Raw genomic sequence first — 56752 nt, 5'->3', positions numbered from 1 at the left:
TGCGTTAACTTCAACGTTATTTGAAAGTCTCACACGGGCATATTTACGAAGCGCAGAGTTTGGTTTCTTAGGAGTCATTGTACCTACACGAGTACATACACCACGTTTCTGCGGCGCAGCTTCAGCAGTTACACGTTTCTTAAGACTGTTAAAACCTCTGTTCAATGCCGGTGAATCTGATTTTTTGCTTTTAGTTTTACGCGGGTTTCTAATCAACTGATTAATAGTTGGCATTTTTTTATTTCCTCCTCTCTCATCTTAATCCACACATCCAGGTGGTTCATAATTAAGGTATAAAAAATCTGCAAGAATGAATTCTTACATTTTTACACATTTTAGTCTGTTAAGACACCATAAATATTACCCCAATAGAGTAACCTTAGTAATAATACCATCTCTAAATGACAGTGTCAATAATATATCATAATTTGTTGGAGCATACGGCTGTATCACAGGGATTCAGCCGCAGATCCAACTATTTATATTTTATTCTTCCACAAGTACTTCCTGGGCTTCAGGAACTTCCGGACGGTCAACATCCACTTCAACATCTCTGTATCTCGCCATACCTGTTCCTGCCGGAATCAGTTTACCGATAATAACATTCTCTTTAAGACCGAGAAGATCATCGCGTTTACCTTTAATGGCAGCATCAGTTAAGACTCTCGTAGTTTCCTGGAAGCTTGCTGCAGACAGGAAGCTTTCAGTTTCGAGTGATGCTTTTGTAATACCGAGAAGAACCGGTTTCGCCGTTGCCGGACGTTTTCTCTGTTTGAAGATTTCTTTGTTGGCATCCGTAAATGCATGAATATCAACTAATGCACCAGGGAGTAATGATGTTTCACCTGCATCGATGATTCTCACTTTTCTAAGCATCTGGCGGACCATTACTTCAACGTGTTTATCATCAATTTCAACACCCTGCATACGGTAAACTTTCTGTACTTCTTTAAGGAGATATTCCTGTGTACGGTTAAGTCCTGCAACATTCAGAAGTTCTTTCGGTTCAATGGAACCTTCCGTAAGTGTTTCACCAGGAATCACTCTGTCTCCGATTTCAACTTTCAAACGGGCAGTTGCCGGTGCAGTATATGTTCTTGTTTCCTGTTCACCTTTAATTTTGACCTCCTGCTGGCGGTCTTTAACAATCTCAATATCAGAGATTTCACCGGTGATTTCAGATACAAGTGCCTGACCTTTCGGGTTACGTGCTTCAAACAATTCCTGAATACGCGGTAAACCTTGCGTGATGTCACTTCCGGCTACCCCGCCTGTATGGAATGTACGCATTGTAAGCTGTGTACCCGGTTCACCGATAGACTGTGCGGCAATCGTTCCGACTGCTTCACCGACTTCCACTTTTTCACCTGTTGCAAGGTTTTTACCGTAGCAGCGTTCACATACACCGTGACGCGTGTTACAAGTAAATGCCGAACGGATATATACTTCTTCAATTCCGCTGTTTACAATTTCTTTCGCAATATCCATTGTAATCAGTTCATTGGAGCGTACAAGAATTTCTTTGGTTTCAGGATGTCTGACTGTTTCTTTTGCATAGCGTCCTTCAAGGCGGTCAAGAAGTGGTTCAATCATTTCCGAACCTTCTGTCAATGCTGATACAAGAAGACCTCTGTCTGTTCCACAGTCTTTTTCGCGGACGATAACATCCTGGGCAACGTCTACAAGACGGCGTGTCAGGTAACCTGAATCGGCTGTCTTAAGTGCTGTATCGGCAAGACCTTTACGGGCACCATGTGTAGAAATAAAGTACTCAAGTACTGTCAGTCCTTCACGGAAACTTGATTTAATCGGTAATTCGATAATTTGTCCTGACGGGTTCGCCATCAGTCCGCGCATACCTGCAAGCTGCGTGAAGTTTGATGCGTTACCACGGGCACCTGAATCACTCATCATAAAGATTGGATTCAGACGGTGAAGTGATTTCATCAGACGTTCCTGAATGACATCTTTTGATTTTGTCCACAGCTCAATGACTGCAGCATAACGTTCTTCTTCAGTGATTAGACCACGGGAGAACTGCTTTTGGACTTTCTCAACTTTTTCTTCAGTTTCATCAATAATCTGCTGTTTATCCGGAAGTACTACAATATCAGATACACCTACAGTAATACCTGCTTTTGAAGAGTACTTAAATCCTAAATCCTTCATCAAGTCGAGCATTACTGATGTTTCAGTAATATGGAACTTGTTAAAGATTTCAGCAATGATTTGTCCGAGGAACTTTTTATTGAATGGATCAACAAGCGGTACATCTTTAAAGTACTCATTTAAACCTGCTTCACCGATTTTATCTGCTTTAATAAAGTATTTATCCGGCGTGTCATTTTCAAGGTTCTGTCTTGTCGGTTCATTTATATAGGAGAATGATTCCGGCATAATCTCATTGAAAATAACTTTACCTACTGTTGTAAGAAGGATTTCGCCTCTGTGTTTCTCTCCTACTTTCTCAAGTCCGAGAGAAGATGTGTGAAGACCGATACGTGTATGAAGACCGACATACCCGTTTTGATACGCCATAACGACTTCATTCATATCCTTAAAGATATGTCCTTCACGTTTTTCGTTGTCTCTTTCGAGAGTCAGGTAATAGTTACCCAGTACCATATCCTGTGACGGTGTAACTACAGGTTTACCGTCTTTCGGATTCAAAATGTTCTGTGCAGCAAGCATCAGCATACGCGCTTCAGCCTGCGCTTCTTTTGATAACGGTACGTGAACAGCCATCTGGTCACCGTCAAAGTCAGCGTTATATGCTGTTGTAACGAGCGGATGCAGACGGATTGCACGACCTTCAACAAGTGTTGCTTCGAACGCCTGAATACCAAGACGGTGAAGAGTCGGCGCACGGTTTAACAGTACAGGGTGTTCTTTAATAACATCTTCAAGAACATCCCACACTTCATTTTCCATGCGTTCAATTTTACCTTTGGCATTCTTGATGTTTGTTGCCATCTCACGCGCAACAAGTTCCTTCATAACAAAAGGTTTAAACAATTCAAGCGCCATTTCTCTCGGCAGACCGCACTGATACATTTTCAAGTTTGGTCCGACAACGATTACAGAACGTCCGGAATAGTCAACACGTTTACCAAGAAGGTTTTGACGGAAACGACCCTGCTTCCCTTTAAGCATATGTGACAATGATTTTAACGGTCTGTTACCCGGCCCTGTTACAGGGCGTCCGCGGCGTCCGTTATCGATTAATGCATCTACAGCTTCCTGCAGCATACGCTTCTCATTCTGTACAATGATGCCCGGCGCACCAAGATCAAGAAGACGTTTCAAACGATTATTACGGTTGATGACACGTCTGTACAAGTCATTTAAGTCACTTGTCGCAAAGCGTCCGCCGTCAAGCTGAACCATCGGACGGATTTCCGGTGGAATAATCGGCAGTACATCAAGAATCATCCATGAAGGATCATTGCCTGAATTACGGAATGACTCAACAACTTCAAGACGTTTAATTGCGCGGGTTAATCTTTGTCCCGTTGCAGTTTCCAGTTCTTTTCTTAAAAGATTAAGTTCCTCATCAAGATTCACATCCTGAAGAAGTTCTTTAATTGCTTCGGCACCCATTTTAGCTGTGAATGTATTTCCGTGCTTATCATAGTACTCACGGTATTCACGCTCAGTTAATAACTGTTTTGATTCAAGTCCGGTTGACCCGGGTTTAATTACTGCGTAGGAAGCAAAATAAATAACCTCTTCCAGTGAACGCGGTGACATATCCAAAAGTAATCCCATTCTTGAAGGAATACCTTTGAAATACCAGATGTGTGAAACCGGGGCAGCAAGTTCAATGTGCCCCATTCTTTCACGGCGGACTTTGGACCGTGTTACTTCAACACCACAACGGTCACATACCATACCTTTATATCTTACACGCTTATATTTACCACAGCTGCATTCCCAGTCTTTTGTCGGACCGAAAATTTTCTCACAGAATAAACCGTCTCGTTCCGGTTTTAATGTTCTATAGTTAATTGTCTCAGGTTTTTTCACTTCACCGAATGACCATGAACGAATCTTTTCAGGTGACGCTAAACCGATTTTCATATATTGGAATCTATTAACATCTATCAATGAGCTTTCCTCCCTAAAGTTTTATCAAGCTCAGACTATTACTCAGTAACATTCTCAGTTTCAGTACTTTGATTTTCGTTTACACTCAGTTGATTGTTTGTGTCGTCTTCTTCAGTATCATGCATATCCACTTCTTCATCATTTTCGTCCATGATGTTCACATTCAGACCAAGTGACTGAAGCTCTTTCATTAATACTCTGAATGACTCAGGGACACCCGGCTTAGGTACATTTTCACCTTTAACGATTGCTTCATACGTTTTCACACGTCCGACTGTATCATCGGATTTTACCGTAAGGATTTCCTGAAGTGTGTATGCAGCACCATATGCTTCAAGTGCCCACACTTCCATTTCACCGAAACGCTGTCCGCCGAACTGGGCTTTACCGCCGAGCGGCTGCTGTGTAACAAGTGAATAAGGTCCTGTACTTCTTGCGTGAAGTTTATCATCAACCATGTGAGCGAGTTTCAGCATGTACATTACGCCGACAGAGATACGGTTTTCAAACGGTTCACCTGTACGTCCGTCATAAAGTACTGTCTTACCATCACGGGCAAGTCCAGCCTCTTCCATAGTGTTCCATACATCGTCCTCATCAGCACCGTCAAATACCGGAGAAGCCATTTTCATGCCCATTGCGCGTGCTGCCATACCAAGGTGAAGTTCAAGCACCTGTCCGATATTCATACGGGATGGAACGCCAAGCGGGTTAAGCATGATGTCAATCGGTGTACCGTCAGGCAGGTAAGGCATATCTTCCTCAGGCAGAATACGTGAGATTACACCTTTGTTACCATGTCGACCGCACATCTTGTCTCCGACACTTATTTTTCTCTTCTGAACGATATAAACACGTACCAGCTGGTTTACACCCGGTGACAATTCATCGTCATCTTCACGGTTAAAGACTTTAACATCGAGTACAATCCCGCCTGCACCATGAGGCACACGAAGTGAAGTATCACGTACTTCACGCGCTTTCTCACCGAAAATAGCATGCAGAAGACGCTCTTCAGCTGTCAGTTCAGTGACACCCTTAGGTGTTACTTTACCAACTAAAATATCGCCGTCTTTAACTTCGGCACCGACATGAATAATGCCGCGCTCGTCTAATTTTTTCAATGCATTGTCTGAAACATTTGGAATATCACGAGTAATTTCTTCCGGCCCAAGCTTTGTATCCCGGGATTCTGATTCGTACTCTTCAATATGAATAGAAGTATAAACATCATCCTTAACAAGGCGTTCACTCATAATTACAGCATCTTCATAGTTATAACCGTCCCATGTCATAAAGCCGACAACAACGTTTTGTCCAAGTGCCATTTCACCGTTGTCCATAGAAGGGCCATCCGCTAAAATTTCACCTTTTGAAACAATGTCGCCTGTTTTGATGATTGGTCTTTGGTTATAGCATGTACCGGAGTTTGAACGGACAAACTTCGATAATTTATATACATCTCTTTCTGTCTCTACATCTTTACCGTTTTCCTGAACAATACGGCGGACATGAATTGCTTTTGCCTCAACATGTTCTACACGGCCTTTATAGCGGGATACAACAGCAGCACCTGAATCACGTGCAGCAACATGCTCCATTCCTGTACCAATATGAGGTGACTGTGGAATTAAGAGAGGTACTGCCTGACGCTGCATGTTCGCACCCATCAATGCTCTGTTTGAGTCATCGTTTTCAAGGAACGGAATACATGCTGTTGCAGCAGAAACAACCTGTTTCGGCGACACGTCCATATAATCCATGCGTTCTTTGTCCATCTGCGTGTTGTTACCGCGGAAACGACAGATAATTTCATCATCAATAAAAGTTCCGTCATCATCAAGTTTTGCATTCGCCTGTGCAACAACATACTGATCTTCTTCATCAGCAGTCAGATAATCAATGTGTGCAGTCACACGGTTTGTTTCATGATCCACACGTCTGTACGGTGTTTCAATAAAACCAAACTCATTGACACGTGCGAAACTTGATAACGAGTTGATCAAACCGATATTCGGTCCCTCAGGCGTTTCAATCGGACACATACGGCCGTAGTGTGAGTAGTGTACGTCACGTACTTCCATTCCGGCACGTTCACGTGTCAGACCACCGGGTCCAAGCGCTGACAGACGACGCTTATGCGTTAATTCAGCAAGCGGGTTTGTCTGGTCCATGAACTGTGACAACTGTGAACTTCCGAAGAACTCCTTAATAGAAGCAATGACCGGACGAATATTAATCAGCTGCTGCGGTGTAATAGACTCAGTGTCCTGAATAGACATACGTTCACGTACAACACGTTCCATACGTGAAAGTCCGATACGGAACTGGTTCTGCAGCAATTCACCTACTGAACGCAGACGACGGTTACCAAGATGATCGATGTCATCCGTCTGACCTACACCGTGAAGCAGGTTAAAGAAGTAACTCATTGATGCAATAATATCGGACGGTGTAATAGATTTCACTTCCACATCCGGGAATGCATTACCGATAACAATCGTTGTGCCTTCTTCCTGGTTAGGTACTTTCACTTTAATAGACTGTACTTCTACAGGCTCATCAAGAATACCCTGTTCCAAATGGAAAGTATCCAGGTTCGCACTCGTTTCCAGGGATTCCATAATAGAATCCAGTGTACGACGGTCAATTGTTGTACCTTCTTCAGCTACAATTTCACCTGTTTCTCTGTCAACAATCGGCTCAGCCAGAACCTGATTGAACAGACGATTTTTCAAGTGAAGTTTTTTATTCATTTTATAACGTCCGACACTCGCTAAATCATAGCGTTTCGGATCAAAAAATCTTGAATATAAAAGACTTTTCGCATTTTCAACAGTCGGCGGTTCACCCGGACGCAGCCGTTCGTAGATTTCTAGGAGCGCCTGATCGACTGTTTCTGTTGTATCTTTGTCAAGTGTGTTTCTAATGTACTCATTATCACCGAGAACATTAATGATTTCCTGGTCTGTTGAGAACCCAAGAGCTCTAAGTAATACAGTAATCGGCAGTTTACGTGTACGGTCAATTCTCACATATACAACATCTTTCGCGTCAGTTTCATATTCCAGCCACGCACCGCGGTTTGGAATCACTGTCGCACCGTAACTCAATTTACCATTTTTATCTACTTTTTCAGAGTAGTACACAGAAGGGCTGCGGACCAGCTGTGAAACGATAACACGTTCAGCACCATTGATAATAAAGGTACCTGTATCTGTCATCAATGGGAAATCTCCCATAAATACTTCCTGCTCTTTAACTTCACCAGTTTCTTTAATTACGAGACGCACTTTCACTCTTAAAGGTGCAGAATATGTTGCATCGTGATCTTTTGCTTCATCTTCATTGTACTTTGGTTCACCAAGCTTATAATCTACAAATTCAAGTGACATATTCCCGGTAAAATCTTCGACAGGAGAAATGTCTTTAAACATTTCAATTAACCCGGTCTCCAAAAACCAGTCATATGACTTCGTTTGTATCTCGATTAAGTTTGGAAGTTCCAACTTCTCTTCGATACGTGCATAACTTCTGCGTTCAGCGTGTCTTCCATATTGAATCAGTTGACTCATCGACAGATTCACCCCTAATAAAATTTACGTAAAACAAACACCCACCGTAGTTAAACAGTTACTTAAGACAAAAAGAAAACGGAATCGAAATCAACCCCATTTTCTATTATCTATATAACGGTATTTAATACGCTCTCCAGTCAATAAATATACAAAAAGTGCACACTTATTGGTATTATATTTTTACATTCTATAACTATATCACATGCATTTTGTCAAGTCAAATTTGATATTGAATTTCTTTTAAGAATGTGTATGTTTTTTCAAATCATTTATGCCCTTTTAGTACATAATATCCTTTATCCTTCAAAACGACTTCGGCACTGCCGAAAACCTCTTCGATTTTCCGTCTGTAGGAAGGCATTCCCTGTTTCTTCTGGACCACCATATAAAATGCACCTTCGTCGTTCAGTCTCAGAAATGCATCATCCACCATATCAAGAACAACATTCTTTCCTGCGCGGAACGGCGGGTTGGTGATATACATATCCACTTTAATATCTTTCACTTCATCATAATGCCGGCGGGTCATGACTTTCGCATCAACATTATTACGTTTAATGTTTTCCGAAAGAAGTTCAACAGCATCTTCGTTTACTTCAACCATCAAAGGTTTTGCGTGAAATAAGCCTGCCGCAGTAATCCCTATCGGTCCGTATCCCGCACCCATATCAATAATATCAAGGGCTTCGAGGCTGCCCGCATCCTTAATCACGCCTTTAAGCAGCACTTCAGTGCCGTAATCCACTCTGTCTTTCGAAAACACACCCCGGTCTGTCTTAAATTTAAAAGTATGTCCCGAGAAATGAAACTCAATCTCTTTGTAGTCATGTTCAGTACTGTCCGTCGTAAAATAATGCGACATATACTCACCCCACCATTACACTATTCTTAAAACAAACATCCAAATATAAATGAATGCTTTCATTAAATAAAAAAAGAAGTCCGGTTAAACATATCGTTTATTCCGGACCTCCTTATCTACGCACAAAAATTACTTGATTTCTACGCCAGCGCCAACTTCTTCAAGTTGAGCTTTAAGTTCTTCAGCTTCTTCTTTAGAAACGCCTTCTTTAACAGCTTTAGGAGCGCCGTCAACTAATGCTTTAGCGTCTTTAAGACCTAAGCCAGTTGCTTCACGAACAACTTTGATGACTTTGATTTTAGAAGAACCAGCACTTGTAAGTTCTACATCAAATTCAGTTTGCTCTTCAGCAGCGCCTTCACCAGCACCTGCACCAGCAGCAGCTACAGGAGCAGCAGCAGTTACACCAAATTCTTCTTCAATTGCTTTTACAAGATCGTTAAGTTCTAAAACTGACATTTCTTTAATCGCTTCAATGATTTGTTCATTGTTTGCCATGATAAAATTCCTCCATTTTTTTATTAAGTTTAATTTAAATTATGCTTCTTCGTTCTCTTTTTCTTCTCCGATAGCTTTAACTGCATAAGCGAAGTTTCGTACCGGCGCCTGAAGTACAGAAAGCAGCATTGATACGAGTCCATCTTTGGATGGCAGTGTTGCAATAGCTTTTACGTCTTCAGCCGGTGCAAATACACCTTCAATAACACCCGCTTTGATTTCAAGCGCATTGTGTTCTTTAGCAAAGTCGTTTAATACTTTTGCCGGAGCAATAACATCTTCGTTTGAGAAAGCAATTGCATTAGGGCCTGTCAGGAACTCATTAAGTTCTGTCAGTTCAGCTGTTTCAATTGCACGGCGGGTCATAGTGTTTTTGTACACTTTGAATTCAACACCTGCTTCACGAAGATTTTTACGAAGTTCAGTCATTTCCGAAACAGTCAAACCACGGTAGTCTACAAGTACAGTAGATACAGATTCTTTGAACTGTCCGGCAATCACTTCAACTTGTTGTTGTTTCGCCTCGATCACTTTTGACATCTTTACACCTCCATAAATTTTGTGCGTATATTGGTGCAATAAAAAAACACCTTTTACCCGCGGCAAAAAGTGCTTGAATATATTTAATATATCATTCAAGTCCAGTTCATTTGCCTCGGCAGGATTGACTTTTAAGTGCAGAGCACTCCTGCTGTCTTAGGTAATATTTAAAATACAACTGCAACTATACAACAGGGAGCTGCAGTTGTCAATTTAATTCAGTAAATTAAAGTTCTACTTTAATACCAGGGCCCATAGTAGTTGTTACTGCTACAGACTTGAAGTAGATTCCTTTAGCTGATGCCGGCTTTGCTTTTTCAAGAACATCATAAAGCGTGTTGAAATTATCAACAAGTTTTTCAGCATCAAATGATACTTTACCAATCGCAGCATGTACAATACCTGATTTTTCTGCACGGTATTCTACTTTACCAGCTTTGATTTCTTCAACTGCTTTTGTAACGTCCATAGTTACTGTGCCGGTTTTAGGGTTTGGCATTAAACCTTTTGGTCCTAAGACACGTCCAAGTTTACCAACTTCGCCCATCATGTCAGGTGTTGCAACGATTACATCGAAATCAAACCATCCGTCGTTGATTTTCTGGATGTATTCTGAATCCCCTACATAATCAGCCCCTGCTTCTTCTGCTTCTTTTAACTTGTCACCTTTAGCGAATACTAATACACGCTGTGATTTACCAGTACCGTGCGGCAGTACAACTGCTCCACGAATCTGCTGGTCGTTTTTACGCGTATCAATACCCAGGCGAAAAGCTACTTCTACAGAAGCATCGAAATTTACAGTGCTAGTCTCTTGTGCAAGTTTGATCGCTTCTTCTACTGCATAAGTATTTTCAGCATCAAACTTTTTAAGAGCTTCTTGATATTTTTTACTTCTCTTAGCCATTCTTATTCCTCCTTGTGGTTATAGCGGGTAATCCTCCCACGTTTGTATTAATACTTTTATTCGGTCAGTTAATTATCCTTCAACTGTGAAGCCCATGCTTCTTGCTGTACCTTCGACCATACGCATAGCCGCTTCAACGTCAGCTGCATTAAGGTCTTCCATCTTAGTTTCAGCAATTTCACGCACCTGCGCTTCAGTTACAACAGCCACCTTGTTTTTGTTAGGTTCGCCTGAACCCTTCTCAACATTAGCTGCTTTCTTTAAAAGAACTGCTGCCGGCGGAGTTTTTGTAATGAATGTAAATGAGCGGTCCTCAAATACTGAAATTTCTACAGGGATGATTAGTCCTGCCTGTTCTTGTGTGCGTGCATTGAATTCTTTACAGAATCCCATGATGTTGACACCTGCTTGTCCCAGTGCCGGACCAACCGGTGGTGCTGGGTTTGCCTTTCCTGCAGGAATCTGCAATTTCACAACGTTAATTACTTTTTTAGCCACGATGTGCACCTCCTCGTTATCGTGATGTGGTCACAGGATGTGTTAGATTTCATCCTCCCACTCTTCATCATAATAGTTCACACTAAAAGATGGCCGGAAAAATTCCGACCATAGAATAATAACACTCTCAGTAAAAAAACACAAGTGTCTTATTACATTTTTTCGATTTGGTCAAATTCGACTTCAACCGGTGTTTCACGTCCGAACATCTCTACAAGAACAGTGAGTTTATATCTTTCCGTATCGATAGACTTAATCTCGCCCGCCTGATTTTTAAACGGACCGTCAATGATATTGACGACTTCTCCTGTTTCAACTTCGAAATCAATTGTTCTTTCTGCCATACCCATTGATTTCAATATGAATTTCACTTCCTCAGGAAGTAAAGGATTCGGCTTACTTCCTGCACCTTGAGAGCCTACAAAGCCAGTAACACCCGGAGTGTTTCTGACAACGTACCATGACTCATCGGTCATAACGAGTTCAACAAGCACGTACCCCGGGAATGTTTTCTTCATCGCCGACTTACGTTTACCATCTTTCACAGTCACTTCTTCCTCTTCAGGAATAATCACTCTGAAAATCTGGTCCTGCATATTCATCGTTTCCAAACGTGCGAGTAAATTCGCTTTTACCTTATTTTCATATCCGGAATAAGTATGTACTGCATACCAATTCTTTTCTCCAGACATCTAATCGCTCCTTTAAATTACAATAGATCTATAAGTGCTGTAATACCTAAATCCAGCGCATAGAAAAACGCCAAGAAGAATACCACTGTAATCACTACAATAATTGTAAATCTTACAGTTTCCTGCCCTGTCGGCCAGCTCACTTTTTTCATTTCGCTGACAACATTTTGTAAAAAGTTTTTATTATTCGACATTATTACTTCGTCCTCCTGTATCAGATGGAACTTTTATGTGTAGTATGCTGATTACACTTCTTGCAGTACTTCTTAATTGTCAGACGTTCTTTATGTTCGGTTTCAGTTGTGTAATTGCGCGAACCGCATTGTCCGCACAGCAAAGCTACTTTCATCTTAAAATCCTCATTTCGATTCTAATATACTATAACTATTTAAGGAAATGTTGTCAAATACCACTCTGTATCTCTTCACCGTGGACGCGCATCGCTTTCACCCTTGCTCTGTACAGAGTATTGCGGACATTTTTTTCAGACATGCCCATCCTGCTGCCTATTTCCTTTATCTTATATCCCCGGTGATATTCATTATACACTCTCCGTTCGAGCTTTGTGCACGGCCCGTCATCATTGAGCAGATAACTTTCACCTTCTTCAAAAACAATAATATCAAGCGGGTTGCAGATGCCTCGCATCTTGTAATCCGCAACAGAAAATGAAATCCCTTCTTCATTTTTTGTTAAAAACACATTAGTGTCCCTGAGTTTCTTATAATACATTTTCATCAGCTCGTATTTTGTAGACCGGTATATATAACGCCGGTAATCGCCGCGGGAAGGATCATATCTGGAACAGTTTTTGAAGGCTGTCTCCATCAATTCCTGCACAAAATCATTACGGTCTTCAGGCGTCAGCTGATACTTGTATGTCTGCCTGATGACACCCGGCCGGATATGTTTGTCAATTTCATCAAAATAATGTTTGCGGCCTTCCGCCACATTTACAGCATATCTGTTCACCGTATCATCTAATGTTTCTTTTATATACAAATAAAAAGACGCAATCTGGTACACCGTCATCCCCTCCAATTGGTTATTACACCAAATATTAAGGGGATTCCGTGTATTCAGCAAGCCGCCTATTTTTCATCGCGTCTCCATTTTTCAAGTTCAGCACGGACTTCACTGCTGATTTCGAGTCTCTGCCTCGGCAGTTTTTCATTTATTGCATCTACTTTTCTGCTGATATTTTTTTCTGCATCCTTTAAATTCAGCCACATTTCCCGCGATGATGTGCGGTATGCCCCCATCGCAAAAATTGTGTTTTGTTCGGACAAATCACTTGTGACTACATTAATTTCACATAAAAGGGGGTGATAATGATCGTATACATACCGTTCAATATATTCATCCGCAGTTTCTTTTTCCTTCGTATACACAACCGTCACACCGTAATGGTCTTCCACCGCTTCAGTACTCTTCACTTCGTAGGCATCAAAAACACAGATGATTTCATAATTCGAGACAGACTGATACTCTGCAAGACTTGCAAGTACGGTTTCTCTTGCAAGTTCCAGTGAAAGCTTCGCTTCTTTGAACACTTCCCGGTCGGCACCAATTAAATTGTAGCCGTCTACAATCATCACACGCCGTTTAAGTCTCATCACTATTCTCCGCCGGCCGGATTCTGCTGCCTGTATACTTCATACATCAGAAGGGCTGCAGAAACAGAAGCATTTAAACTTGTGATGGCGCCGGCCATCGGGATTTTAACAACAAAATCACATTTCTCAAGCGTTTTACGGCTGATTCCCTGTCCTTCACTGCCGACCACAAGCGCTGTATTCGTATCCGCCTTAATCTCCCGGTAATCCATTTCTCCGGAACCGTCACTGCCGATAACCCAGAAGCCGGAAGATTTCAGCTGATCAATTGTCTGATTGATATTCGTTACACGGACAACAGGAATATGCTCAATGGCACCCGTTGATGTTTTGGCCACTGTATCTGTCAGCTGCACAGAGCGTCTCTTTGGTATAATCACACCGTCGAAACCTGACGCATCACACGTTCTCAGTATAGACCCGAGGTTGTGGGGATCTTCAAGCCCGTCAAGAACAATGATGTTCGCACGGCGTCCCTCAATTTTCTGCATTAATTCCTCAAAAGGCATATATTCATGCGCTGATACAAGCGCAACAATCCCCTGATGCCGCTCTTTCGTCAGACCGTCAAGCTTATTTTTATGGACACTCTGTACTACTATTTTTTTCTTTTTCGAAAGGTCCAGTATATCTTTGATTTGATGTTTGTTAACTGTCTCCTGAATAAATATCTTGTTGATATCACTATCCGTTTTGAGCAGTTCCTTTACTGCATGACGTCCGGCAATCACCGATTCACTCATCTGCTTCACTCCATTCTATAATTTCCTGCATCAGCGCTTCCACTCTTTCCGTATTACCGGACAAATCGAGACGGCCGATCAGTGCTTCAAGCCCTGAAGCATTACGGTATTCTTTAATCGTCGCATTTTTCGCGCGGGTGGCACTGGATTTATTGCGTGCTTTTTTTGCGATTTCCCATTCTTCATCCGTCAGGTGTCCTTCATTTTTCAAATGATGCAGAGCAGCAGCCTGGGCGCGCGCGCTGACGAGCTTATTCGCCTTCCGGTGAAGGTCGTCAGGTTTCAAATAAGGATAACGTTCAACCAGATGCTTACGCATATACACTGCATAGACAGCATCACCTACAAAGGCAAGAGACAGCGACGGGACACGGTCAATATTTTTATCATCCACGTTTGAATCTCACTCCGTCTTTTGTATCCTCAAGAATAATCCCTTCCGCCTTTAAACGGTCACGAATTTCATCTGCTTTTTGAAAGTCTTTATTACTTCGTGCTTCTTCACGCGCTTCAATTAATGCTTCCACTTCTTCATCAAGGAGAATCTCCTCTTTTTCAAGGCTGACACCAAGTACACTGCTGTACATATCAAATGTTTCAATAAAACGGTTCAGCACATCTTCATTCGTCGCATCTCTCCGAAGATATTTATTCAGTTCAGTCGCGAGGTCATGCCATACTGTAATGGCGTTTGCTGTATTAAAATCATCATCCATATGCGATTCGAATGCCTGTCTGCTGCTTTCAACTGCTTCAATCACTTTGTCATCAATTTCATTACTTACAGCACGTTCCAACCGCTCACGGCCTTCATGGTAGCTTGATTTAATACGTTCAAGCCCGCTTCTCGCCGCTTCCACAAGCTCCCGGTTATAGTTAATAGGGTTGCGGTAATGTACGCTGATCATAAAGAAACGCAGTACATTCGGGTCAATTTCTTTGATAATATCATGAACCAGTATGAAGTTACCGAGTGACTTGGACATTTTCGTGTTATCAATATTAATATAACCGTTGTGCATCCAGTAATTCGCAAATGCAGCATCCGAATGGCACTCACTCTGTGCAATTTCATTTTCATGGTGCGGGAATGTAAGATCCTGGCCGCCTGCATGAATATCAATCGTATCTCCAAGGTGTTCCCGCGCCATGACACTGCATTCTATATGCCAGCCGGGACGCCCTTCACCCCATGGTGCCTGCCAGCTGATTTCATCCGGTTTTGCATTTTTCCACAGTGTAAAGTCAAGCGGATCCTCTTTTTTGTCACCAGCTTCAATTCTTGCACCGACTTTCAAATCACCAACGGACTGATGCGACAGTTTACCATAGCCGTCAAATGAACGTGTTCTGAAATAAACATCACCCTCCGACGCATACGCATGACCTTTTTCAATCAGTACACCAATGAAATTAATAATATCATCCATATGATCCATTACACGGGGATGTGCAGTGGCTCTTTTCACATTTAATGCACCTGTGTCTTCAAAGAATGCATCAATAAAACGCTCGGCAATTTCCGGCACTTCTTCATTTAATTCTTTCGATGCTTTGATCAATTTATCGTCAACATCCGTAAAGTTTGAAACGTAGGATACATCATACCCTTTATACTCAAGATACCGCCTTACTGTGTCAAAAACAATTGCGGGGCGTGCATTGCCGATGTGGATATAGTTATATACAGTCGGACCGCAGACATACATCTTAACCTTTCCGTCTTCAATCGGTTTAAACTCTTCTTTCTGTCTTGTTAATGTATTATATATGAGAACCATCTTTTACCTCATTCCTGACTTCATTGCGAAAGTCTTTTATTTCTTCCTCAAGACCTAAAATCATATCCAGAATCGGATCCGGAAGGTCTGTGTGATTTAAATCATGTGTATCTTTTACTTTCTCACCCTGGCGTTTTACAATCCGCCCCGGGATGCCCACCACTGTTGCATCTCTCGGCACATCGTTAAGTACAACTGAATTTGCACCGATTTTAGTATTTTCTCCTATTACAATATTGCCGAGTATTTTTGATCCTGCCGCGACCAGTACATTATCCTCAAGATCAGGATGGCGCTTCGTCTCTTTCTTTCCTGTTCCGCCGAGCGTCACTCCCTGATATATCATGACGTTATTGCCGATACGGCACGTTTCTCCGATGACTGTCCCCATTCCATGGTCAATAAACAGCCGCCTGCCGATTTGTGCACCAGGATGAATTTCTATCCCTGTAAAGAAACGGCTGACCTGCGAAATCATTCTTGCAGCTATTGTGAAATTATTTTTATATAATTTATGTGCCAGTAAGTGCGACCATACAGCATGGAGGCCGGAATACGTAAAAAATACTTCGGCACGGCTTTTCGCAGCCGGATCAAATTCCAGCACCATGTCAACATCTTCTTTTATTCTTTTAAACATCCTGCCCTTCCCCCCTTATAAAAATACGCCTCTGTCCAAAATTGGACAGAGGCGCTCATCACACGGTTCCACTCTGTTTACAGCTGACGCTGCACTCAAAATATTTACCTGATTACAAAGCGCAATTCTGATGAAAATACTGCCGCCCTCTCACCAGCCGGGCGGTCTCTTTATGTCCGATCATCATCATACTCGGGTTCTCTGTAACTTTATCATATAAAATAAATGGTTTTACTTCAATTTTTCGATACGCTGAAGCGTTTTTTCCTTACCGATTAAAGCAATTGCGTTCGGCAGTTCCGGCCCTTTTGTTTCACCGGTAACAGCGACACGGATTGGCATAAACAGTTTTTTTCCTTTATATCCGGTTGCTTTCTGAACATTTTTAATTGATTTTTTGACTGCTTCAGGCGAAAAATCTTCAAGGCTGTCAAATTCGTCATACAGCGCAGTCATCAATTCACTGATATGTTCATCATTAATCACTGCCGATGCCGCTTCATCAAATTCAAGTGTTTCTGTAAAGAACTGTGTTGACAGTCCAACGATTTCACCGGCATAACTCATCTGCGGCTGATAAAGTTCAACCAGTGATTTTGCCCACTGAAGTTCATTTTCATCCGCTGATTCGCTGATCAGCCCTTCTTTTACAAGGAACGGCAGTGCCATCTCAAATACCGCATCTGTATCTTTTTCTTTCATGTACTGGTTATTAATCCACATCAATTTTTGATTATCAAAAAATGCCGGTGCTTTTGACAGACGGTTTTCATCAAATAATTTAATGAATTCATCCTTGGAGAAAATTTCTTCTTCTCCTTCAGGAGACCAGCCGAGAAGTGCGATGAAATTGAACATCGCTTCCGGCAGATAACCAAGATCCTTATACTGCTCGATAAACTGGATAATGGAGCCGTCACGCTTTGATAATTTCTTTTTCTGTTCATTCACAATCAATGCCGTATGTCCGAATTCCGGCGGCGTTAAACTGAGAAGTTCATAGACCATCAGCTGTTTCGGCGTATTTGAAATATGATCATCACCTCGGAGTACATGTGTAATCTCCATCTCATGATCATCAATCACTACTGCAAAATTATATGTCGGCACACCGTCTTTTTTCACGATAACCCAGTCACCGAAGCCGTTGGAATCAAATGACACTTCACCTTTTACAATATCATTGAACGCATATGTTTTATCTCTTGGCACACGAATACGGATAGATGGTTCACGCCCCTCTGCAATCAGCGTCTCTTCTTCCTCTTTTGTAAGATGTGCGTGCTGGCCGCCGTATCTCGGCATTTCTCCGCGTGCAATCTGCCCCTCGCGTTCTTTCTCCAGTTCCTCCGATGTCATATAACAGCGGTACGCTTTATCTTCATCAAGAAGTTTTTGAATATACGGGTCATAAATATGCTGGCGCTCAGACTGACGGTACGGACCGTAACTGCCTTCTTTATCCACACCTTCGTCCCAGTCAAGGCCGAGCCATTTTAAATATTCAAGCTGGGAGGCTTCACCTGTTTCTACGTGGCGGGCTTTATCTGTATCTTCAATACGGATAATAAAATCCCCGTCATAGTGCCGCGCATATAAATAATTAAATAATGCCGCACGCGCATTTCCGATATGCAGATAGCCTGTCGGACTCGGTGCGTATCTCACTCTTACTTTACTCATTTTTCTTCCTCCGTTTTTACTAAAAGTACTACCGCTTCACTTGCGATACCCTCACGTCTGCCGGTAAACCCAAGTTTCTCAGTCGTTGTTGCCTTTATATTAACATTCGATAAATCCGTCTCCAAAATGTCTGAAACAATTTCCCGCATCTTATCAATATGCGGTCTGAATTTCGGTTCTTCCGCCATAATCACTGCATCTATATTGCCGATTTGATATCCTTCACGAAACATCTTCAAAACGACCTCTTTAAGCAGCACCTTCGAATCCATATCCTTAAATTCTTCATCTGTATCCGGAAAAAATTTCCCGATATCTCCAAGCGCAAGGGCGCCCAGTACAGCGTCAGCAATCGTATGGAGAAGTACATCCGCATCAGAATGGCCTTTAAGTCCTCTGTCGTGCGGGATATTCAATCCGCCGATAATGAGCGGTCGGCTGTCGTCAAATGCATGTACATCATAACCATGCCCTATTCTCATCCAAGGTCACCTCTTTGAAGTATTGCTTCAGCGATGATTAAATCCTCAGTTGTCGTAATTTTAATGTTGTCATAATTGGACGGTACAACACTCACTGAACGGCCGAGTTCTTCAACCATCATAGCATCATCTGTAACAGCCAGCTGGTTTTCTCTGGCCTCCCGATGGGCTTTTAAGATTAAGTCATAATCAAACGCCTGCGGTGTATGCACAACAAACAGCCGCTCCCTCGGTACAGTATTGGTCACTAAACCGTCATCAACAATTTTAATTGTGTCTTTAACATTTACGCCGCAGATTACAGCCTTGTCCACCTTGACACTCTCATATAAAGCATCGAGCGTATCCTTCGTCACAAACGGCCTCGCACCGTCATGAATCATCACATACCGGCACTTTGGTATCTGCTTTAGAACATTATAAATACTGTCCTGGCGTTCAGAACCGCCGGCAAAGATACCTTTCACTTTCTTCGAGTCGGAAAACAGCTCATTCATACTTTCTATCTCATCCGCCCGTGCTGCAAGATATATAGCTTCACAATGATCGTCTTTTTCAAACTGACTGACAGTCATCTGAATTACAGCCATCTCATTAATGCGTATAAAGACTTTGTTGTAGTCCATTCCCATTCTTTTCCCCAGCCCAGCGGCAGGAATTATCGCAGTATAACCCATCGTTAGCTCTCTTTCCTTGAAAATATTATTCGACCGGAATTGGTCTGAAGCACGCTCGTTACTTCAACACGTACATTTTTATTAATCAGATGTCTGCCGTCCTCAATGACCACCATTGTCCCGTCATCAAGGTACCCGACACCCTGTCCTTCTTCCTTGCCGTACTTAGTGACAAGAATATCAATCACATCACCCTGCACAACAAGCAGTTTAATAGCATCAGACAGTTCATTCACATTTAAAACTTTTATATTGTGTACCTGACACACCCGGTTCAAGTTGAAATCCGTAGTAATGATGGCACCTTTTTCTGCTTTTGCCAGCTGGATTAACTGCTGGTCCACATCCAGTTTATCATATTTGACCGGCATCACCTGAATATCATCCAGAGTCTGAAGCTGATTCAGCATATCAAGCCCGCGCTGTCCGCGGTCCCTTTTAATTGAATCTGTAGAATCTGCAATCAATTGCAGCTCATCCAGTACAAACTGCGGGACAATAAGCTCTCCGTCTATAAACCCCGTCTTGACTACATCTACTATTCTACCATCAATAATCGCACTCGTATCAAGAAACTTCTTCCCTGCTGCCGGTATTTCTTTTGCTTTCTGCTGGGGTTTTTGAAACAAATCCAGCACTTCACCGTATTTTTTCATACCGATTTGGAAACCAAGATATCCAAGAACCACAGCCAGAACAAACGACACAATGTCACTGATTAACGGTATATTTAAAGTATTTAATAATAAAGAAATAAGTACAGCAATCACAAGCCCGATAATCATTCCGAGTGTCGCAAAAGTAATCTCTACAATGCTGCGGTTTAAAATCACACCTTCGCCTTTACGAATCAGTTTCTCAACCTGGTCCACCGACCAGAAAAACAATGCCAGAAATAAAACACCGCCGATAAATGCATATACAAATACATTATCAATCAGCTCCGGCAGTTCCAGCGGCAGCAGTCCGAACACACTCGGCAGCAGCCAGACACCAAGAGATAATCCAATGATAAAGTATAACACATACAATAAGTATCTCAGCATCTTCTCCCTCCTTTTCAAATATTAGTTGTCAACATACTTCAGTGCATCCCCGAGCGTTCTCGCTCCGAATACATTGATGCCTTCCGGGATTTTAGTCCCTTTCATATTGGATGACGGTATCACCGCTCTTTTGAAGCCGAGTTTCGCCGCTTCCTGCAGTCTCTGTTCAATCTTTGTCACGCGTCTGACTTCACCTGTCAATCCGACTTCACCGATAAAACAATCTTCCCCGCGGACAACCGTTCCTTTAAAACTGCTCGCTATACTGATGATAACGCTCAAATCCACTGCCGGTTCATCCAGTTTCACACCGCCTGCAACTTTAATATATGCATCATGCTGCTGCATGAGATAGCCCTCATTTTTCTCAAGTACTGCCATCAGAAGAGACAGCCTGTTCTGGTCAATCCCTGTCGCCATACGCCGCGGATTGTGAAAGTGTGTTGGTGTCACCAGCGCCTGAACTTCCACAAGCATTGCCCTCGTTCCTTCCATTGTCGCCACAATAGCAGATCCCGGAGCATTCTTCGAGCGTTCTTCCAAAAATATTTCAGAAGGGTTCAGCACTTCCTTAAGCCCTTCATTCTTCATCTCGAATATACCCATTTCATTTGTAGATCCGAAACGGTTTTTAACGGCACGCAGAATCCGGAATGTATGATGCTGGTCGCCTTCAAAATAAAGAACAGTATCCACCATGTGCTCGAGCAGACGCGGTCCGGCAATCTGACCTTCTTTTGTGACATGACCGACTATGAACGTTGCGATATTATTTCCTTTGGCAATATTCATCAGGCTCTGTGTACATTCTCTCACCTGTGAAACACTGCCCGGTGCACTTGTAATATCGGGATGAAAAATCGTTTGAATGGAATCTATGATTAAAAAGTCAGGGTTCAGTTTTTTGACTTCATCATGAATATAAAAGAGGTTTGTCTCACTGTAGACATTCAGTCTCTCACTGGATTCAGTCAGCCGGTCCGCCCGCAGTTTAATCTGTTCCAAAGACTCTTCGCCTGAAACATAGAGCACCTCGTGCTTTTCAGAAAGTGTCAAAGCCGTCTGGAGTAAAATTGTGGATTTTCCGATACCGGGATCTCCGCCGATTAAAATCAAAGAACCATCCACGATTCCGCCGCCGAGTACACGGTCAAACTCCCCGCTTTGAGTGTATGTTCTCGGTGTGTGCGCCTGCTTTACACGCTCAAGCTTCCTTGAACGGGAACGCTCTTCCTGTTCTTTCTTGCCGAGTGTACCTCTGCCCGTTGTCTCTTTATGAACAAGCTTTTCTTCCATCTGGTTCCATGAGCCGCAGTTCGGACACTTACCCATCCACTTCGGGGACTCGTAACCGCAGGACATACATTCAAATACATTTTTTGACTTCGCCATTTCTGTTTTCTGCCTCCAGTAAAAGTATTAACCTATATTGTATTATGAATTGCCGTAATTTGAAAGCGTGACAACTTCACAAAAGCACCGTGAACACTTGACTTTACGTCTCTCATTCTCTAAACTGTCGACAAGCTATTATAAATTTATGATCAGGTGATGCCATGTCTACTTTTAAAAAATTTCAGGAACGTGCAGAAACATATAAAACAGTCCCTGTCGTTGATACTTTTTTTACTGATATTCTAACCCCCATCCATATTTTTAACGCATTGAAAGACGAAGCATCCTACATACTGGAAAGCAATGACCCGACATCCGAATGGTCCAATTACTCATTCATCGGCCTTAACCCCATGTATGAAATGAAAGAAATCGACCATTCTTTTACAGTCACAGATACCCGGTCTGATACATCCGTTTCCTACAGCAGTCTGAGCGAGGCATTTTCAGAGACCATGCAGCAGATTGATGCATTCACTGATGATATTCCGCTTCCTTTTAAAGGCGGTGCAGTCGGATACATCAGTTATGAAGCAGTCAGTGATTTTGCACCCGTCGAACCCCGCAGCAGTGCCGGCGGAAAATATCATTTTATTTTCTGCAGCACACTGATTGCCTATAACCACCGGACCAAAGAAACCAGTGTCATTTCATATGCCGACACTTCATCAGACACTCCACTTCAGGAAGTTTATGAGACACATTCAAACCATATTAATGATGTTAAGGAAAAGCTGCAGTATGCTGTCAGCCTGAGAGACTTAATGCTTTCCCCCGATGCCGGAGAAAACCAGCCGATTGATGTATCAAGCAACTACACTCATGATGCTTTCATCCGTGATGTTAAAAAGATTAAAGATTACATTTATCAGGGTGATGTATTTCAGGCGGTATTGTCGCAGCGTTTTGAAGTTGAAACTACCTGCTCGGGCTTTGAACTGTATCGTATTTTGAGAAATATAAACCCTTCTCCCTACATGTTTTATCTGACTCTTGATGATAAAACATTAATCGGCAGTTCTCCGGAAAGGCAGCTTGAGGTGAATAACGGGCGGCTTGAAATCCATCCGATTGCAGGGACACGTCCCCGCGGTGCGACACCGGAAGAAGATGAAGCATTCGCAGCGGATTTAATTAATGATGAAAAAGAACTTGCAGAGCACCGGATGCTTGTTGATCTTGCGAGAAACGATATCGGCAGAGTCGCAGAATACGGTTCAGTCGATGTCACCAGGTACATGACGATTGGCAGATTTGCCAAAGTCATGCATATTGTCAGTGTCGTGAACGGACAAATTCGTGACAATGTCACACCGATTGATGCATTCGTATCCGCCTTCCCTGCCGGCACATTGTCCGGTGCACCGAAGGTACGTGCGATGCAGATTCTCCGTGAGTTTGAGCCCACGGCCCGTGGTGTATACGGCGGCGCTGTTCTTTATGTCGGTTTTGACGGAAACATGGACTCATGCATCACCATTCGGACGATGACACTTTCAGGCAGCACCATTCATATTCAGGCAGGCGCCGGAGTCGTGGCAGATTCAGAGCCTGAGGCAGAGTTCCAGGAAACTGTGAATAAAGCAAGCGCACTCATTAAAACAGTACAGATTGCAGAATCTGTATTCGGGAAAGCAGGTGAATCCAATGATACTGATGATTGATCATTACGATTCATTCACATTTAATCTGGTACAGTATTTTGGAGAGCTCGGTCAGGAAGTGACCGTCGTAAAAAACGACATGATTAACCTTGAAGAAGTCAAAGACCTGAATCCTGATTTAATTGTTCTATCACCGGGACCATGTTCACCTGATGAAACCGGAATGACGATGACACTCATCGATGCTTTCAAAGAAACCTATCCGATTTTTGGTGTCTGTCTCGGTGAGCAGGCACTGGCACAGGCGTTCGGCGGCGATGTTGTACCGGCACCTTCCCTCCAGCACGGAAAAACATCTTTAATCCGTCACACAGGAGACGGTATATACACAGCATTCGACCGGGAAATGGAAGTCATGCGATACCATTCACTAATTGTAAAACGGGAAACACTGCCGACCTGTTTTGAAATTACATCAGAAACAAAAAATGGAGAAGTGATGGGCATACGCCATAAAACACTGCCGATAGAAGGGGTCCAGTTCCATCCGGAATCTATTGGAACTCCTGCCGGGAAACAATTCATCCAAAACATCATCACCGAATATATCCATTAAAAAACAATAAAATTCCCGCCGGGCATCCGGCGGGAATTTTATTAATCGAGCATTTCATTCTGTTTTTTTCTAAGCTTCCAGATGAATGAGTTTTCATCATCATTGACATCATCATATGTAATGACGTCACCTTTTTTCACATCATTTTTAAGCACGAGCCTGTTGTTTACCAGACCAATCGGCAGAGCATTCAGCGATTTTGCTTCTTCGTACTCATAAATTCTGCCGTAAATAGTGAAGCCGCCGATTGTATCGAGACTTTCTCCAGCCTTCAAATCCACCTTTGCAACTGTCGCTGTTTCTGCAATCATTCCGGCATTCGGCGCAATCGTCGGTGTGTTGTGAAGATATGCTTTTGCGATAGATAACGGCGTTTCAAGACTCGTTAAGTGATACGGTCTGTAGAGAACATAGTTCGGGCCGTCACCCATACTTAAATATTTCATTTCTTCATTTACTTCCTCTTTATCGGAAGAAATGATTAAGAATACACCGGGTGCAATACCATTCACAAAGTCAACAATCCTATGGTTTTTCACCTGACCGCCGTCTTCTTCAAGACGAAAGATATCAGGGAGTTCCTTCACGCCCGCTTTAAAGCCGTGCATTCCGGGCTTATCCGGCAGAAAGCCGGTCGCATTGGCAACTGCATTCATTTCCACCATCGTTTTTGTACCATCCTGGAAGGAGGCAATCATTTTCGGATTTGACTTTTTCTCCGCCGCAGCCTGAGCCACACTGTCCGGATTTGCATCCAGGTTTAATGGATTATTTTTACCTTTCCCCGCACCGACAATGTTGAAGCCGAGCGCATCCGCAAAATCGTAAAGTTCCATAATCGCCCCCGGCTCATCACCTGCAGATCCTGTGTAGACAACTCCGTTTTCACCTGCAAGCTTATTCAGATATACTCCGACAGTAATGTCCGCTTCAACATTCAGCATGACAATATGCTTTTTATTTTCAATTGCTTTGACAGCAACAAGTGCACCAACCTCCGGCACACCCGTCGCATCAACAATGACATCGAGTCCTTTAACCTCACACAATAAGTCTGTATCCGTTAACGCCAGGTATTTACCTTCACCGAGCGCCTGATCCGCCTCACCGATATTTTCCGGCACGGCAACATCCGCATCGTTTATTCCTGCGATTGAATATGCATGTTTCACATTATCCAGATTAATATCTGCTGTCGCAGCTACTCTCATGCCTTTCATAGACTCAATCTGGGAAATCATTCCGCGTCCCATCTGACCGGCGCCGACTAAGCCGACCCGTATTTCTTTTCCCGATTTTTCAAGCTCTACAAGTTCTCTATTCACACCCAGCATATTTTTGCCTCCATGTTATTTAGTTTTTATAATGACTTTCTGCCCGACTTCCAGGTCAGGAATCGCTTTTTTCTGAAGACAAATTGTCCCCGGCAGATCCGCATTACTTTCATCATTAAATTTAAACGTCGCGTGACCGAGTTCTCTCAGCGTTTCATTCGCTTTATCTCCGACAAAGAGGATTTCATATTCTGTTTCATGAAGCACCAGAACATCCCCTGCCTCTACATCCTGAGTCACTTCACCATCGTGAACGACTGAAATATCTTTTAATTCCTGCGGCGAATGATGGTTGAATAAAATCACCATATTTTCGCTTTTAATCATTTCCCACTCGCTGCCGAGCTCCATAATATTACCGTGTAGCTTTTCCAAAATGATTCCTCCATTCAAAAATTAATAAATCAGGAAACTGAATCCGAATGCGATTAATACTGCAAGCGGACCTGTGATTACCCTTGAAAACAGTACTGCAGGCACACCGACTTCAATTGTTTCAGGCTCTGCTTCACCTAACGTCAGTCCAACCGGCACAAAGTCAGCCCCGGCCTGAGGGTTAATTGCAAATAGTGCAGGCAGTGCCATCTCCGGCGGAATATTTCCCCGGCCGATTTCAGTACCGATTAAGACACCGACCACCTGCGCGATAACAGCCCCGGGACCAAGTACAGGTGAAAGAATCGGCAGAGAGACAATCACTGACAGCAGGAGCAGACCAAAAATATTTCCTGCAAGCGGCGTCACAAGATTCGCAATTAAATCACCGATTCCGGTAAAAGTGATAATACCAATCAGCATCGACACAAAAGCCATGAAAGGCAGTATGTTTTTAATTACCTGATCAATCGTTTCACGCCCTGCCTGATAGAATACGCTGACGACACCGCCCATCGCCCGGCCGAAACGCTCGATAAAACCTTTCTTACGCTCCTGCGGATAATTTTCTTTCGCTTTTATCTTTGCTTCCTCTTTAATCTCATGCGCAGTTTTTTCATTCGCTGCTTCCTGATGTGTCACAGCCTCTGTTTCATCAGACGCCTCTTTATCTGTATACTCCACATTATTCTTTTTAACCCCGGACACAAAATTGTGTTCCTTAATAAACTGCATCAACGGCCCAGACGGTCCTGTTGCATGAAGGTTAACAGTCAGCACATTATTTTTCGGATAAATACCACATCTCGCCGTACCGCCGCAGTCAATCACGACACATGCCATCTCTTCATAGCCCACTCTTGTACTGAAGCCGTCCACTGCCTCTGCACCTGTCATTTCTGCAATATGCTGAGTCAGAGGGTCAATGCCCCCGCCTGTGACAGACACGATATATTTTTTTGTTTCATCCGGTTTTATAGTTAACGGTCCGCCCCAGCCGCCGGAACCTTTTGATATCTTCACATGTTTATACATAAGTTTTCCCCCTACTCCTTATCAAAGTATCCCTGTTTTTTCATCATACGCACCGTGATAAATTCAGTGACCACACCACGGATTAAAATCACTACAATCCCCGTAATAAAATACATAATTGCGAGCGGCCCGAGTGATAATCCGAGCGTTGTCAAACCTGCAGCAACACCAAGATACACAAACAGTTCCGCCGGATTCGCATGCGGGAAAAGCCCTGTAATCGGATGTACAAATGATACTGCCGAGTCATAGAATGCAGGCTTTTGTTTCTCCGGTAAAAATCGGCCGAAAGTATATGCCATTGGATTCGTTAAAAAGAATACTGCCAAAAGTGGAAACAGTGTATATCTGAAGATGAAATACTTTGTCAGCTTCTGCGCAAAACGTGTCACCCGCTCCTCACCAACAAATCTCACCACAGCATTTACCGCGGTAATTAATACAATCAACAATGGAATAATGCCTGTTACCATGCCGATGAAAGTATCTCCGCCTTCCTGAAACATCCCGATAAACCCTTCTGCTATTCTTACGATAAAGTCCATTTTAAATCCCCCTTATACTTGATATTTTTCATTGTCTATTTTCTTAATTGCATCATTAAGTGCTTTATACGTCTGTTCGTTAAATCTATGATGACTTTCTTTAAGTATCGCGATCTTCTCCCCGATTAATTCACTGTATTTCTCAAACCTCGTAAACACCGTCACTCCGCTCATTATTTTAGCGTCAATCACATTGTCCTCATTGTCACTGACTAAAATAATCACAACCCCTTTGCCGAAACGCTTCTTACTGACACCGACACCAAGGTAACCTGAATCCCTTCTGCTCATTTCAGCAATTGTTTTATAGTAATTCTTCAACTGATAATGTGTCAGTATGAACTGAGCACCCCATAAGGCAATGAACACCAGGAAAATGAAAATAACACTTTGCATATACACCCACCCTTTACATTTGTTCTATTTTAGAACTTATGTAAATAATAAAGCGGTTACATTATCTTGTCAATATAATTTTGAACATTATGTGAAAATTTATTTTTTCAACGGACGGGATAAAATATTGACACAATTGTAACTATCATGCGATAATCTTTTCAAATGTTCCTGATAGGAACTAATGTAAAAACAGGAGGCGTCTTATGGATTTTAAATTACCAGAAAATGTTACTGTCGATGATTTAAGCCAGCTTTATGAAGAAATGTGGTTAATCCGTCTGTTTGATGAAAAAGTAGATGAATTTTTTGCGAAAGGTAAGATTCACGGTACGACCCATCTTGCTGTCGGTCAGGAAGCAACTGCTTCCGGTGTATGTGCACTGCTGAGCGACTCAGACATGATTACCAGCACACACAGGGGACACGGCCACTGTATTGCAAAGGGTGCGGAAACAAAATATATGATGGCTGAACTTTTCGGCCGAAAAACCGGCTACTGTAAAGGAAAAGGCGGTTCAATGCACATCGCGGACCTTGAAAAAGGAAACCTCGGTGCAAACGGTATTGTAGGCGGCGGGTTCGCTATTGCGACAGGTGCGGCACTAACTTCCCAGATGAAAAATCAGGGCAGTGTTGTCGTTTGTTTCTTTGGCGACGGCGCTTCAAATGAGGGCAGTTTTCATGAAGCACTGAATCTCGCTTCAATATGGAAGCTTCCTGTTGTATTCGTCTGTGAAAACAATCAATACGGCATGTCCGGGTCAGTCAATGATATGACCAACATTAAAGATATTGCCGAAAGAGCAGCAGCATACGGTATTCCGGGAAATGTCGCAGACGGCAATAATATTTTCGAAGTGATGACAGCAACAGAAGAAGCTGTGGACTATGCACGGGCCGGCAATGGACCTTCATTAGTGGAGTTCAAAACATACCGCTGGAAAGGCCACTCGAAGAGTGACGCAAAGAAATACCGTACACGTGAAGAAGAAAAAGAATGGCGTCAGAAAGATCCAATTAAATTACTCGGAGATGCTTTAGTCAGCGAAGGTATCGTCAGTGAAGATGAATTAAAACAGTTAAAAGAAAAAGCAGTTGAAGAAATCGAAGCGAGTGTTCAGTTTGCTTTAGACAGTGAAGAACCTGATTTATCCACCCTGCTTGAAGATGTATACGCAGAATAAAATTTGGAGGTCGTAAGTAATGAGAGAAATAACATACTTGGAAGCTGTCAGAGAAGCACTGTCACAGGAAATGCGTAATAACGATGATGTTTTCATTCTTGGCGAGGATATTGGTGTTTACGGCGGTGCTTTTGGAGTCACGCGCGGAATGATTGAAGAATTCGGCCCTGAACGCATCCGGAACACACCTATTTCAGAAGCCGCTATATCCGGCACAGCAGTGGGTGCTGCTTTAACCGGGATGCGTCCGATTTTAGAACTTCAATTCTCTGATTTTATAACAATTGCCATGGATAATCTTGCGAATCAGGCAGCAAAAATCAGATATATGTACGGCGGGAAAGGAACCATCCCGATGGTGCTCAGAACACCTGCCGGTTCCGGTACGGGTGCTGCCGCCCAGCATTCCCAGAGCCTTGAAGCATGGGTAGCCCATGTGCCCGGACTGAAAGTCGTACAGCCGTCCACAGCAGCAGATGCAAAAGGACTGTTAAAAGCAGCCATTGACGACAATAACCCGGTCGTTTTTTATGAACATAAACTACTCTATAAAACATCAGGAGACGTTCCGGAAGAACAGTACAGCATCCCCCTTGGAAAAGCGGATATTAAACGGGAAGGATCCGATGTCACAATTGTCGCTACAGGAATTATGGTTCATAAAGCACTTGAAGCAGCACAATCGCTTGAAGAAAAAGGCATTGATGTAGAGATTGTTGACCCGAGAACCCTTGTACCGTTTGATACTGAAACAGTCGTTGAATCCGTATCAAAAACCGGAAAAGTACTCGTCGTCCATGAAGCGGTGAAATTCGGCGGAATCGGCGGGGAGATTGCCTCACTGATTGCAGAAAGTGATGCATTTGATTATCTCGACTACCCTGTCAGAAGACTTGGTGCCGCTTTTGTACCTATTCCTTATAACCCGAATCTCGAAAAAGCGACTGTCCCTTCTGTTGAAGACATTATTGAAACTGTTGATGAAATGGTGAACTACAAAGTTAAGGAGGTGTAATGGATGGCTAAAGAAATATTTATGCCTAAACTAAGCAGTACAATGGCTGAAGGTACTGTCATTGAATGGTTTAAAGACGAAGGTGACACCGTTGAAACAGGCGAACCGATTCTTGAAATAATGACAGATAAAATTAACATTGAAGTAGAATCCTATCATGACGGTGTGCTCTTGAAAAAATATTATGAAACAGATGATGTTGTACCGGTCAATCAGGTCATCGGATACATCGGCGACAGCGGTGAAGACGTTCCGGACACGCCGCCTGAACAAGCATCGGGAGATACTGATGATACTGAACAAAATAGTGACGCGTCTTCTGAAAATACTGAGACTGATGTCCGCAAAGACAGTAAGGATGACACTGGAGCGGAAAACACACAATCCAGAATCGGTAAAGTCCCTGCGACTCCGTCAGCCCGTGCACTCGCAAGAAACAATGATGTCGATATTAAAGATGTGACTGGAAGCGGCAGAAACGGCAGAATCCATAGAGAAGATGTAGCAGAGTACATTAACAGCATCAAAGATGAAAAACAGAGTCCAAAAACAGCAGAAACTGCTGCAGCCGGGCAGCCTGAGACGGTAAAAACAAGTAAACTGAAAGGCGCTCAAAAAGTGACCGCCGACAGAATGCTTGACAGCAGAAACACGATACCTCACGTAACAATGGACTTTGAAGTTTCCATGGGCAGACTGATTGAACTGCGTAAAACATTAAACGATAACACTGATGACATTAAAATATCATTTAATGATCTGTTCACAGCTGCAGTATCTGCTGCTTTAAAGAAACATCCGGATATCAATATCACTTACCAAAACAATGAAATCCATCACCATGAGTCTGTAAATATCGGCATTGCAGTCGCATCAGGCAGCGAATTATTTGTCCCGGTCATTAAAAATGCCGGTCAGCGCGGTCTTTCTTCTATATCGGAAGAAAGCAAAAAAATCATCAGGCAGATTAAAGACAAAAACTTCACCGAGGGCTTAATGTCGGATGGTACATTTACAATCAGTAATCTTGGCATGTATAATATAAAACAATTCACACCAATTATTAATAAGCCTCAGGCAGCCATTCTCGGAATCGGCGGAATGTATGATGTTGTTGATTTAGTTGATGACAAATGTGTCAAAGTCAAAAAATCGACATTGAGTCTGTCATTCGACCACCGGGTCATCAACGGTGCACCTGCCGCTGCTTTTTGCGATACCGTAAAGGAATTGGTTGAAAATCCTGTTAAACTATTACTTTAATTAGAGAAACAGACATGAAAAGGTGCAGATTATGGGAACCATTACAAACGACACACGTCTTTTAGTCAAAGTTGCAAAGCTGTATTACTTTGAAGGACTGACTCAGGCTCAAATTTCGAAGCATATCGGTGTATCACGGCCGATTATTTCAAAAATGCTGACCAAAGCAAAAGAGGACGGCATTATTGAATTTTTCATCAAGGATGAATCTGCACTTACAGTTGATCTTGAACTGAAACTTGAAAAAAAATACGGCCTGAAAGAAGTGATTATCTCACCCGGACATGACCAGGAATACTCTGAAACGCTGAAAATCTTAGGACAGCTTGCCTCAGTACATGTGTCCAAAAAGCTTGATGATATTCATTCAATTGGTATCAGCTGGGGAAAGGGTGTGTCCAATTTTGTTGACGCATTCCCTTATCAGAAATCAGAATCCCTTCATATTGTTCCGTTAATCGGAGGGATGGGGCGCAGTCATATTGATCTTCACTCAAATATTCTCACGCTTAAATTTGCGCAGAAACTCCAGGCGAGCGCAAGCTATCTTTATGCGCCTGCCATGGTAAGAAGTACGGATGTCAAGCAGCGTCTGGTGGAATCTCCTGATATTTCCGGTGTGCTTGAAGAAGGGAGAAACGTGGATATCGCAATTATCGGTATTGGAAATCCGACAGTCAATTCAACAATGGAAGAAATCGGCTACCTCTCTGATGAAGATACGGCTTCACTCAAAGACTATGGTGCTGTAACCGATATTAACTCATATTTCCTTGATAAAGACGGTGTCTTAATCAATCACCCTTTAAATGACAGTATCATCGGTGTAAACGTTACACTTGAGAATCATATTAAAGAAACTGTCGCGATCGCTTGCGGTGACAATAAAATTGAAAGCATGCATGTTGCTTTAATGAATGGTGCTGTTGATGTACTGGTTACAGATGACCGGACAGCACAAAAACTAATTGATGAATACTAAAAGAACCGACAGTCATTAATGACTGTCGGTTCTTCAATGATATTCAGTAAATTTAATTTTTTACTTTTTCTTTACCGCTTGTTTCCACCACAAATTTCTCATCTTTATAGTCCACGGTAACGACTTTGTTTTCGAAAGTTTCACCGGACAATAATGATTCACTGAGTACATCTTCAATATTTTTCTGGATACTTCTTGCGAGTGGTCTTGCACCGTAATCCGGATCGAAACCGTCCTCAACAATCTGTGTTTTCGCATTATCCGTCACAACAACATCGATTTCTTTATCTCTGAGTCTGCTGCTTAAATCATCAATCATTAATGACACAATTTCTTTAAGATGCTCTTTTTCGAGACTGTGGAAAACAATAATGTCATCCACACGGTTGATAAATTCAGGTCTGAAAGTGTTCTTCAGTTCCTTCATCATCGTGCTTCGAATGGTTTCATAATCCGGCGTTTCGGAATTCGATGAACCGAAGCCGACAAATTTCTGGTCTTTCAGCTCCTGTGCACCGACATTAGATGTCATCACAATTACAGTGTTTCTAAAATCAACCGTTCTGCCGTTTGAATCTGTCAGTCTGCCGTCATCAAGAACCTGTAGGAGCATGTTAAAGACATCCGGATGTGCTTTTTCAATTTCATCAAACAAAACAAGTGAATATGGTTTACGGCGGACTTTTTCAGTCAGCTGACCACCGTCATCATAACCGACATATCCCGGCGGTGACCCGACAAGTCTTGATACGGAGTGTTTCTCCATATACTCACTCATGTCCACGCGAATCATCGCATCCTCTTCCCCGAACATTGCTTCTGACAACGCTCTTGCCAGCTCAGTTTTACCGACACCTGTCGGTCCGAGGAAAATAAAGCTTCCGATCGGACGTTTTGGATTTTTAAGACCTGCACGTGCACGGCGGACTGCTTTAGCAATCGATTCAACAGCCGCATCCTGCCCTATCACGCGTTCGTGCAGAATTGATTCAAGGTTCAGCAGTCTTTCTGATTCTTCTTCAGCAATTTTCTGCAGCGGTATTCCCGTCATATTACTGATGACAATTTCGATATCCGCTTTTGTCACAGACTGTGACAGCCGTTCCTGATCCTTTTTCCAATTATCCTTTTTATCCTGAAGCTCCTTCTCAAGCTTAGACTGCTGATCTCTGAAGTTTGCCGCTTCTTCGAATTCCTGACTCTGAACAGCCGCATCCTTCTCTTTTTTCACAGTCTCGAGTCTTGCTTCAAGTTCCTTTAAATCCGGCGGTGATGTGTAACTTCTTAAACGTACCTTGGATGATGCTTCATCAATCAAATCGATTGCCTTATCCGGCAGAAAACGATCCTGCACATAACGGTTACTCATATATACAGCAGCTTCAAGTGCTTCATCAGAAATATTAATTCTGTGATGCGCCTCGTATTTATCACGCAGTCCTCTCAGTATTAACACCGCATCCTCTTCACTCGGTTCATCCACCTGAACCGGCTGGAAGCGTCTTTCAAGTGCCGCATCTTTTTCAATGTGCCTGCGGTACTCATCGAGGGTTGTCGCTCCGATACATTGCAGTTCTCCGCGCGCAAGCGCCGGTTTTAATATATTGGATGCATCAATCGCACCTTCGGCACCACCTGCACCAATCAAGGTATGGAGTTCATCAATAAATAAAACAACATTCCCTGCTTTATGAATTTCCTCCATCACTTTTTTCATACGCTCTTCAAATTCACCGCGGTATTTCGTACCCGCAACCACAGTACCCATATCCAGTGACATTACACGCTTATCTTTCAATGTCTCAGGCACTTCATGTTTCACTATCGACTGGGCCAGTCCTTCTGCAATCGCTGTTTTACCAACTCCGGGCTCACCGATTAATACGGGGTTGTTTTTCGTACGGCGGCTGAGTACTTCAACCACCCGTGTAATCTCTTTAGATCTGCCGATAACAGGATCCAGTCTGTCTTCACGTGCAATAGCTGTTAAATCACGTGCAAGTGAATCCAGCGTTGGTGTATTAGTATCTTTTTTCGCAGATCCTTTTGACTGGAACGTGTCCGGATTCCCGAGCATTTTAATGACAGATGCCCGTGCTTTTGTAATATTTAAATCCAGATTTGACAGCACTCTTGCTGCAACGCCCTCACTTTCACGGATTAAACCGAGAAGAAGGTGCTCCGTCCCGACAAAATTATGATGCAGCTTCCGCGCTTCATCCATGGATAATTCAATTACTTTTTTAGCACGCGGTGTATAGTGAATCGATGATGTCGCTTCATTGCCTTCACTGATTAAATTAAATACTTCATCACGGACATTTTCGTCTGTGATATTAAAATTCGATAACACCTTTGCCGCAATGCCCTCTTTCTCTTTCACCAGACCAAGCAGAAGGTGTTCTGTTCCTATATTTGAATGTTTTAAATTAATTGCTTCTTCCTGTGCAAAGGCAAGTACTTTCTGTGCACGTTCAGTCAATCGGCCGAATAACATACTACATTCCTCCTAATCGTTCTCTTAATAAGGCGGCCCGTTCTTCGTCCACTGCCTTTTCAAGAGATGAAATTTCTTTATTTAACTCATTTAATCTTTTTTTAACAAATGCCGGCTGGATTAATTGTACCCACTCTTGAAATCTAAAATCAATTTTCAGGATTCCCATATCCATACCGAGTTTTACATTGCTCAAGTGCATTGCCGCTTCTTTTGAGGTCAGTGTATAGGCATATTTTAAAATACCATAAGAGCGGCTGACTGTATCTTTCGTTTTCACCGGGTAGTGTGTGATTAAATCCTTCCGGACTTCCTGTTCTTCTTCTATAATTCTATTTTTCAGTTCGTCCAGGTGATCAATAATTTCCTCTTCCGTCTGTCCGAGTGTCAGCTGATTCGACAGCTGGTATATATGACCGAGAGGCACACTCCCTTCCCCGTATATACCACGTAACGCAAATCCAAAACGATTTAAATTGTTTTGGAAACGGCTGATTTTATTATTTAATGATAATGCCGGGAGATGGAGCATTACAGATGCCCTCATTCCTGTGCCGACATTTGTCGGACATGCCGTTAAAAAACCGTACCGCTCATCAAAAGCATAGTTCAGTTTCTCTTCCAAAACATCGTCTATTCTGACCGCTTTTTCATATAAATCATGCATCGGCACCCCGGCACCCATTACCTGAATCCGCAGATGATCTTCTTCATTCACCATGACAGATTCAGATTCATCTTTATTAATAAAGCTCGAATACCCGTTTTTTGTGAACAAAGGGCTGATGAGGTGCTTTTCGACGAGAAGCGCCTTATCTTCAAAGTTCATTTCATTAACCGGTATATTGTGATGCCCTGTCAATACCTCTTCAATCTCACCGGACAGTGACTCTACAGCATCAGGGTCATTCAGCTGGTGTGGGAACGGCAGCCCTTTAATATTTCTCGCGAGTCTGATTCTTGAAGACATTTCAATGGGTTGTTCCTCAATGTCCTTAAGCCAGGGACTTAAATAATTATTCACATCGTTCACCTGCCGATTCCAGTGCCTTAATTTCATCGCGGACAACCACAGCCTCTTCAAAATTCTGTGCTTCGACCAGCTCTGATAATTTCACTTTAAGTGTTTCAATCTGCTTTTTCACTTCCAGATGCGCCCTGGATTTTTTCGGTACTCTGCCGACATGGCTGTTCTGATGAAGCTGAACACGATTCACAATATTAAGTGCCTCGTCAGAGAATGTTGTATAGCATTCCGAACAGCCGAATCTGCCTTTTTTCAATATAGATTCAATCGTTGAACCGCATGTGGCGCAGCGTTTGGTCTCAGATTCTCTTCTCGTGAGTTTCTGATGCTGCGACAATGATTGTAACAGCTGATGAATGTTAAACGACTCATCCGAAAAGCTTGAATACTGACTGGAAAAAGATTCGTTTGCACACTGCTCACACAGGAACTGTTCCCGCTGGTTAAATCCGCTGTTCTTACTGATATGGATGCTCGCTTCCCTTTCACCGCACAATTCACACTTCACTGACATCACTCCTCACTATACAAAATCACATCGATAATCCGGTTTAATATATTCGCCCGAAGCTGGTCTCTGTATGGCAGTTCAATTAATAACGCCTCTCTCGATACCGCTGTATTAATCATTTTCGCTTCCCTTAATGTCACAGCTCTGTTTTCAAGCATCGACTGGATAATCCGTTCAGCATTCTGCTGGCTGACGGCGGGGCCGATCAGCTGCTTCAGCCGGGCAAGATACTCCGCTTTGGAGTGCGTTTCAACTTTAGTAATACGAATATAACCGCCGCCGCCGCGTTTACTTTCAACTGTATAACCGTGTTCGTTTGTAAAGCGTGTCTTGATGACGTAATTTAACTGCGAAGGTACACAATCAAATTTTTCAGCGATATGGGCACGTTTAATTTCAACGCCTTCATCTTCGGACTTTTTAATCAGTTCTTTTAAATATTCTTCAATAATATCTGATATATTACGCATACCAACACCTCTTTTGACCTTCTTTGACTAAAGTATACCTGTTATTCCCTTTATTCGCAAATGCTAAGGCCCCGGTAATCGGTTACATATTATATAGAAATACTATCGCGTTTATAAGAAATATACTATATAATATAGTCCGTAACATCATACATAAGTCAGTCACTATTTAGACTATTTTTGGGAGGAAATATATTATGAGTATCGTTATGGGCATAGTGGGTATATTATTCACATTCTTCCTTGCCTGGATAGCAAGCAGCAACAGAAAACTTGCATTTAAGAAATGGAAGAATATTTTAGTCCTTCTTGCACTCCAGTTATTCTTTGCTTTTCTATTTTTAAATACAACAGGCGGACAGACAGTCATCGGATGGTTTGCTGATGCGTTTGACAGACTGCTCGGTTTCGCAAGAGAAGGCGGCATGTTTGTCTTCGGTGATTTGATGTCTTTATCAACTGAATCCGGAACGCCGGGTGAAGCAGTAATGCTTGACGGAGAAGCGACTGTATTAAACGTATTCTTCTTCAATGTACTTGTACCGATTATCTTTATCTCAGCGATTATCGGAATCTTGTCCTATACAAGAATTCTGCCGTGGATCATTAAAATTATCGGTATCATTCTAAATAAAATTACCGGTATGCCTTACATCGAGTCATACAATGGTGCTGCATCCATGCTGCTCGGTCAGTCGGAAGTATTCATTTCACTGAAAAACGTACTTCCTAAAATGTCAACACAGCGTCTTTACACACTTGCAGCACAAGCGATGAGTTCAATTTCATTATCAATTGTCGGCGCATTCTTTACAATGCTTGACCCGCAGTATGTGATTATCGCAATTGTCCTTAACCTGTTCGGTATTTACGTGATTGTGCATATCATCAATCCTTACGAAGAAATTATTGTAGACAGCGATTCTGAAATTTCAACCAATCCTGAAGAGGGTAAATCTTTCTTCCAGGTACTCGGGGATTACATTATCGACGGTGGTAAAGTCGTACTTGTTGTGGCGGCAATGCTGATTGGGTTTATCGCCCTGATCGGCCTTCTAAACAACTTGTTCCTGTTAATTCCGGGATCAAACCTGACATTCCAGGATATTCTCGGTTACATCTTTATGCCGATTGCATTCCTGATTGGTATTCCTTGGGCTGAGGCTCAGACTGCCGGAAGTTTGATGGCAACTAAACTCATCACAAATGAATTTGTTGCGATTCTCGATTTCATCACAGTTGCTGATGGATTATCAGAAAAAACTCAGGCAATGGTATCTGTATTCTTAATTTCATTTGCCAACTTCGGAAGTATCGGTATTATCGCCGGTTCCGTTAAAGGTCTGCACAATGAAAGTGGTGACAGAGTTGCCAAATTCGGTTTGAAGCTGGTATACGGTGCATCACTCGTATCCGTTCTTACAGCAACAATCGTTGGTTTCTTCTTCTAAGAAAAACCTTCTTAAAACATCCAATCTGTTAAGTCAGATTGGATGTTTTTTTATATTTCCACCGCAAAGTCTTTGAATTAATATAGTATTAAAACGATTGATACTATATAATATATAAAAAGTAATAATTTGTATTAAAATACATTTATATAGAAGGTGGTGCCTCATGAAATATTCAATGCTGTTTCTTACACTGCTGTCCGCTCTCTTTTTGTCCGCCTGCTCCACCCCAGACTATAAAACACACGTCGGGATTCTCAATGAGAATAATGAAATTCATTTCCAGGAAGACACTGAACTGACTGATGCTGATACATTCACAGAAATCAAGGAAATATTCCTTAAAGAAGAAAATGAAATTGAGGGCAGCCATGATTTTCCGTTCACTATCCATTTCGACAGACCGAACGAGTACTACAGTGAGCTGATTGTGTATTTTTCAGTCGAGGATCACCGGATAATTTATCATTTATCCTCCAGCAGCATAGAACCTGTATATCAACTGAGCGAATCAGACAGTGAATATATACTGGACGCATTGAACTTTGACGCGGCCCGCTATGAAGAATAAAAAAATGATTAGAGAAGCAGAATATGCTTCTCTAATCATTTTAAATTCTGTCAATTACCGTATGATAACCGTCACTGCCATAGTCCAGACAACGTTTGACACGGGAAACCGTCGCACTCGATGCACCGGTTCTTTCCTGAATTTTGGAGTATGTCCAGCCTTCTTTAATTAGTTTTGCCACCTGAAACCGCTGTTTCAGTGCAACCAGCTCGTTCGTAGTACATATATCATCGAAAAATTGATAACACTCTTCTCTAGTTTCCAGTTTTAAAATGCCATCGAATAAATCATCGAGCTCTTCGCCTCTTAATCTATCAACATGCATATCATCACTCCTCAATACTCTTCTTTAACACTTTACCATATTAAAGCACTAAAGAAAATAGTTGCAACACATCTAATTATCTGATAATATCAAATTTATTAACTATTCTTCACCTCGCTAAAGTAGTAAAGGAGATTGTATATGTCAAACCCACTCATTTTAAAAAAATTATCCCTTGGATTAAATTATCTCGAATTACTGAATCAAGACGGTTATACCCTTGTCGACATGAACATGATTGAACCATTCTCTGTTGAAGATAAACAGCACCATCCGACAAATATTATTTTTGAACGCAACAGCCAGCTGTTTGCCATTAGAAGCGACTGGACACGGACCCTGCTCAATTACAACCAGGCCTTTGCCTCGAACGTCAGAAAATATGGTTACTTCGGTCCCGTTGTCAGAGAGCACGATACATTCTACCAGGCCGGCGCCGAAATCTTTAAAGCAGATGAATCCGATATTATCGAAAGTCTCAATATGCATTTAAATTTTATTAAAGATTTTGCCGAGCAGAAAATCACAACCATAGTGGTAAATAATGACCAGCTTATCGATATGTTCATTTCAAAATTTGAACTGGATGAAAGTATCAAACCTTTAATTTATGATAAAGCCGTCTCAGATATTGAAAAAATAACAGACAGTGATCATCCGCTGTACAAAATCATGACAGCCACTGTCAGCAGCCAGCTGGAACTGATTAATGATATATTTGAAACGACAGAAGTGATGACTTTCATTAACCACTTTAAAGATGCCGCTGCCGGGGGAGAGACAAAATTTATTCTCGATCTGTCCTTCAGATCACCGCAGAGCTACTACAACGGCTTTTATTTCCAGGCGTTTTCAAACTATGACTCCCCTGTCTTGAGCGGCGGAGAGTACAACAGCAACGCATTCGGCATCGGCTTAAATTTATCAGATGGAGGGCTTTTATGATTACAGTCGCATTAACCAAAGGACGGTTGTTTAAAGATTTTATCCGTTACTTAAAAAACCGTGACCTTCAAAAATATATTTCCGTGCTTGAAAATGATTCACGGACACTCTATACAGAAGTGGATAACGTCCGCTTCATCTTCGCAAAAGGTCCGGATGTGCCGACCTACGTCGAACTCGGCGCTGCAGACATCGGTATTGTCGGCTCTGATATTCTGGCAGAGGATTCTTTTAACGTCCTGAACGTATCCCAGCTCCCTTTCGGAGACTGTCACTTTTCAATTGCCGGGCCGCCTGATGTCGAACGTTTCAATACAGTCGCTTCCAAATATACAAATATCGCGCGGACATTCTTTAATGAAAAAAAGCAGCCTGTGCAGTTAATTCACCTGAACGGATCAGTTGAACTCGCACCGCTGCTTGACCTTGCGGACGGTATCGTTGACATCGTTCAGACCGGGAGCACATTAAGAGATAACGGCCTGATTGAATACGAAAAAATCCTTGATGTCCACGCCAGACTGATTGCCAATAAGAGAACGTTCTACACTAAAGAAGACGGCATTTATCAATTTTTAACAGAAATCGGGGTGATGGGATGAATGCAGAAGAATTTCTGGACACAATAAATAAAAAAGAAAATCATACTGCTGTTGAAGACATGCAGAATGTCATGAATATTATTTCAAATGTGAAGCAGCAGGGCGATGCCGCCCTTAAGTCATATACAAAAGATTTTGACCGAGTAGACATCGAAAACTTTAAAGTCCCTGAAAAAATACTCGATGACAGTTTAAATTCACTGTCGGGTGAAGAACGACAGGCGCTCGCACATATTACGGGGCGCATTAAAGAATATCAGGAAAGCATTAAATACAGTGATATAGACAACGATGAGTTTAAATACGTCTACCGGCCGCTTGAAAAAGTCGGAATATATATCCCAGGCGGCACTGCGCTCTACCCGTCCAGTGTTCTGATGACAGTTGTACCGGCACTTATCGCAGGCGTTAAGGAAATTCACGTCGTCACACCGACCTTCAATACAAACAACATGACCTTCGGCGCCCTCCGTATTCTCGGTGTCGACAATGTCTATACTGTCGGCGGTGCACAGGCTGTTGCCGCACTCGCATACGGAACAGAAACCATTCCTAAGGTGGATAAAATCGTCGGACCCGGAAATAAGTTTGTCGCACTCGCTAAAAAACTTGTCTTCGGTGATGTCGGTATTGATATGATTGCCGGCCCGAGTGAGATTTTACTGTATGTTGATGATACAGCGGATCCTGCACATATCGCCTATGACATATTCGCACAGGCTGAACATGATGTGAATGCCCGGACATTCCTGCTGTCTGAAAGTACAGACACCATCGACCGTGTGGATAAAGAAATTGAACGCCTGATTGAGTCACTTGACCGGAAAGAAATCGTCAAAGAATCTCTTCAGAACAACCACTATAAGATTGCGGATACAAGAGAACGCCTGATTAAAATCATTAATGAAATCTCACCGGAGCACGTATCTATCCAGCATCAGGACTCGGCAGAAATCATTTCAGACATTCATTATGCCGGTGCTGTGTTTGAAGGCACATACTCCCCGGAAGCAGCAGGTGACTATGCAGCAGGACCGTCACATGTACTGCCGACCGACGGAACCGGCCGCTTCAGCCACGGCTTAAATGTGAATGACTTCTTAACGAGCCATGCCGTCATCAATTTAAAGAAAGAAACATTTGACGAAATAGCGGAAGATGCCAAACTGCTTGCGGCTAAAGAAGGCCTGTCCGCCCACTACGAATCACTAAACATCAGAACGGAGTGAACAAATGATTTATATGGACCGTAACACATGCCCGGTCATCCCGCTTTCAGAGGAGGATATCATCTCGGCTGTACAGAATACAGCGCTGAATTTATATCCCGAGGATGAATATACAACGTTTATCCGGCTGTATGCCGAACGATACGGCCTTGACGCCGGCACGATAGAACTCGCAAACGGTTCTGACGAATGGATTCAGAAAATTATTATGACCCTCGGAAAATCTGGTGTCATGTCACTGCAGCCGGATTTTAATATGTACCAGATTTACGCCAATCAGGCGGGTATCCGCTTTTATTCTATTGGATCAAATGCAGACTATTCATTTGATTATGACCATATTCTTGATGAAGTGAGAAAAGTTGAGCCGTCTGTATTTTTTATATCAAATCCTCATAATCCGACAGGGATATTATTCCCTGATGAATTCCTCAATACACTCGCAGAAGTTTTAAGCGAATGGAACGGATATTTAGTTGTTGATGAAGCATATGTTGAATTTGCGCCGAAAAAATATTCTCCCGTATCAGAAAATACACTGATTATTCGTACTATGAGTAAAATGTACGGACTCGCCGGACTCCGGATTGGTATACTGATTGCAGAAGGTACCGCATTTGACGCTGTTACTCGGATTAATCATCCATACCCGGTCAACAGCCTGTCGCTGAACCTCGGCGTTCAGTTACTTAAGAATAAAGACACACTGAATACACTGATTGATTATCAGAAAAACAGTAAAAAAGCGCTTGAAGATTCACTCAGTCAGGCAGAGAACCTTATCAGCATTAAAAAGTCCTACACAAATTTTATATTTACTTACGGCCCTCAGGCGGAATCACTCGCTCTGTATCTGAAAGACCACGGATTCACCGCCCGGATATATGAAGAACCTTATTTAAATAACGTGGTCAGATATTCAATCATTTCTTTAGAAGACTATCCGGCATTTAAACAACTTATTACAGATTGGAAGGAATCGATTTGATTACTAAAACAAGAGACACACTTGAAACCAAACTCAAACTTTCTGCTGCAGAAGATAAAGATTACAAACAGTCCAAACTGAACACAGGTGTCGGTTTTTTTGATCATATGCTGACTCTTTTGTCATTCCACTCAGAGATCTACCTTGAAGCCGAGGCGGACGGCGACCTTCACGTTGATGATCATCACACTGTAGAAGATGTCGGCATCCTGCTCGGCCAGATTATCCGTGATATATACACAGAGAAACAGAGCTATACACGCTACGGATCTTTTTATATTCCGATGGACGAATCCCTTGCCCGGGTTGTTCTGGATTTATCCGGACGACCCCACTTAAACTTTCAGGCTGATTTCTCCAAAGAAAAAGTCGGCACATTTGATACTGAACTGGTGGAGGAATTTTTTAATGCCGTCGCAATGAACAGCCGTATGACACTGCACATTGATTTGTTGAAGACCGGGAATACCCATCATGAAATCGAGGGTATCTTTAAGGCTTTCGCCAGAAGTTTAAAGCAGGCACTCGCACCTACAGATTCAGGTGTCCCTTCTTCCAAAGGAGTGATTGAATGATCGGAATTATTGATTACAAGCTCGGGAATACAGGGAATCTGATTAACGCACTCCATACACTCGGCTATGAGTCCATACTGACCAATGACAGGGAAACACTGGAAACATGCAGCACAATTATACTTCCAGGAGTTGGACATTTTAAAGAAGCCATGCAGAACATCAACGACTTGCACTTAACAGACACGCTCATCGAGCTCAGCAGGACAAAACCATTTATCGGTATATGCCTCGGCATGCAGCTTTTATTTGAAGACAGTGAAGAAGGTCATGTTAAAGGACTCGGGCTTCTGAAAGGCAGCATCCGCAGGATTCAGACAGAACACCCTGTCCCGCACCTCGGATGGAACACATTAAAAAGTGATTCCGAAAGTCTCAACGGCAGAGATGTCTACTTCGTTCACAGCTATCAGCTGACAGAGTCCCCGGATATTATCGCATCCGCGGATTACGGTACTGTCATTCCCGCTGTGGTTCAAAAGGATAATATTATAGGCATTCAGTTTCACCCTGAAAAATCAGGAGAAATCGGCCTGAAAATTTTAAATGATGCATTACAAAGGAGTTTTTAAGATGAAAATCATTCCTGCGATTGACTTAATAGATGGTCAGAATGTCAGACTGACTCAAGGCGATTATAATAAAAAAACAGCGATGAAACGCTCTCCGGAAGAAGCGGTGCAGTTTTATTCCGCGTTTGATTCAGTGGCACGGATCCATATCGTGGATTTAATGGGCGCCCTTAAACAAGAATCTCTGGAAAGCAGTTTAATCACGCGTTTGAAATCATACACTGACCTCCCCCTCCAGATCGGCGGAGGTCTGCGCAGTGCAGAAACAATAAAACAGTACTATGATGCAGGAATCGATTATTTTATTCTCGGAACAAAAGCCATTACAGATATCAAATGGCTGACTGAAATGACGGTACTCTATCCCGGCCGGATTTTTGTCGGTATTGATGCGAGAGAAGATGATATCTACATTAACGGCTGGACTGAAAACAGCGGCATTACGATTCAAAACTATCTCGCAGATATTAAAGACCTGGACCTTGCGGGAATTATTTATACAGATATCAATAAAGACGGTATGGTCGAAGGGCCGAACTTTGAATCGACTGCAGATATCAACAACAGCACACCTCATAAAGTCATCGCTTCAGGCGGTGTCCGCAGTAAAGAAGACTTAGATCAGCTCGTATCGCTCGGCATTGAAGAATCTATTGTCGGTAAAGCGAGTCATAATGATGAATTCTGGGAGGGAATTAAATGATTAAAAAAAGAATTATTCCCTGCCTCGATGTTAAAGAAGGCCGTGTGGTTAAAGGGATTAACTTTGTCGGTCTGAGAGATGTCGGAGATCCTGTGGCGCTTGCCAAAAGATATAATATTGAAGGCGCCGATGAGCTTGTATTCCTCGATATTTCAAAAACTGAAGAAGGCCATGACTTAATGATCGATGTGATCGAACGTACTGCCAAGGAATTATACATCCCGCTCACAATCGGCGGCGGAATCCGGACACTGGCAGATATTAAACGGCTGCTTGATGCCGGTGCTGATAAAATCAGCATAAATTCAGCAGCCATAAATCGCCCGTCACTCATCAGTGACGCAAGCAGCCGGTTCGGCAGCCAGTGTATCACTGTTGCGGTCGACATAAAATACAGCGAAGCGCTAGATGAGTACTTCATTCATACACACGGCGGCAAAAAAGCGACGGATATCAAAGCCTTTGACTGGATTAAAGAGTGTGAACAGCTCGGCGCCGGTGAACTTTTGATTACAAGTATGGACCATGACGGTGTTAAAGAAGGATTTGATATTCCATTCTTGAAGAAAGCAAAAACACTTGTTAATATTCCGATTATTGCTTCAGGCGGCGCAGGAAACAGTGAACATTTTGTCGAACTGTTTAATGAAACCGACGTATCCAGCGGACTTGCCGCTTCTATATTCCATAACCAGGAAGTGCCGATTGTTTCATTAAAACAGACATTAAGAGACGCAGATATTGAGGTGAGACTGTAATGGAACCAAATTTTGATAAACTGGACGGCCTCCTGTCCGTCATTTTACAGGATACACACACTAATCAGGTGTTAATGAACGGCTATATGAATCAGGAGGCTTACCAAAAAACACTCGCAGACGGCGTTGTATGGTTTTATGCCCGTTCTAAAGGACGCCTTTGGAAAAAAGGAGAGTCAAGCGGGCACGTGCAGAACGTCATATCCATGAGACTGGACTGTGATCAGGACGCACTTTTAATCGAAGTGAACCCCGAGGGACCGACATGCCATCTGGGTACACAAAGCTGCTTCGGTGATGATGATTTCAACCTGCAGGTTCTTGAAAAGACCATTCAGGAAAAGATTGCAGAGCCGAAAGACGGCTCCTATACGAAATACCTGATTGAAGAAGGCAGCGATAAAATATTGAAAAAATGCGGAGAAGAGATGACCGAAGTCGTCATTGCCGCAAAAAATAAAGACAAAGACGAACTCATCAGTGAGACAAGTGATTTACTGTATCACCTGCTGGTAATGTTAAACCATGAAGGTGTGGCTCTTAAAGACGTTGAAGAAAAACTACAGTCACGCCATGGAAAAAAACAAAAAATCAGCAGACGGAATGACATTCAGACATGGTAGTTACGAATCAGGAGAGGACATTGTGCCTCTCCTTTTTATGTTTAGTGTTTGATTTTGGTGGCTTATTCTTTTTTCGTATGGTCCCGTCTTAAAAACCGCCGGTTCGAATCATAATCACAAATACTGCCATAAGGACTATCGTCATTACTGCAAAAGTAATCAAGAATTTCACAAACCGGATACGTTTTATTTTTAACATACCGCCAAACTGCAGTATCGCAAGAATTCCGGACACTAAAAACAGGGCTGTACTGATACATAAAAGGATATACATTATCAATGAAACTACTTCCATATTATCACTCCCCGACTTTTATAAATCTAATTATACATAACATGAAAATAGCTTTCAGTTGTATTTGTCATGAAAATAGTTTAATAATATATTATGACTTTTTAAGGAGTAGTTTCACTATGTCGAAATATCCAATCAACAGCGATTTTAAACCGCTTGAAAATAAAAAACCATTATTTCTGCCGATGCTGTTTTCCATGTCAAATAAGCGCTCGGAAAAATACCTGTCCAAAATTGAAATCCCGGATAATTTAAATGTCACCCCGGTCTCAATCCATGGATATGAAAATGCAGAGATTAACCTGAAAATATACACACCGAAACTCAGCAACCCCGACAAGGCACTTGTTTATTTTCACGGCGGCAGTTTCGCCTATAAAGAAGCACCTTATCAAATTAATCTGTATATCGACTATGCTGTCAAAACACCGTGCAAAGTGATTTCTGTTGATTACCGTCTGCTGCCGGACCATACTTATCCGACAGCTCTTGAAGACTGTTACGCCGCTGTACAGTGGGTGCATACGCACGCAGAAGCACTCGGTATCGACAAAAATAAAATCGCAGTCGGCGGAGATGATACCGGTGGTGCTCTCGCTGCTGGTGTGACACTGCTCGCCCGTGAGAGAAACGCATTTAACATCGGTTTTCAAATGCTGATTCAGCCTGTGACCAGCATGAAAATGACCACCCCTTCAATGCGGACTTTTACAGATACACCGATGTGGAACAGCCGGCTGAATCAAAAAATGTGGAAATACTATTTAAAGGACTGTACAGATACACAATTCGCTTCACCGCTTGATATGTCAAATCATGATAATCTTCCTGCATCGTATATAGAAACAGCGGAATTTGACTGTCTGAGAGATGAAGGCACCGCCTACGCTAAAGTTCTTGAACGGTCCGGTATTGATGTCGAACTGAATGAAACCAAAGGTACTGTTCATAATTTCGATGTTGTAGAGAACAGTGAAATTACCATTCAGCATAAGAATAAAAGAATTCAGGCACTGCAGCGTTATTTCAACAGTATATAATCAATCCTTTATACTTTTAAAAAAATGTGTTAGGATTTGAATAATAACAAATATAGTTACAGTGTTTTCTAGGGTTCCGCACATTGTGGTCTGGTCCGAGAGAAAACCCGCGGCATCTGCCGTGACACGGAAGGATAAAAGCCTGGGAGATTTAAAATCTCCCGGGCTTTTTATCATTTAAGGAGGACATTATGAATTGGATTAAAATTATTATTGCCGCAGTATTTGAAGTCATGTGGGTCATCGGCATCACCCACTCATCCGAGTGGTGGCAGTGGCTTCTGACGTTAACAGCCATTTATGTCAGCTTTTATCTGCTGATAAATGCATCAATGTATCTGCCGGTCGGCACATCTTATGCCGTCTTTGTCGGACTCGGGGCAACAGGCGTTGCACTGTCTGACTTTATCTTGTTTGATGCAGAGTTCACTATTGGAAAAGGTATTCTAATCGCCGTACTGTTAATCAGTGTCATCGGCTTAAAACTTGTCACCCGGTCCGGTGAACCGAAAGGAGCGGAATAAAATGGCCTGGATTATTTTAATATTTGCAGGTATCTTCGAAATGCTTGCAGTCAATGCGATTAACGTTTTCACTCATAAAAGGACGAAAACTTCGCTTGCAGGTATTGTTTTATTTTTTGCAATAAGCTTTGTCTGCCTGTCTGTTGCAATGCGCGAAATAGATATGAGTACCGCATACGCTATATGGACTGGAATCGGTGCTGCCGGCGGTGCCCTGCTCGGTATGATATTTTATAAGGAACCTAAAAATATCGGACGGATATTCTTTATTGCCATGATTATCGCCTGTGCGGTCGGCCTGAAAATACTCGGGTAACCGGGTGGTGCTTCACAGAGCGGGATGATTACAGTACACTGGAATCATACTATTCAACGCAGGTGACTTATGAATCAATACCAACACGCATACAATCAAACGTTTGATAAACTTTCAGAGACAGATCAGTCTCATTTTAAACAGCTTGAAAAAGACCTTGATACCCATTTTCCTGATGAGACAGAAAAGTGGAGTATTCTGTATGACATGATACGGCAGCTCCACCGGTCAAGGGGGAAGACGTTTCAGGCATTATTCGGCAGTGATCCCGTTAAACATGCATTCAAAGTTAAAAACAGCGTCCGTAAAAACGGGGTGAACTACTGGAAATCAGTCGCCCTGATGAATATCTACCTGGCGTTTTTCTTTATGCTCTCTGTAATGATTATGGGCAGCTTTACAGTATCTGCACTGCTCATTATTCCGCCCGTTCTCAGTTTCATCATGATCCCTCTTTTGAACCTCGGTATCAAAGATCAGGGCGTGAAAAAAAGCACCGGGCAGAAAATCAGTACAGCAGCCTTCGCTGTTTTATTTACATTGTCACAAGGAATCATCTTATTTTCATTCCATCCTGTTTTTGATGCTTTCAGTATCATTCACATGGACACTTCCGCTTTGAACATGCTGACAACATCAGCCTTCAGTCTATTGACTCTGTTGAGCCTGCTCTTCATTGTCACTGCCGGAGATATTTATAATAAAATTTTGTTTGTTGTTACCGGCTTGTACAGTTTCTCATGGGTCTTGAGCCAGTTCGGTGTCTGGCCGTCATTCACGCATTTCATGCTGACATACGGTATGTTTATCCTGCTGCCTGTAGTCATTATACTGCAGCTGATACGCGGGAAACGCAGTCAGGCATCAGGTTCGGATGCTTAAATTCTGATTTAGTGATAAAACTCACATCAATATAACAGTCACACCGGTATACTGAATGTAACGACGATTGAGTGAGGACGGTATTTATGGAAAAGAACCGGTTAAATAACCTGATTACAACTTTTATCATTTTTCTTATTATATTTTCTGTCATCTACAGCATATCTCTTTACGTACTGACACAGTTTGTAAACGATATTAATCTTGCGATGATTCTGCACCTTTTAAATGTTTTCGTTATGCTCGCGGCAGCACTGTTCATTACAAAACATCTGCGCCGCTTCATTTTTCGTAGTGCGCAATAACACCGGACGTCTGAAACTATTGTTTCAGGCGTTTTTATTATTCCTTATTGTATTTAAGTGAAAACCCTGAAATTTTATTTGTCGGAATAATCCAACTTGTGTATAGTAAAATAAAAACAGGAGGCGTTTAAATGGTCAGTATTTATGAACTGAAGCCTAAATTTCAAAAGCTGCTGATGCCTGTTGTCCGCTTCTTACATACATTAAACATCACACCAAACCAGGTGACCCTTGCCGCATGTTTTTTATCTATAGCTCTCGGTATCGTATTTTATTATAACTATACGTCCATATGGATTTACATTATGATTCCTGTATTTATGTTCGTCCGCATGGCGATGAACGCCATTGACGGGGTGCTTGCGAAGGAATACAACTTAAAATCAAACCTCGGCAAGTATTTAAATGAACTGACCGATGTTGTGAGCGATGCCGCATTATTTATCCCTTTCATCCTGGTTTTAAGTCAGTTTGAAATGACCGTTGTTTTATTTGTGATCCTGTCCATTGTGAGTGAGATGGCGGGTGTAATCGGCGAAACAGTAAGTGGTGAAAGACGTTATGACGGACCTATGGGAAAAAGTGACCGCGCTTTTATCATCGGGGCAGTCAGTGTACTTCTTGCTTTTAATATTCCGATACATGACTATTTATGGATTGTTTTTTTAATCAGCTCATTACTTATCATTATTAATATTTACAAGCGTATCAAACATGGACTGGAGGGTGCTGAATGAATATTAACTTGATTACCGACGAAGTTTTGTATGTTCTGATTGGTATTATTGCGGTGCTCGTGATTTCTTCTGTGATCACTGCTGTGTTAAAGCGGACGAAACCTTCACCGACTGTTGATGAAGTCGGGCTGCGTATCCGCTCCTGGTGGATGATGTTTATCATTTTCACCATTGCACTCGTGATTCATTCAACGATTTCACTTATTTTCATGGCATTACTCTGCTTCCTTGCATTAAAAGAATATTTTTCACTGATTCCGTTTAACCGGTCCCACCGCCTCGTATTATTTTGGGCATATATGGCTATTCCGATTCAGTTTCTTTTAATCTATTCCGGCTGGTACGGTCTCTTTATTGTGTTCATACCCGTCTACATGTTTTTATTAATACCGATACAGGCGATTATCGTCGGCGAAACAAAGAATTTCCTCCATTCCATCGCCTCAGTGCAGTGGGGCGTCATGCTGATGGTATTCGGCCTCTCCCACCTTGCATTCCTCCTCGTACTGCCGGGACAGGAGAACAGCGTAATCGGAGCGGGACTTGTACTATTCCTCGTTGTCCTGACTCAGGCGAACGATGTTGCACAGTTTATATGGGGGAAAATGCTCGGCAGACATAAAATCATTCCGAAAGTTTCACCCAATAAAACATGGGAAGGCTTTATCGGCGGGGTGCTTACCACAACTCTCCTTGCCGTACTGCTCGCACCATTGATCACGCCGTTTAGTTTAACTGCCAGTATTATCGCCGGACTTTATATCGGTATTACCGGCTTTATCGGTGATGTAAATATTTCAGCTTTAAAACGTGACTTAAATATTAAAGATACTTCTGCAATTATACCGGGGCACGGCGGTATTTTAGACCGTGTCGACTCATTGACTTACACCGCACCGCTGTTTTTCCATTTCACAAGATATTTTTACTTTTAAGGGGTGAAAATAATGAGAAACCTGTTGTTTTCAATACTTGTCCGCCCTGCCGTATTATTCGTACTCGGCCTGAATATCAGACACCGTGAACGGCTTCCTGAAAAAGGCCCGTGTGTCATTATCGCAAACCATAACAGCCATCTCGATACTTTAGTGCTGATGTCTTTATTCCACGGGAAAAGTTTTTCAAAAGTCCGTCCGGTCGCTGCCGGTGATTATTTCATGAAAAATAAATTTCTCGCCTTCTTCTCAACAAAGGTGATGAATATCATTCCGATTGAACGCAGAATGACTAAAGATTTTCAAGGTATGTTTCAGCCAATACTCCAGTCACTGGATGAAGACGGCATCATTATTCTCTTTCCGGAAGGATCCCGCGGTGAAGCAGAACAGCTCAGTAAATATAAAAGCGGTGTATACTACCTCATGCGTGAACGTCCGGATATCGATGTGATTCCCGTGTTTCTGCACGGACTCGGCAAAGCACTTCCGAAAGGCTCATTTATCTTTGTTCCTTTCTTTGTCGATATTTTCATCGGTGCACCGTTTAAATTCACATCAGACCGAAAAACATTTATGGATACTTTAAACAGCAGAATGGACGCCCTTCAGAAAGAAGGCGGGTTCAGAGAATGGTAGAAAAGCCAGTCCGGCAATGCCGGGCTGGCTTCTCTGTTACTCTGAAACTTCTGCCGCTTCAAATGACAGCTGCTTAACCATATCGATAAAATATTGATGAAATACTTTGGAATCTGTCAGTTCCGGATGGAATGAAATTCCGAGATGCCTGTCATCTTTCACAGCAACAATCTTTTCATCTGCTGTTGAAAGAACCTCCACACTCTCTCCTGAACTTTCAATATGCGGTGCACGGATAAATACAGCGGTTGCTGTTGTGTCGATCCCTTTCACTTCAAGCTCTCTTTCAAAACTGTCGATTTGTCTGCCGAATGAGTTCCTCTCAACAGTAATATCCAGTTTGCCTAAATGTGCCTGTCCAAGTAAAATCAGCCCCGCACATGTTCCGAACATCGGCAGATTGCTCTCTTTAAGCGCCTCTGTAAAGCCGTAACAGTCCATCAGCCTGCGGATTGCGGTTGATTCCCCGCCCGGCAGTATTAAGGCATCAATATTCTCCAGTTCTTCTGTCTTTTTGATTGGAATACCAGTTTCACCACACGCCTCAATCATCTGAATATGTTCTCTTACCGCACCCTGTAAAGCCAGAACACCGATTTTCATTACCAGCCGCGCTCCTGCATTCTCTCTTCGAGTGACAGCTGTCTGATATCAAGACCGGTCATTGCGGCACCTAATTCCTTCGCCAGTTTTCCAATACGTTCATAATCCTGATAATGTGTGGTTGCTTCAACAATCGCACGGGCAAATTTCTCAGGGTTTTCCGACTTGAATACTCCTGAGCCGACAAATACACCGTCTGCACCAAGTTCCATCATCAATGCCGCATCCTGAGGTGTCGCCACACCGCCTGCTGCAAAATTAACAACAGGAAGCTTCCCGGCTGCCCTTATCTCTTTCAATACTTCATAAGGCGCACCTAACTCTTTCGCCATCGTCATCACTTCATCATCGCTCATTACTGAAAGCTGTCTGACCTGCTGATTGACTTTTCTCATATGGCGTACTGCTTCGACAATATTACCAGTCCCGGGTTCACCTTTTGTGCGGAGCATCGCTGTTCCTTCACCAATCCGTCTCGCTGCTTCACCAAGATCTCTGCAGCCGCAGACAAACGGTACCGTGTATTCATCTTTCAGTAAATGAAATTCCTCATCCGCCGGGGTTAACACTTCTGACTCATCTATGTAATCCACACCCATTGATTCCAATACACGCGCCTCTGTAATATGACCGATACGGCACTTTGCCATCACAGGAATCGATACGGCATTCATCACTTGTTCAACAATTTCAGGGTCACATGCCCGTGCGACACCGCCTGCTGCACGGATATCAGACGGTACTCTCTCAAGCGCCATCACTGCAACCGCTCCTGCCGCCTCCGCTACTTTTGCCTGCTCAGCATTGACGACATCCATGATTACGCCGCCTTTCTGCATTTCCGCCATACCACGTTTAACTCTCTCTGTTCCCACTTTTGACACTGTCATCCCTCTTTCTCTATTTAATATGATATAGTGTAAAATAAAAACTGATACGTTAGAAGTATCAGTTTAAAAATAATTTAGGGGGTCAGATGGTGTTCCTTCATTTGGAAAAGCAGAAAAATGAACCATTGTATGCGCAGATTTATAAGCAGATTAAAGAAAATATACTCTCAGGCAGCCTCAAAAGTCATGAAAAACTGCCGGGGAAACGTCAGCTGAAGACTGATCTTGCGGTCAGCATGACTACAATTGAAACAGCCTACCGCCTTTTGATGGATGAGGACTTAATTTACAGCAGGGAGAAAAGCGGCTGTTATGTTTCAGAACTTGATACACTCCGCACAGAACACAAAACATCTCCTGAAATCAACAAACCTGAACCGGTTGTCTATCAGCTGCCTCTCGCTTCTGTCGATACGTCCATCGTTCAGAATGATGTAATCAAGCAGATTTCAAAAAACGTATTTAACAATCATACCCTGTTAAATCAGGGCGCGCCGAGCGGGGAAACTGAACTTAAAGATGCAGTGATGGATTATCTGCACATCAACCGCGGGGCTGCCTGCTCACGTGACCAGATTTTCATCGGACCCTCTACAGAATATTTACTGAATCAGGTACTTTATTTACTGAAGCGTCCAAGCATTACGATTGAAGATCCCGGCTACCCAATGCTTAAAGGTGTGCTCAACCGGCTCAATATGCCTTTTGATATTGCTGAAGTGGAAACTGACGGCATTAATATCAAAGATGTACAGGCCTTAAACAACACTGTTACACATGTCACACCCTCGCACCAGTTCCCGGGCGGCTCTGTACTTTCTTTAAATAAAAGAATCCAGCTGTTGAACCACGCTGCTGCCTGTGGTTCATATATTATTGAGGATGACTATGACAGTGAATTCAGATATACAGGAAAACCGCTCCCCTCCCTTCAGGGGCTGGACCAGAATGACAGAACCATTTATATGAACACATTTTCAAAATCAATTTACCCGTCATTAAGGCTCGCAGTGATGGTGCTTCCGAAAGAAACAGCAGAAGAATATTACCGTCACGGTCTGTCGTGTAATGTATCCAGACATATACAGCACATTACTGCTGATTTTATTAACGGCGGCTATCTTGAAAGACACATCAACAGGGTGAGGAAAATATACGGAGAGAAAATGGAACGTATTACCGATTATATTGAGTCAAATTACCCTGGAGCTGCTGTTCAGGGTGCCCATACAGGGATGCACTTTATTTTGAAAGTACCGGGAATTGATGTTTCAAAATATGCAGAAAAACACCGTCTGTTATGTATGAATCATTATGCGGTACAGGATAAATTTAAAGACAGCATTATTGTCGGCATCGGTGAACAGTCCGCCGGTGAAATCATGAAAATACTCAATATGTTTTTAAAGGATGCCATACAATAAAAACCTCCCGAAGGAGGTTTTTTATATAATTCCAAGAAGGAAAGCAACCAGCATAACGATTAAACTGAATCCCCAGATCCAGAAAAATGCATACTTAATGTATTTCCCCATTTCAATACCCGCAAGACCGACCGCAAGCCATAAAGCCGGTGCAAACGGACTGACAAATGTACCGATGATGTTACCAATCATTAGTGAGTATGCAATTTCAATGCTCTCCACCCCGAGAGGACTGACAATACCGTCCACAACCGGCAGAAGTGCAAAATAATATGCATCTGTATTAAGTATCAGTTCAAAAGGAACACCAAGTATCCCAATGACATAGTGCAGATAAGGGACGATAAACGCCGGCAGCACTGTCACAATATCCGTCGCCAGTGATTCGAGCATACCGCTGTTGTCAAGTATACCGAGAAAAGTTCCGGCAGCAAGTATGATGGAGCCCATCATTAACGCGTTCGGGGCATGCTTTGCGAGACGGTCTTTTTGGATTTCAACATCGGGATAATTCACGATCATTGAAATACAAAGCGCAAGCATGAATATTAATCCTGCAGGCAGAAGACTCGTCACTAAGAAAACAATCACTACCGCGACTGTAAGTAAATTAAACCAGAGCAGTTTCGGACGCTCAAGATTTCTTTCATCTTCACTGAGCTCTCCAACACCATCAAACAGTGTCGGATCGTCCGGATTTATAAGTAAACCATTACGTTCAATACGTCTTTTTTCAAGCCAGCCGAGAAAACTTGCAAAGCCGACTAACAGTACAATCGAAATCAGCTGCAGCGGGATAAGCGGTCCCCACAAATCAGCCGCATCCTCACCAAGTACAGCTGCTGTACGTCCGAGCGGCCCGGCCCACGGCACCATATTAATAATACTCGCACTCATACCAATTAACAGTACTAAAAGATACGGGCTCATGTTTAATTTTTTATATAACGGAAGCAGTGCAGGAATCGTAATCAGAAATGTAGATGCGCCGGCACCGTCCAGATGTGCAAGTGCACCGATAATCACCGTAACCATTGCGACAACAATGATATTTCCCCGGGAAATTTTAATCATTCTTTTTATTAACGGATTAAACATCCCGGAATCCTGAAGAATACCGAAAAACAGTATTGCGAAAATAAACATAATCACAACAGATAGTACTGAAGCAATACCGTCGTTGAAGAACTCAGTAATTTCTGTTAAGCCGAATCCTGCGATTAACGCACCGATAAAAGGAATGGTCGTTAAAGCAATAATCGGATGTACTCTTTGTGTAATTAATAATGCAACAATAATCAATATAATTAATAAGCCAGTAATACTTAACATATTAACCCCCTATGTTTTAGTCTTACTCATCATTCTGACAAAACTAAACGGTCAGGTCAATGTGAATTGTTAACGGTTTCAACAATAAGTGAATTATTACATCTTTAAATGATAGTCCCTGATTTCCTATAATAATTCTGTAAAACGCAAAGAAAAAAAGCACAGATATTTCTATGCTTTTTAGTGGGCCTAAGTGGACTCGAACCACCGACCTCACGCTTATCAGGCGTGCGCTCTAACCAGCTGAGCTATAGGCCCTTTATATGTATTAAATTATTAATGGTGGAGACTAGCGGGATCGAACCGCTGACCTCCTGCGTGCAAAGCAGGCGCTCTCCCAGCTGAGCTAAGCCCCCATTAAAATTAAGTGCGGGTGAAGGGACTCGAACCCCCACGTCGATTAAGACACTAGATCCTGATTCTAGCGCGTCTGCCAATTCCGCCACACCCGCATAAATATCGGGAAGACAGGATTCGAACCTGCGACCCCTTGGTCCCAAACCAAGTGCTCTACCAAGCTGAGCTACTTCCCGTCAATGAACCAAAAAACACGCGCCCGAGAGGAGTCGAACCCCTAACCTCTTGATCCGTAGTCAAACGCTCTATCCAATTGAGCTACGGGCGCATTATGATATTTTGCAAAAAAATAAAAACGGTATAACCGTTAAATAAAATGGAGCGGAAGACGGGATTCGAACCCGCGACCCCCACCTTGGCAAGGTGATGTTCTACCACTGAACTACTTCCGCAAGATTAAAGTATCATGATTATAATCAAATGATGCCGGCCAGAGGACTTGAACCCCCAACCTACTGATTACAAGTCAGTTGCTCTACCAATTGAGCTAGGCCGGCTAAATGGTGGAGAATGACGGGTTCGAACCGCC

General features: G+C 42.6%; 62 protein-coding genes, 7 tRNA genes, 1 riboswitch and 1 other annotated feature (1 of these 71 cut by a window edge). Of the genes, 26 read left to right on the top strand and 43 right to left on the bottom strand.

Going from position 1 to position 56752, the window contains the following annotated elements; translation table 11 throughout:
* The 22 genes from rpsL to radA all read right to left on the bottom strand — a co-directional run.
* Nucleotides 1–234, bottom strand: the 5' portion of a protein-coding gene (gene rpsL / locus ACFSX4_RS08575; RefSeq protein ID WP_377773619.1) for a 30S ribosomal protein S12. Its footprint begins 186 nt before the window's first position; 234 of the gene's 420 nt are visible here — the first part of the coding sequence; its start codon is at nucleotides 232–234; the stop codon falls past the left edge of the window.
* Between the two features lie 252 nt (nucleotides 235–486).
* On the bottom strand, nucleotides 487–4107 hold the full coding sequence (gene rpoC / locus ACFSX4_RS08570; protein WP_377773617.1) for a DNA-directed RNA polymerase subunit beta': 3621 nt from the start codon (nucleotides 4105–4107) through the stop codon (nucleotides 487–489).
* A gap of 38 nt (nucleotides 4108–4145) precedes the next feature.
* The gene (gene rpoB / locus ACFSX4_RS08565; RefSeq protein WP_377773615.1) at nucleotides 4146–7682 is read right to left on the bottom strand and encodes a DNA-directed RNA polymerase subunit beta; all 3537 of its coding nucleotides are present in this window, start codon (nucleotides 7680–7682) and stop codon (nucleotides 4146–4148) included.
* 268 nt (nucleotides 7683–7950) lie between these two features.
* The gene (locus ACFSX4_RS08560; RefSeq protein ID WP_377773614.1) at nucleotides 7951–8547 is read right to left on the bottom strand and encodes a class I SAM-dependent methyltransferase; all 597 of its coding nucleotides are present in this window, start codon (nucleotides 8545–8547) and stop codon (nucleotides 7951–7953) included.
* 129 nt (nucleotides 8548–8676) lie between these two features.
* Nucleotides 8677–9045, bottom strand: coding sequence for a 50S ribosomal protein L7/L12 (gene rplL, locus ACFSX4_RS08555; protein WP_377773612.1), 369 nt, complete (start codon nucleotides 9043–9045; stop codon nucleotides 8677–8679).
* Between the two features lie 39 nt (nucleotides 9046–9084).
* Nucleotides 9085–9585: a 50S ribosomal protein L10 gene (gene rplJ, locus ACFSX4_RS08550; protein ID WP_377773610.1), complete on the bottom strand. Its 501-nt coding sequence runs from the start codon at nucleotides 9583–9585 to the stop codon at nucleotides 9085–9087.
* Between the two features lie 32 nt (nucleotides 9586–9617).
* Nucleotides 9618–9764: a sequence feature (ribosomal protein L10 leader region), on the bottom strand.
* Nucleotides 9765–9811: 47 nt separating this feature from the next.
* Nucleotides 9812–10492 carry a 50S ribosomal protein L1 gene (gene rplA, locus ACFSX4_RS08545; RefSeq protein ID WP_377773608.1) on the bottom strand — a complete coding sequence of 227 codons (681 nt, stop codon included), beginning with the start codon at nucleotides 10490–10492 and terminating at the stop codon, nucleotides 9812–9814.
* Between the two features lie 72 nt (nucleotides 10493–10564).
* A complete protein-coding gene (rplK, locus tag ACFSX4_RS08540; RefSeq protein WP_377773606.1) occupies nucleotides 10565–10990 on the bottom strand; it encodes a 50S ribosomal protein L11 in 426 nt (141 codons plus the stop codon).
* Nucleotides 10991–11142: 152 nt separating this feature from the next.
* The gene (gene nusG, locus ACFSX4_RS08535; RefSeq protein ID WP_377773604.1) at nucleotides 11143–11682 is read right to left on the bottom strand and encodes a transcription termination/antitermination protein NusG; all 540 of its coding nucleotides are present in this window, start codon (nucleotides 11680–11682) and stop codon (nucleotides 11143–11145) included.
* A 17-nt stretch (nucleotides 11683–11699) separates the two neighbouring features.
* Nucleotides 11700–11876, bottom strand: coding sequence for a preprotein translocase subunit SecE (gene secE / locus ACFSX4_RS08530; protein WP_377773602.1), 177 nt, complete (start codon nucleotides 11874–11876; stop codon nucleotides 11700–11702).
* Nucleotides 11877–11896: 20 nt separating this feature from the next.
* Entirely contained in the window at nucleotides 11897–12031 is a 135-nt protein-coding gene (gene rpmG, locus ACFSX4_RS08525; RefSeq protein WP_377773600.1) for a 50S ribosomal protein L33, read from the bottom strand.
* Nucleotides 12032–12084: 53 nt separating this feature from the next.
* Nucleotides 12085–12708: a sigma-70 family RNA polymerase sigma factor gene (locus ACFSX4_RS08520; RefSeq protein ID WP_377773598.1), complete on the bottom strand. Its 624-nt coding sequence runs from the start codon at nucleotides 12706–12708 to the stop codon at nucleotides 12085–12087.
* Between the two features lie 65 nt (nucleotides 12709–12773).
* The gene (locus tag ACFSX4_RS08515; protein ID WP_377773596.1) at nucleotides 12774–13298 is read right to left on the bottom strand and encodes an NYN domain-containing protein; all 525 of its coding nucleotides are present in this window, start codon (nucleotides 13296–13298) and stop codon (nucleotides 12774–12776) included.
* A 2-nt stretch (nucleotides 13299–13300) separates the two neighbouring features.
* On the bottom strand, nucleotides 13301–14041 hold the full coding sequence (gene rlmB, locus ACFSX4_RS08510; protein ID WP_377773594.1) for a 23S rRNA (guanosine(2251)-2'-O)-methyltransferase RlmB: 741 nt from the start codon (nucleotides 14039–14041) through the stop codon (nucleotides 13301–13303).
* Nucleotides 14034–14435: a Mini-ribonuclease 3 gene (locus ACFSX4_RS08505; RefSeq protein ID WP_377773592.1), complete on the bottom strand. Its 402-nt coding sequence runs from the start codon at nucleotides 14433–14435 to the stop codon at nucleotides 14034–14036. The genes rlmB and ACFSX4_RS08505 overlap by 8 nt, the downstream gene beginning before the upstream one ends.
* Complete coding sequence (gene cysS, locus ACFSX4_RS08500) at nucleotides 14428–15822, bottom strand: cysteine--tRNA ligase (protein WP_377773590.1); 1395 nt, start codon at nucleotides 15820–15822, stop codon at nucleotides 14428–14430. Before cysS ends, ACFSX4_RS08505 begins: the two co-directional genes overlap by 8 nt.
* Nucleotides 15806–16462: a serine O-acetyltransferase gene (gene cysE, locus ACFSX4_RS08495; protein WP_377773588.1), complete on the bottom strand. Its 657-nt coding sequence runs from the start codon at nucleotides 16460–16462 to the stop codon at nucleotides 15806–15808. Before cysE ends, cysS begins: the two co-directional genes overlap by 17 nt.
* Before the next feature lie 231 nt (nucleotides 16463–16693).
* On the bottom strand, nucleotides 16694–18145 hold the full coding sequence (gene gltX / locus ACFSX4_RS08490) for a glutamate--tRNA ligase (RefSeq protein ID WP_377773586.1): 1452 nt from the start codon (nucleotides 18143–18145) through the stop codon (nucleotides 16694–16696).
* Nucleotides 18142–18627 carry a 2-C-methyl-D-erythritol 2,4-cyclodiphosphate synthase gene (gene ispF, locus ACFSX4_RS08485; protein ID WP_377773584.1) on the bottom strand — a complete coding sequence of 162 codons (486 nt, stop codon included), beginning with the start codon at nucleotides 18625–18627 and terminating at the stop codon, nucleotides 18142–18144. The genes gltX and ispF overlap by 4 nt, the downstream gene beginning before the upstream one ends.
* A complete protein-coding gene (gene ispD, locus ACFSX4_RS08480) occupies nucleotides 18624–19304 on the bottom strand; it encodes a 2-C-methyl-D-erythritol 4-phosphate cytidylyltransferase (RefSeq protein WP_377773582.1) in 681 nt (226 codons plus the stop codon). Before ispD ends, ispF begins: the two co-directional genes overlap by 4 nt.
* A gap of 2 nt (nucleotides 19305–19306) precedes the next feature.
* Nucleotides 19307–20350 (bottom strand): PIN/TRAM domain-containing protein, encoded by a 1044-nt coding sequence (locus ACFSX4_RS08475; protein ID WP_377773580.1) that lies wholly within the window; start codon nucleotides 20348–20350, stop codon nucleotides 19307–19309.
* 21 nt (nucleotides 20351–20371) lie between these two features.
* A complete protein-coding gene (gene radA, locus ACFSX4_RS08470) occupies nucleotides 20372–21742 on the bottom strand; it encodes a DNA repair protein RadA (RefSeq protein WP_377773578.1) in 1371 nt (456 codons plus the stop codon).
* A gap of 164 nt (nucleotides 21743–21906) precedes the next feature.
* Between radA and trpE the strand changes: the two genes are divergently transcribed.
* A complete protein-coding gene (trpE, locus tag ACFSX4_RS08465) occupies nucleotides 21907–23409 on the top strand; it encodes an anthranilate synthase component I (RefSeq protein WP_377773576.1) in 1503 nt (500 codons plus the stop codon).
* Nucleotides 23393–23965, top strand: coding sequence for an anthranilate synthase component II (locus ACFSX4_RS08460; protein ID WP_377773574.1), 573 nt, complete (start codon nucleotides 23393–23395; stop codon nucleotides 23963–23965). Before trpE ends, ACFSX4_RS08460 begins: the two co-directional genes overlap by 17 nt.
* 41 nt (nucleotides 23966–24006) lie before the next feature.
* On the opposite strand, the gene ACFSX4_RS08455 is transcribed toward ACFSX4_RS08460, so the two are convergent.
* Genes ACFSX4_RS08455 through ACFSX4_RS08435 form a run of 5 tightly spaced genes read right to left on the bottom strand, consistent with a single transcriptional unit; the run spans nucleotide 24007 to nucleotide 27650 of the window.
* Nucleotides 24007–25299 carry an NAD(P)H-dependent oxidoreductase gene (locus ACFSX4_RS08455; RefSeq protein WP_377773572.1) on the bottom strand — a complete coding sequence of 431 codons (1293 nt, stop codon included), beginning with the start codon at nucleotides 25297–25299 and terminating at the stop codon, nucleotides 24007–24009.
* 15 nt (nucleotides 25300–25314) lie between these two features.
* Nucleotides 25315–25674, bottom strand: a complete 360-nt coding sequence (locus tag ACFSX4_RS08450; protein WP_377773570.1) for a PTS glucitol/sorbitol transporter subunit IIA — start codon at nucleotides 25672–25674, stop codon at nucleotides 25315–25317.
* 21 nt (nucleotides 25675–25695) lie between these two features.
* On the bottom strand, nucleotides 25696–26709 hold the full coding sequence (srlE, locus tag ACFSX4_RS08445; protein WP_377773568.1) for a PTS glucitol/sorbitol transporter subunit IIB: 1014 nt from the start codon (nucleotides 26707–26709) through the stop codon (nucleotides 25696–25698).
* Between the two features lie 11 nt (nucleotides 26710–26720).
* Nucleotides 26721–27254: a PTS glucitol/sorbitol transporter subunit IIC gene (gene srlA, locus ACFSX4_RS08440; protein WP_377773566.1), complete on the bottom strand. Its 534-nt coding sequence runs from the start codon at nucleotides 27252–27254 to the stop codon at nucleotides 26721–26723.
* A gap of 12 nt (nucleotides 27255–27266) precedes the next feature.
* Nucleotides 27267–27650, bottom strand: a complete 384-nt coding sequence (locus ACFSX4_RS08435; protein WP_377773564.1) for a transcriptional regulator GutM — start codon at nucleotides 27648–27650, stop codon at nucleotides 27267–27269.
* A 206-nt stretch (nucleotides 27651–27856) separates the two neighbouring features.
* On the opposite strand from ACFSX4_RS08435, the gene ACFSX4_RS08430 reads away from it, so the two are divergent.
* Genes ACFSX4_RS08430 through ACFSX4_RS08415 form a run of 4 tightly spaced genes read left to right on the top strand, consistent with a single transcriptional unit; the run spans nucleotide 27857 to nucleotide 32097 of the window.
* A complete protein-coding gene (locus ACFSX4_RS08430; RefSeq protein ID WP_377773562.1) occupies nucleotides 27857–28837 on the top strand; it encodes a thiamine pyrophosphate-dependent dehydrogenase E1 component subunit alpha in 981 nt (326 codons plus the stop codon).
* A 19-nt stretch (nucleotides 28838–28856) separates the two neighbouring features.
* Nucleotides 28857–29852, top strand: coding sequence for an alpha-ketoacid dehydrogenase subunit beta (locus ACFSX4_RS08425; RefSeq protein ID WP_377773560.1), 996 nt, complete (start codon nucleotides 28857–28859; stop codon nucleotides 29850–29852).
* A 3-nt stretch (nucleotides 29853–29855) separates the two neighbouring features.
* On the top strand, nucleotides 29856–31115 hold the full coding sequence (locus ACFSX4_RS08420; protein ID WP_377773558.1) for a dihydrolipoamide acetyltransferase family protein: 1260 nt from the start codon (nucleotides 29856–29858) through the stop codon (nucleotides 31113–31115).
* 31 nt (nucleotides 31116–31146) lie between these two features.
* Nucleotides 31147–32097, top strand: coding sequence for a sugar-binding transcriptional regulator (locus ACFSX4_RS08415; RefSeq protein WP_377773556.1), 951 nt, complete (start codon nucleotides 31147–31149; stop codon nucleotides 32095–32097).
* A gap of 52 nt (nucleotides 32098–32149) precedes the next feature.
* Here ACFSX4_RS08415 and ACFSX4_RS08410 read toward each other — a convergent pair whose 3' ends face one another.
* Genes ACFSX4_RS08410 through ACFSX4_RS08395 form a run of 4 tightly spaced genes read right to left on the bottom strand, consistent with a single transcriptional unit; the run spans nucleotide 32150 to nucleotide 36602 of the window.
* A complete protein-coding gene (locus ACFSX4_RS08410; RefSeq protein WP_377773554.1) occupies nucleotides 32150–34594 on the bottom strand; it encodes an ATP-dependent Clp protease ATP-binding subunit in 2445 nt (814 codons plus the stop codon).
* Nucleotide 34595: 1 nt separating this feature from the next.
* Complete coding sequence (locus ACFSX4_RS08405; RefSeq protein ID WP_377773552.1) at nucleotides 34596–35618, bottom strand: hypothetical protein; 1023 nt, start codon at nucleotides 35616–35618, stop codon at nucleotides 34596–34598.
* On the bottom strand, nucleotides 35611–36129 hold the full coding sequence (locus ACFSX4_RS08400; RefSeq protein ID WP_377773550.1) for a UvrB/UvrC motif-containing protein: 519 nt from the start codon (nucleotides 36127–36129) through the stop codon (nucleotides 35611–35613). Before ACFSX4_RS08400 ends, ACFSX4_RS08405 begins: the two co-directional genes overlap by 8 nt.
* A gap of 5 nt (nucleotides 36130–36134) precedes the next feature.
* Nucleotides 36135–36602 (bottom strand): CtsR family transcriptional regulator, encoded by a 468-nt coding sequence (locus ACFSX4_RS08395; RefSeq protein WP_377773548.1) that lies wholly within the window; start codon nucleotides 36600–36602, stop codon nucleotides 36135–36137.
* A 197-nt stretch (nucleotides 36603–36799) separates the two neighbouring features.
* Between ACFSX4_RS08395 and ACFSX4_RS08390 the strand changes: the two genes are divergently transcribed.
* Together ACFSX4_RS08390 and ACFSX4_RS08385 are read left to right on the top strand one after the other, a co-directional pair.
* Nucleotides 36800–38053: a NupC/NupG family nucleoside CNT transporter gene (locus ACFSX4_RS08390; RefSeq protein ID WP_377773546.1), complete on the top strand. Its 1254-nt coding sequence runs from the start codon at nucleotides 36800–36802 to the stop codon at nucleotides 38051–38053.
* Nucleotides 38054–38219: 166 nt separating this feature from the next.
* Nucleotides 38220–38624 carry a hypothetical protein gene (locus ACFSX4_RS08385; protein WP_377773544.1) on the top strand — a complete coding sequence of 135 codons (405 nt, stop codon included), beginning with the start codon at nucleotides 38220–38222 and terminating at the stop codon, nucleotides 38622–38624.
* Between the two features lie 40 nt (nucleotides 38625–38664).
* On the opposite strand, the gene ACFSX4_RS08380 is transcribed toward ACFSX4_RS08385, so the two are convergent.
* The gene (locus ACFSX4_RS08380) at nucleotides 38665–38949 is read right to left on the bottom strand and encodes a YerC/YecD family TrpR-related protein (protein ID WP_377773542.1); all 285 of its coding nucleotides are present in this window, start codon (nucleotides 38947–38949) and stop codon (nucleotides 38665–38667) included.
* A 141-nt stretch (nucleotides 38950–39090) separates the two neighbouring features.
* Here ACFSX4_RS08380 and ACFSX4_RS08375 point away from each other — a divergent pair, with 141 nt between their 5' ends.
* The 9 genes from ACFSX4_RS08375 to hisIE are packed head-to-tail and all read left to right on the top strand — an operon-like array spanning nucleotide 39091 to nucleotide 45944.
* A complete protein-coding gene (locus ACFSX4_RS08375; RefSeq protein WP_377773540.1) occupies nucleotides 39091–39894 on the top strand; it encodes an ATP phosphoribosyltransferase regulatory subunit in 804 nt (267 codons plus the stop codon).
* Entirely contained in the window at nucleotides 39891–40496 is a 606-nt protein-coding gene (gene hisG, locus ACFSX4_RS08370) for an ATP phosphoribosyltransferase (RefSeq protein ID WP_377773538.1), read from the top strand. The genes ACFSX4_RS08375 and hisG overlap by 4 nt, the downstream gene beginning before the upstream one ends.
* Nucleotides 40493–41725: a histidinol dehydrogenase gene (gene hisD, locus ACFSX4_RS08365; RefSeq protein WP_377773536.1), complete on the top strand. Its 1233-nt coding sequence runs from the start codon at nucleotides 40493–40495 to the stop codon at nucleotides 41723–41725. Before hisG ends, hisD begins: the two co-directional genes overlap by 4 nt.
* 4 nt (nucleotides 41726–41729) lie before the next feature.
* Nucleotides 41730–42713 (top strand): pyridoxal phosphate-dependent aminotransferase, encoded by a 984-nt coding sequence (locus ACFSX4_RS08360; RefSeq protein WP_377773534.1) that lies wholly within the window; start codon nucleotides 41730–41732, stop codon nucleotides 42711–42713.
* Nucleotides 42710–43288, top strand: coding sequence for an imidazoleglycerol-phosphate dehydratase HisB (gene hisB, locus ACFSX4_RS08355; RefSeq protein WP_377773532.1), 579 nt, complete (start codon nucleotides 42710–42712; stop codon nucleotides 43286–43288). The genes ACFSX4_RS08360 and hisB overlap by 4 nt, the downstream gene beginning before the upstream one ends.
* Entirely contained in the window at nucleotides 43285–43860 is a 576-nt protein-coding gene (gene hisH, locus ACFSX4_RS08350) for an imidazole glycerol phosphate synthase subunit HisH (RefSeq protein WP_377773530.1), read from the top strand. The genes hisB and hisH overlap by 4 nt, the downstream gene beginning before the upstream one ends.
* A gap of 1 nt (nucleotide 43861) precedes the next feature.
* Complete coding sequence (gene hisA, locus ACFSX4_RS08345) at nucleotides 43862–44563, top strand: 1-(5-phosphoribosyl)-5-[(5-phosphoribosylamino)methylideneamino]imidazole-4-carboxamide isomerase (protein WP_377773528.1); 702 nt, start codon at nucleotides 43862–43864, stop codon at nucleotides 44561–44563.
* Complete coding sequence (hisF, locus tag ACFSX4_RS08340; RefSeq protein ID WP_377773526.1) at nucleotides 44560–45321, top strand: imidazole glycerol phosphate synthase subunit HisF; 762 nt, start codon at nucleotides 44560–44562, stop codon at nucleotides 45319–45321. Before hisA ends, hisF begins: the two co-directional genes overlap by 4 nt.
* Entirely contained in the window at nucleotides 45321–45944 is a 624-nt protein-coding gene (hisIE, locus tag ACFSX4_RS08335) for a bifunctional phosphoribosyl-AMP cyclohydrolase/phosphoribosyl-ATP diphosphatase HisIE (RefSeq protein WP_377773524.1), read from the top strand. Before hisF ends, hisIE begins: the two co-directional genes overlap by 1 nt.
* 88 nt (nucleotides 45945–46032) lie before the next feature.
* Here hisIE and ACFSX4_RS08330 read toward each other — a convergent pair whose 3' ends face one another.
* Nucleotides 46033–46239, bottom strand: a complete 207-nt coding sequence (locus tag ACFSX4_RS08330) for a hypothetical protein (protein ID WP_377773522.1) — start codon at nucleotides 46237–46239, stop codon at nucleotides 46033–46035.
* A gap of 119 nt (nucleotides 46240–46358) precedes the next feature.
* Between ACFSX4_RS08330 and ACFSX4_RS08325 the strand changes: the two genes are divergently transcribed.
* From ACFSX4_RS08325 to ACFSX4_RS08290, 8 genes are all read left to right on the top strand, one after another.
* Nucleotides 46359–47279, top strand: coding sequence for an alpha/beta hydrolase (locus tag ACFSX4_RS08325; RefSeq protein ID WP_377773520.1), 921 nt, complete (start codon nucleotides 46359–46361; stop codon nucleotides 47277–47279).
* A gap of 57 nt (nucleotides 47280–47336) precedes the next feature.
* Nucleotides 47337–47430: riboswitch (guanidine-I (ykkC/yxkD leader) on the top strand.
* 40 nt (nucleotides 47431–47470) lie between these two features.
* Nucleotides 47471–47803, top strand: a complete 333-nt coding sequence (locus tag ACFSX4_RS08320; protein ID WP_377773518.1) for a DMT family transporter — start codon at nucleotides 47471–47473, stop codon at nucleotides 47801–47803.
* A 1-nt stretch (nucleotide 47804) separates the two neighbouring features.
* On the top strand, nucleotides 47805–48119 hold the full coding sequence (locus tag ACFSX4_RS08315; RefSeq protein ID WP_377773516.1) for a DMT family transporter: 315 nt from the start codon (nucleotides 47805–47807) through the stop codon (nucleotides 48117–48119).
* 69 nt (nucleotides 48120–48188) lie between these two features.
* Complete coding sequence (locus tag ACFSX4_RS08310; RefSeq protein WP_377773514.1) at nucleotides 48189–49001, top strand: hypothetical protein; 813 nt, start codon at nucleotides 48189–48191, stop codon at nucleotides 48999–49001.
* 86 nt (nucleotides 49002–49087) lie between these two features.
* Nucleotides 49088–49306 (top strand): hypothetical protein, encoded by a 219-nt coding sequence (locus ACFSX4_RS08305; RefSeq protein WP_377773512.1) that lies wholly within the window; start codon nucleotides 49088–49090, stop codon nucleotides 49304–49306.
* Nucleotides 49307–49437: 131 nt separating this feature from the next.
* Nucleotides 49438–50043: a CDP-alcohol phosphatidyltransferase family protein gene (locus ACFSX4_RS08300; RefSeq protein ID WP_377773510.1), complete on the top strand. Its 606-nt coding sequence runs from the start codon at nucleotides 49438–49440 to the stop codon at nucleotides 50041–50043.
* Entirely contained in the window at nucleotides 50040–50978 is a 939-nt protein-coding gene (locus tag ACFSX4_RS08295; RefSeq protein ID WP_377773508.1) for a phosphatidate cytidylyltransferase, read from the top strand. The genes ACFSX4_RS08300 and ACFSX4_RS08295 overlap by 4 nt, the downstream gene beginning before the upstream one ends.
* 12 nt (nucleotides 50979–50990) lie before the next feature.
* Entirely contained in the window at nucleotides 50991–51617 is a 627-nt protein-coding gene (locus ACFSX4_RS08290) for a lysophospholipid acyltransferase family protein (RefSeq protein WP_377773506.1), read from the top strand.
* A gap of 36 nt (nucleotides 51618–51653) precedes the next feature.
* Here ACFSX4_RS08290 and pdxT read toward each other — a convergent pair whose 3' ends face one another.
* Nucleotides 51654–52220, bottom strand: coding sequence for a pyridoxal 5'-phosphate synthase glutaminase subunit PdxT (gene pdxT / locus ACFSX4_RS08285; RefSeq protein WP_377773504.1), 567 nt, complete (start codon nucleotides 52218–52220; stop codon nucleotides 51654–51656).
* Entirely contained in the window at nucleotides 52220–53104 is an 885-nt protein-coding gene (gene pdxS / locus ACFSX4_RS08280; protein ID WP_377773502.1) for a pyridoxal 5'-phosphate synthase lyase subunit PdxS, read from the bottom strand. Before pdxS ends, pdxT begins: the two co-directional genes overlap by 1 nt.
* Nucleotides 53105–53199: 95 nt before the next feature.
* Here pdxS and pdxR point away from each other — a divergent pair, with 95 nt between their 5' ends.
* Nucleotides 53200–54534 (top strand): MocR-like pyridoxine biosynthesis transcription factor PdxR, encoded by a 1335-nt coding sequence (gene pdxR, locus ACFSX4_RS08275; RefSeq protein WP_377773500.1) that lies wholly within the window; start codon nucleotides 53200–53202, stop codon nucleotides 54532–54534.
* Between the two features lie 21 nt (nucleotides 54535–54555).
* Here pdxR and ACFSX4_RS08270 read toward each other — a convergent pair whose 3' ends face one another.
* From ACFSX4_RS08270 to ACFSX4_RS08235, 8 genes are all read right to left on the bottom strand, one after another.
* Complete coding sequence (locus ACFSX4_RS08270; protein WP_377773498.1) at nucleotides 54556–55866, bottom strand: CitMHS family transporter; 1311 nt, start codon at nucleotides 55864–55866, stop codon at nucleotides 54556–54558.
* Nucleotides 55867–56050: 184 nt separating this feature from the next.
* A tRNA-Ile gene (locus ACFSX4_RS08265) sits at nucleotides 56051–56124 on the bottom strand.
* Between the two features lie 22 nt (nucleotides 56125–56146).
* Nucleotides 56147–56222, bottom strand: a tRNA-Ala gene (locus ACFSX4_RS08260).
* Between the two features lie 12 nt (nucleotides 56223–56234).
* A tRNA-Leu gene (locus ACFSX4_RS08255) sits at nucleotides 56235–56318 on the bottom strand.
* A 7-nt stretch (nucleotides 56319–56325) separates the two neighbouring features.
* A tRNA-Pro gene (locus ACFSX4_RS08250) sits at nucleotides 56326–56399 on the bottom strand.
* Between the two features lie 18 nt (nucleotides 56400–56417).
* Nucleotides 56418–56491: transfer RNA gene (locus ACFSX4_RS08245), tRNA-Arg, on the bottom strand.
* Nucleotides 56492–56540: 49 nt separating this feature from the next.
* Nucleotides 56541–56615 (bottom strand) — tRNA-Gly (locus tag ACFSX4_RS08240).
* 32 nt (nucleotides 56616–56647) lie between these two features.
* Nucleotides 56648–56720: transfer RNA gene (locus tag ACFSX4_RS08235), tRNA-Thr, on the bottom strand.
* Between the last annotated feature and the right edge of the window lie 32 nt (nucleotides 56721–56752).

This window comes from Corticicoccus populi, assembly GCF_042686195.1.
GTDB lineage: Bacteria > Bacillota > Bacilli > Staphylococcales > Salinicoccaceae > Corticicoccus > Corticicoccus populi.
Note: the sequence above shows the minus strand (reverse complement) of the source record. Positions and strands in the feature narration are given on the sequence as shown.

Bases quoted from the DNA above. Each gene is read 5' to 3' on its own strand.
- ACFSX4_RS08515 (WP_377773596.1), bottom strand. From the start codon at position 13,298: ATGAGACTTAAACGGCGTGTGATGATTGTAGACGGCTACAATTTAATT.
- rpoB (WP_377773615.1), bottom strand. From the start codon at position 7,682: ATGAGTCAACTGATTCAATATGGAAGACACGCTGAACGCAGAAGTTAT.
- hisH (WP_377773530.1), top strand. From the start codon at position 43,285: ATGATCGGAATTATTGATTACAAGCTCGGGAATACAGGGAATCTGATT.
- srlE (WP_377773568.1), bottom strand. From the start codon at position 26,709: ATGTATAAACATGTGAAGATATCAAAAGGTTCCGGCGGCTGGGGCGGA.
- cysE (WP_377773588.1), bottom strand. From the start codon at position 16,462: ATGTTTAAAAGAATAAAAGAAGATGTTGACATGGTGCTGGAATTTGAT.
- ACFSX4_RS08425 (WP_377773560.1), top strand. From the start codon at position 28,857: ATGAGAGAAATAACATACTTGGAAGCTGTCAGAGAAGCACTGTCACAG.
- ACFSX4_RS08560 (WP_377773614.1), bottom strand. From the start codon at position 8,547: ATGTCGCATTATTTTACGACGGACAGTACTGAACATGACTACAAAGAG.
- ACFSX4_RS08305 (WP_377773512.1), top strand. From the start codon at position 49,088: ATGGAAAAGAACCGGTTAAATAACCTGATTACAACTTTTATCATTTTT.
- rplA (WP_377773608.1), bottom strand. From the start codon at position 10,492: ATGGCTAAGAGAAGTAAAAAATATCAAGAAGCTCTTAAAAAGTTTGAT.
- hisA (WP_377773528.1), top strand. From the start codon at position 43,862: ATGAAAATCATTCCTGCGATTGACTTAATAGATGGTCAGAATGTCAGA.
- ACFSX4_RS08460 (WP_377773574.1), top strand. From the start codon at position 23,393: ATGATACTGATGATTGATCATTACGATTCATTCACATTTAATCTGGTA.
- ACFSX4_RS08270 (WP_377773498.1), bottom strand. From the start codon at position 55,866: ATGTTAAGTATTACTGGCTTATTAATTATATTGATTATTGTTGCATTA.
- ACFSX4_RS08295 (WP_377773508.1), top strand. From the start codon at position 50,040: ATGAATATTAACTTGATTACCGACGAAGTTTTGTATGTTCTGATTGGT.
- ACFSX4_RS08360 (WP_377773534.1), top strand. From the start codon at position 41,730: ATGATTTATATGGACCGTAACACATGCCCGGTCATCCCGCTTTCAGAG.
- ACFSX4_RS08290 (WP_377773506.1), top strand. From the start codon at position 50,991: ATGAGAAACCTGTTGTTTTCAATACTTGTCCGCCCTGCCGTATTATTC.
- cysS (WP_377773590.1), bottom strand. From the start codon at position 15,822: ATGGTTCTCATATATAATACATTAACAAGACAGAAAGAAGAGTTTAAA.
- ACFSX4_RS08455 (WP_377773572.1), bottom strand. From the start codon at position 25,299: ATGCTGGGTGTGAATAGAGAACTTGTAGAGCTTGAAAAATCGGGAAAA.
- ACFSX4_RS08330 (WP_377773522.1), bottom strand. From the start codon at position 46,239: ATGGAAGTAGTTTCATTGATAATGTATATCCTTTTATGTATCAGTACA.
- ACFSX4_RS08380 (WP_377773542.1), bottom strand. From the start codon at position 38,949: ATGCATGTTGATAGATTAAGAGGCGAAGAGCTCGATGATTTATTCGAT.
- ispF (WP_377773584.1), bottom strand. From the start codon at position 18,627: ATGAGAATAGGGCATGGTTATGATGTACATGCATTTGACGACAGCCGA.
- secE (WP_377773602.1), bottom strand. From the start codon at position 11,876: ATGTCGAATAATAAAAACTTTTTACAAAATGTTGTCAGCGAAATGAAA.
- trpE (WP_377773576.1), top strand. From the start codon at position 21,907: ATGTCTACTTTTAAAAAATTTCAGGAACGTGCAGAAACATATAAAACA.
- radA (WP_377773578.1), bottom strand. From the start codon at position 21,742: ATGGCGAAGTCAAAAAATGTATTTGAATGTATGTCCTGCGGTTACGAG.
- ACFSX4_RS08385 (WP_377773544.1), top strand. From the start codon at position 38,220: ATGAAATATTCAATGCTGTTTCTTACACTGCTGTCCGCTCTCTTTTTG.
- ACFSX4_RS08420 (WP_377773558.1), top strand. From the start codon at position 29,856: ATGGCTAAAGAAATATTTATGCCTAAACTAAGCAGTACAATGGCTGAA.
- rpmG (WP_377773600.1), bottom strand. From the start codon at position 12,031: ATGAAAGTAGCTTTGCTGTGCGGACAATGCGGTTCGCGCAATTACACA.
- gltX (WP_377773586.1), bottom strand. From the start codon at position 18,145: ATGAGTAAAGTAAGAGTGAGATACGCACCGAGTCCGACAGGCTATCTG.
- ACFSX4_RS08325 (WP_377773520.1), top strand. From the start codon at position 46,359: ATGTCGAAATATCCAATCAACAGCGATTTTAAACCGCTTGAAAATAAA.
- ACFSX4_RS08430 (WP_377773562.1), top strand. From the start codon at position 27,857: ATGGATTTTAAATTACCAGAAAATGTTACTGTCGATGATTTAAGCCAG.
- ACFSX4_RS08310 (WP_377773514.1), top strand. From the start codon at position 48,189: ATGAATCAATACCAACACGCATACAATCAAACGTTTGATAAACTTTCA.
- ispD (WP_377773582.1), bottom strand. From the start codon at position 19,304: ATGGGTTATACTGCGATAATTCCTGCCGCTGGGCTGGGGAAAAGAATG.
- ACFSX4_RS08375 (WP_377773540.1), top strand. From the start codon at position 39,091: ATGTCAAACCCACTCATTTTAAAAAAATTATCCCTTGGATTAAATTAT.
- srlA (WP_377773566.1), bottom strand. From the start codon at position 27,254: ATGGACTTTATCGTAAGAATAGCAGAAGGGTTTATCGGGATGTTTCAG.
- ACFSX4_RS08315 (WP_377773516.1), top strand. From the start codon at position 47,805: ATGGCCTGGATTATTTTAATATTTGCAGGTATCTTCGAAATGCTTGCA.
- hisG (WP_377773538.1), top strand. From the start codon at position 39,891: ATGATTACAGTCGCATTAACCAAAGGACGGTTGTTTAAAGATTTTATC.
- ACFSX4_RS08435 (WP_377773564.1), bottom strand. From the start codon at position 27,650: ATGCAAAGTGTTATTTTCATTTTCCTGGTGTTCATTGCCTTATGGGGT.
- hisF (WP_377773526.1), top strand. From the start codon at position 44,560: ATGATTAAAAAAAGAATTATTCCCTGCCTCGATGTTAAAGAAGGCCGT.
- hisD (WP_377773536.1), top strand. From the start codon at position 40,493: ATGAATGCAGAAGAATTTCTGGACACAATAAATAAAAAAGAAAATCAT.
- pdxT (WP_377773504.1), bottom strand. From the start codon at position 52,220: ATGAAAATCGGTGTTCTGGCTTTACAGGGTGCGGTAAGAGAACATATT.
- ACFSX4_RS08300 (WP_377773510.1), top strand. From the start codon at position 49,438: ATGGTCAGTATTTATGAACTGAAGCCTAAATTTCAAAAGCTGCTGATG.
- nusG (WP_377773604.1), bottom strand. From the start codon at position 11,682: ATGTCTGGAGAAAAGAATTGGTATGCAGTACATACTTATTCCGGATAT.
- ACFSX4_RS08415 (WP_377773556.1), top strand. From the start codon at position 31,147: ATGGGAACCATTACAAACGACACACGTCTTTTAGTCAAAGTTGCAAAG.
- rplL (WP_377773612.1), bottom strand. From the start codon at position 9,045: ATGGCAAACAATGAACAAATCATTGAAGCGATTAAAGAAATGTCAGTT.
- ACFSX4_RS08395 (WP_377773548.1), bottom strand. From the start codon at position 36,602: ATGCGTAATATATCAGATATTATTGAAGAATATTTAAAAGAACTGATT.
- rlmB (WP_377773594.1), bottom strand. From the start codon at position 14,041: ATGAGTGAATCGGTGATTGCCGGACGTCATGCAGTAAAGGAACTGCTC.
- ACFSX4_RS08320 (WP_377773518.1), top strand. From the start codon at position 47,471: ATGAATTGGATTAAAATTATTATTGCCGCAGTATTTGAAGTCATGTGG.
- ACFSX4_RS08475 (WP_377773580.1), bottom strand. From the start codon at position 20,350: ATGCTGAGATACTTATTGTATGTGTTATACTTTATCATTGGATTATCT.
- ACFSX4_RS08410 (WP_377773554.1), bottom strand. From the start codon at position 34,594: ATGTTATTCGGCCGATTGACTGAACGTGCACAGAAAGTACTTGCCTTT.
- hisIE (WP_377773524.1), top strand. From the start codon at position 45,321: ATGGAACCAAATTTTGATAAACTGGACGGCCTCCTGTCCGTCATTTTA.
- ACFSX4_RS08390 (WP_377773546.1), top strand. From the start codon at position 36,800: ATGAGTATCGTTATGGGCATAGTGGGTATATTATTCACATTCTTCCTT.
- rplJ (WP_377773610.1), bottom strand. From the start codon at position 9,585: ATGTCAAAAGTGATCGAGGCGAAACAACAACAAGTTGAAGTGATTGCC.